Genomic DNA, 56,658 nt, shown 5'->3' with positions numbered 1-56,658 from the left:
GCGTTCCAGGGTCTGGCGCACCTGGCGCCAGCGCTGGGCCGCGAGCTGCACCTGGCGGACCAGCTCGCCCGCGCCGGCGTATTCGTCCAGCAGGCGGCGATGGGTGTCGAGGCCGAGCAATGACTGGTGCTCGTGCTGGCTGTGGATATCGATCAGCAGGCCGCCGAGGGTCTTGAGATCGGCCAGCGGGCAGGGCGAGCCATTGATATAGCCGCGCGAGCGCCCTTCGCGGGTGATGACGCGGCGCAGCAGGCAGGGGCCGTCCTGCTCCAGGTCGCGCTCGGCGAGCCACTGGCGCGCTTCGGGGATATCGGTGGTGTCGAAGCTGGCCAGGACATCGGCCTTGTCCGCGCCGGGTCTGACCGCATCGCTGTCGGCGCGATCGCCCAGGGTTAGGCCGAGGGCGTCCAGCATGATGGACTTGCCGGCGCCGGTTTCACCCGTGATCACGGTCATGCCGCGCTCGAGGTCGAGGTCGAGGTGTTCGACGATGGCGTAATTGCGGACGGACAGATGCACCAGCATGCGACGATCTCCGAAGGCGGTTTTCTGGTTGTTTATACAGTGCCTCTCGGGCACTGGCAATCCATACAGCTCTTGAAGCGCCGGCCGGCGGCCCCATATAGGCGCCATCGATCAAGGCGATGTCCATTAGAGGGCGCGCCCACCGGCAATATCACAGGAGGACTCCATGGCCGACGAACAGAACTCCCAGACCCCCGAGCACGAAGCCGCCCAGGGCGACGTCCAGCACGAGGATCTCGCCGCCCGCGTCGCCACGCTCGAAGAGCAGCTCGCCGCGGCCCAGGACCAGTCGCTGCGCAGCGTCGCCGAACTGCAGAACGTGCGTCGTCGCGCCGAGCAGGATGTGGAGAAGGCGCACAAGTTCGCCCTGGAAAAATTCGCTGGCGACCTGCTGCCGGTGCTCGACAGCCTGGAGCGTGGCCTGGAACTGTCCAACGCCACCGACGAGACCTTGAAGCCCATGCGCGAAGGCATGGAGCTGACCCTGAAGATGCTGCAGGACACCCTCAAGCGCTATCAGGTCGAGGCCGTCGATCCCCACGGCGCGCCCTTCAATCCGGAACACCACCAGGCCATGGCCATGGAGGAGAGCGCTACCGCCGAGCCGGGCAGCGTCCTCAAGGTGTTTCAAAAGGGCTATCTGCTCAATGGTCGCCTGCTGCGGCCGGCGATGGTGGTAGTCAGCAAGGCACCTGCAGCGCAGCAGCCGAGCATCGACGAAAAGGCTTGAAATTCTTTCGCTCGGCCCCATCTGGTAGGCAAGCGAACATCAAAGGCCCCCTGAGCGGGCCGCGCGGAATCTGAGATTTCTGGAGAAGACTACATGGGCAAGATCATCGGTATCGACCTGGGGACCACCAACTCCTGCGTCGCGATCCTCGAAAACGGCAACGTCAAGGTACTGGAAAACGCCGAAGGCACCCGTACCACGCCGTCCATCATCGCCTACACCAACGACGGCGAGACCCTGGTTGGCCAGCCGGCCAAGCGCCAGGCGGTGACCAATCCGCAGAACACCCTGTACGCGGTCAAGCGTCTGATCGGCCGGCGTTATGAAGAAAACGTCGTGCAGAAAGACATCCAGATGGTCCCCTACAAGATCGTCAAGGCGGACAACGGTGACGCCTGGGTCGAGGCCAAGGGCCAGAAGATGGCGCCGCCGCAGGTGTCTGCCGAAGTCCTGAAGAAGATGAAGAAGACCGCCGAGGACTACCTGGGCGAAGCCGTGACCGAAGCGGTCATCACCGTCCCGGCCTACTTCAACGACAGCCAGCGCCAGGCCACCAAGGATGCCGGTCGCATCGCCGGTCTGGACGTCAAGCGCATCATCAACGAGCCCACCGCGGCTGCCCTGGCCTATGGCCTGGACAAGGCCAAGGGCGACCATACCGTGATCGTCTATGACCTGGGCGGCGGTACCTTCGACGTCTCGGTCATCGAGATCGCCGAGGTCGACGGTGAGCATCAGTTCGAGGTGCTGGCCACCAATGGCGACACCTTCCTGGGCGGCGAAGACTTCGACATCCGCCTGATCGACTACCTCGTCGAGGAATTCAAGAAAGAAAGCGGCATGAACCTCAAGGGTGACCCGCTGGCCATGCAGCGCCTGAAGGAGGCTGCGGAAAAAGCCAAGATCGAGCTGTCCTCGGCTACCCAGACCGACGTCAACCTGCCCTACATCACCGCCGATGCCAGCGGTCCCAAGCACCTGAACGTCAAGGTCTCCCGCGCCAAGCTGGAGTCCCTGGTGGAAGAGCTGGTCGAGCGCACCATCGAGCCGTGCCGTACTGCCCTGAAGGACTCCGGCCTGGACGTCTCCGACATCCACGAGGTCATCCTGGTGGGCGGTCAGACCCGCATGCCCCTGGTGCAGAAGCGCGTGGCCGACTTCTTCGGCAAGGAAGCGCGCAAGGACGTCAACCCGGACGAAGCCGTCGCCATCGGTGCCGCCATCCAGGGCGCCGTGCTGGCCGGTGACGTCAAGGACGTGCTGCTGCTGGACGTCACCCCGCTGACCCTGGGCATCGAGACCATGGGTGGCGTGATGACCGCGCTGATCGAGAAGAACACCACCATCCCGACCAAGAAGTCGCAGGTGTTCTCCACCGCCGACGACAATCAGGGCGCCGTGACCATCCACGTGCTGCAGGGCGAGCGCAAGCAGGCCGCGCAGAACAAGTCGCTGGGCAAGTTCGACCTGGCCGAGATCCCGCCGGCGCCGCGTGGCGTACCGCAGATCGAGGTGACCTTCGACATCGACGCCAACGGTATCCTCAACGTGTCCGCCAAGGACAAGGCCACCGGCAAGCAGCAGTCCATCGTCATCAAGGCGTCCTCCGGTCTGTCCGAGGAAGAGATTCAGCAGATGGTGCGTGACGCCGAGGCCAATGCCGACGAGGATCGCAAGTTCGAAGAGCTGGCCGCGGCCCGCAACCAGGGCGATGCCCTGGTGCACGGTACCCGCAAGATGCTGACCGAGGCGGGCGACAAGGCCACCGCGGAAGAGAAGAGCACCATCGAGAAGGCCATTGGCGAACTGGAAACCGCCGTACGCGGTGACGACAAGGACGCCATCGAAGCCAAGATGAATGCCCTGTCCCAGGCCTCCGCGCCGCTGGCCCAGAAGCTCTATTCCGAGCAGGGCGCTGGCGCCGGTGCCGAAGGCGCATCGGCCAAGGCGGACGGTGATGCCAAGAAGCCCGGCGACGACGTGGTCGATGCCGAGTTCGAGGAAGTGAAGGACAACAAGTAAGCCCCGTGCTTACCGCACCTGGCGGGCTTCGGCCCGTCGGATCCGCCACGCGGGAGCCTGCTCCCGCGTTGGCGTGTCTGGAGGGTGAGAAAATTTAAGGTGCAGAAAGTCTATGGCCAAACGTGATTACTATGAGGTGCTCGGGGTCGAGCGCGGCGCCAGCGAAGCCGAGCTCAAGAAGGCCTACCGACGCCTGGCGATGAAATACCACCCGGATCGCAATCCGGGGGACGCGGCTGCCGAAGAGCAGTTCAAGGAGGCCGCCGAGGCCTACGAAGTGCTGTCCGATGCGGGCAAGCGCTCGGCCTACGACCAGTACGGCCATGCTGGCGTCGATCCGAGCATGGGCGGCGGCGGTTTCGGTGGCGCGGCGGGTGGCGCGAGCTTCTCCGACATCTTCGGCGACGTCTTCAGCGACTTCTTCGGTGGGCGCGGTGGCGCCGGTGGACGCGGCGGCCCGCAGCGCGGTGCCGACCTGCGCTACACCCTGGACCTGGATCTGGAAGAGGCGGTGCGTGGGACCACGGTCACCATTCGCGTGCCCACCCTGGTCGAGTGCAAGGTCTGCGATGGCAATGGCGCCAAGCCGGGTACCTCGGCGTCCACCTGCCCCACCTGCGGTGGCATCGGCCAGGTGCGCATGCAGCAGGGCTTCTTCTCGGTCCAGCAGACCTGCCCGCGCTGCCACGGCAGCGGCAAGATCATTCCCGAGCCCTGCAACGCCTGTCATGGTCAGGGGCGCGTGGAAGAGCAGAAGACCCTGTCGGTCAAGGTGCCCGCGGGCGTCGACACCGGCGACCGCATCCGCCTGACCGGCGAAGGCGAGGCTGGAACCTTGGGTGGCCCCAGCGGCGACCTCTATGTCGTGGTCAATGTGCGCGAGCACTCGATCTTCCAGCGCGACGGCAAGCACCTCTATTGCGAGGTGCCGATCAACTTCACCGACGCCGCCCTGGGTGGCGAACTGGAAGTGCCGACCCTGGATGGCCGCGTCAAGCTGAAGATTCCCGAGGGCACCCAGACCGGCAAGATGTTCCGCCTGCGCGGCAAGGGCGTGACGCCTGTGCGCGGTGGCGGCGCCGGCGACCTGATGTGCAAGGTGGTGGTGGAGACTCCGGTCAACCTGAGCCGGCGCCAGCGCGAGCTGCTCGAGGAGTTCCGTAACACCCTGCAGAGCGACAGCTCCCATTCGCCCCGGGCCAGTGGCTGGTTCGACGGCATGAAGCGCTTCTTCGACGACCTCTAAACCGGCAGGGGCGCCGTCGCGAGGCGGCGCCCGGCCAGCAGCCTGGAGCTGATGATGCGACGTATAGCTGTAATGGGCGCCGCGGGGCGCATGGGCAAGACCCTGATCGAAGCGGTCCAGCAGACCCAGGGCGCTGCCGGTCTCACCGCCGCGGTGGATCGCCCGGAAAGCAGTCTGGTAGGTGCCGACGCCGGCGAACTCGCCGGTATCGGCCGTAACGGAGTGATGCTGTCGGGCGATCTGGCGCGGGTGCTGGATGATTTCGATGTGCTCATCGACTTCACCCATCCCAACGTGACCCTGCAGAATCTGGCGCTCTGCCGCAAGGCCAGGAAGGCCATGGTGATCGGCACCACCGGCTTCACCGCCGAGCAGAAGCTGACCCTGCTGGAAGCGAGCAAGGAAATTCCCATCGTCTTCGCCGCCAACTTCAGCGTCGGCGTCAATCTCTGCCTCAAGCTGCTCGACACCGCCGCCCGCGTGCTGGGTGACGAGGTCGACATCGAGATCATCGAGGCGCACCACAGGCACAAGGTCGATGCGCCTTCGGGGACCGCCCTGCGCATGGGCGAGGTCGTTGCCCAGGCGCTGGGTCGTGACCTTGAAGAAGTGGCCGTCTATGGCCGCGAGGGCCAGACCGGTGCCCGCGACCGCCAGACCATCGGCTTCGCCACCGTACGCGCTGGCGACGTGGTGGGCGATCACACGGTGCTGTTCGCCAGCGAAGGCGAGCGGGTCGAGATCACCCACAAGGCCTCCAGCCGCATGACCTTCGCCAAGGGCGCGGTGCGCGCGGCCCTCTGGCTCAAGGACAAACAGCCGGCGCTATATGACATGCAGGACGTGCTGGAGTTGCGCTGATCCCCTTGCGGGGGTGCCAGCCGTGATCAATTCGTGTACAATGCAGCTTTAGTGTATCCACTAAAAGCTAGCGCAGAATGAAATCACAACATTAAAACGGGATGACTCTTCGAGATGTCATCCCGTTTTTTTGCACCCTGCGTTTGCCCGCCAAGGCTTGATTTTCGGAGGTCTTCTTGACTAAGCCAGCCATACTCGCACTTGCCGATGGCAGCATCTTTCGCGGTGAATCCATCGGTGCCGACGGCCACACGGTCGGCGAAGTGGTGTTCAACACCGCCATGACCGGCTACCAGGAAATCCTGACCGATCCTTCCTATGCGAAGCAGATCGTCACCCTGACCTATCCGCACATCGGCAACACCGGCACCACGCCGCAGGATGGCGAGGCCGCCCAGGTGTGGGCCGCCGGGCTGATCATCCGCGACCTGCCGCTGCTGGCCAGCAACTGGCGCAACAAGCAGTCGCTGCCGGACTATCTCAAGGAGAACGGCACCATCGCCATCGCCGGTATCGACACGCGTCGACTGACCCGCATCCTCCGCGAGAAGGGCGCTCAGGATGGCTGCATCCTTACCGGCGAAGACGCCACCGAGGAGCGCGCCCTGGAACTGGCCCGCGCCTTCCCCGGCCTCAAGGGCATGGACCTGGCCAAGGAAGTCAGCGTCAAGGAGCGCTACGAGTGGCGCTCCGGCGTCTGGTCGCTGGAAACCGACAGCCACGCCGAGATCCCGGCCGAGCAGCTGCCCTATCACGTGGTGGCCTTCGACTATGGCGTCAAGCTGAACATCCTGCGCATGCTGGTGGCCCGCGGCTGCCGCATTACCGTGCTGCCGGCCCAGACCCCGGCCAGCGAAGCCCTGGCGCTGCAACCCGATGGCATCTTCCTAGCCAATGGCCCGGGCGATCCCGAACCTTGCGACTACGCCATCAAGGCGATCCAGGACGTCCTCGAAACCGAGATTCCGGTGTTCGGCATCTGCCTGGGCCACCAGTTGCTGGCCCTGGCTTCCGGCGCCAAGACGGTGAAGATGCCCAACGGTCACCACGGCGCCAACCATCCGGTGCAGGATCTCGACAGCGGCGTGGTGATGATCACCAGCCAGAACCACGGTTTCGCCGTGGACGAGGCCAGCCTGCCGGCCAATGTGCGGGCCACCCACAAGTCGCTGTTCGATGGCACCCTGCAGGGCATCGAGCGTACCGACAAGGTCGCCTTCAGCTTCCAGGGTCACCCCGAGGCGAGCCCTGGCCCGCACGACGTGGCGCCGCTGTTCGACAAGTTCATCCAGGCCATGGCGGCACGCCGCTAAGACGGGAGGAGGGTAGCGCTCATGCTGGCGAATCTGGGTGTCATCGACTTCTGGACCTATGTGGTCGGGACCCTGTTCGTCATCCTGTTGCCCGGCCCCAATTCCTTCTTCGTGCTGGCCACCAGTGCCCAGCGCGGCATTCGCAGCGGTTACCAGGCGGCCTCGGCCGTGTTCCTCGGTGACGCCGTGCTGATGCTGCTCTCGGCGCTGGGCGTCGCCTCGCTGCTCAAGGCCGAACCGCTGTTCTTCCAGATCCTCAAGTATCTGGGCGCGGCGTACCTGTTCTACCTCGGCTGGGGCATGTTGCGCGGCGGACTCAAGTCCTGGCGCAGCCCGGCCCAGGGCCAGGCCGAGGCGACCCTGCGCGAAGACGTCCACCAGCCGTTCCGCAAGGCGCTGCTGCTGAGCCTGTCGAACCCGAAGGCGATCCTGTTCTTCGTTTCCTTCTTCATCCAGTTCGTGGACCCCGGTTATGCCCATCCGGCGCTGTCCTTCCTGGTGCTGGGCGCGGTACTGGAAGCGATCAGCTTCTGCTACCTGTCGTTCCTGATTTTCTGCGGCGTTCACCTGGCGGCTTGGTTCCGTCAGCGGCGTCGCCTCAGCGCGGGCGCCACCGGTGGCGTCGGCGCCCTGTTCGTGGGGTTCGGTGTGAAGCTGGCCACCGCAACCCTGACCTGATTACCTGCATTCGAGAAGCCCATGCCTAAGCGTACAGACATCAAGAGCATCCTGATCCTCGGGGCCGGCCCCATCGTCATCGGCCAGGCCTGCGAGTTCGACTATTCCGGCGCCCAGGCCTGCAAGGCCCTGCGCGAGGAAGGCTTCCGCGTCATCCTGGTGAACTCCAATCCGGCCACCATCATGACCGACCCGTCGATGGCCGACGCCACCTACATCGAGCCGATCAAGTGGGCCACCGTGGCCAAGATCATCGAGAAGGAGCGCCCCGACGCCCTGCTGCCGACCATGGGCGGCCAGACCGCGCTTAACTGCGCCCTGGATCTGGAGCGGCATGGCGTGCTGGCGAAATTCGGTGTCGAGATGATCGGCGCCAACGCCGACACCATCGACAAGGCCGAGGATCGTTCGCGCTTCGACAAGGCCATGAAGGACATTGGCCTCGCCTGCCCGGTCTCGGGTATCGCCCACAGCATGGAAGAAGCCTACGGCGTGCTGGAGAAGGTCGGCTTCCCCTGCATCATCCGGCCGAGCTTCACCATGGGCGGCACCGGTGGCGGCATCGCCTACAACCGCGAGGAATTCGAGGAAATCTGCACCCGTGGTCTGGATCTGTCGCCGACCAACGAACTGCTGATCGACGAATCCCTGATCGGCTGGAAGGAATACGAGATGGAGGTGGTCCGCGACAAGAAGGACAACTGCATCATCGTCTGCTCCATCGAGAACTTCGATCCCATGGGCGTGCACACCGGTGACTCCATCACCGTGGCTCCGGCCCAGACGCTGACCGACAAGGAATACCAGATCATGCGCAACGCCTCCCTGGCGGTGCTGCGCGAGATCGGGGTCGAGACCGGCGGCTCCAACGTCCAGTTCGGCATCTGCCCCAACACCGGGCGCATGGTAGTGATCGAGATGAACCCGCGGGTATCGCGTTCCTCGGCACTGGCCTCCAAGGCCACCGGCTTCCCCATCGCCAAGATCGCCGCCAAGCTGGCGGTCGGCTATACCCTGGACGAGCTGCAGAACGACATCACCGGCGGTCGTACCCCGGCGTCCTTCGAGCCGGCCATCGACTACGTGGTCACCAAGATCCCGCGCTTCGCCTTCGAGAAATTCCCCAAGGCCGATGCCCGTCTGACCACCCAGATGAAATCCGTGGGCGAGGTCATGTCCATCGGCCGTACCTTCCAGGAATCCCTGCAGAAAGCCCTGCGTGGCCTGGAAGTCGGCGTGGTCGGCTTCGATCCCAAGCTGGATCCGGCCGATCCCGAAGCCGACGGCACCCTCAAGCGCGAGCTGACCGTGCCGGGCGCCGATCGCATCTGGTACATCGGCGACGCCTTCCGCCAGGGCTACAGCCTGGACAAGGTCTTCGAGCTGACCCGCATCGATCCCTGGTTCCTGGTGCAGATCGAAGACCTGATCAAGGACGAGGAGCGCATCAAGACCCTGGGTCTGGCCGACCTCGACTACGAGCTGATGCGCAAGCTCAAGCGCAAGGGCTTCTCCGATGCGCGCCTGGCCAAGCTGCTCGGCGTCACCGAGAAGAACCTGCGGGCCCATCGCCACAAGCTCAAGGTGCTGCCGGTGTACAAGCGGGTGGACACCTGTGCCGCCGAGTTCGCCACCGATACCGCCTACCTCTACTCCACCTACGAGGAAGAGTGCGAGGCCAAGCCCAGCGGTCGCGACAAGATCATGATCCTCGGTGGCGGTCCCAACCGGATCGGCCAGGGCATCGAGTTCGACTACTGCTGCGTGCACGCGGCCCTGGCCATGCGTGAAGATGGCTACGAGACCATCATGGTCAACTGCAACCCGGAAACCGTCTCCACCGACTACGACACCTCCGACCGCCTGTTCTTCGAGCCGGTGACCCTGGAAGACGTACTGGAGATCGTCCGCGTCGAGCAGCCCAAGGGCGTCATCGTCCAGTACGGCGGCCAGACCCCGCTCAAGCTCTGCCGTGCCCTGGAAGAGGCCGGTGTGCCCATCATCGGCACCAGCCCCGACGCCATCGACCGCGCCGAAGACCGCGAACGCTTCCAGCAGATGGTGCAGCGCCTGAACCTGCGTCAGCCGGCCAACGCCACCGCGCGCAGCGAAGACGAGGCTCTGGCCCTGTCCAAGAACATCGGCTATCCGATGGTGGTCCGTCCCTCCTACGTGCTGGGCGGCCGGGCGATGGAGATCGTCTACCAGGAAGAAGAACTCAAGCGCTACATGCGCGAAGCGGTGAAGGTGTCCAACGACAGCCCCGTGCTGCTCGACCACTTCCTCAACTGCGCCATCGAGGTGGACGTGGATGCGGTATGCGACGGCCAGACCGTGGTGATCGGCGCCATCATGCAGCACATCGAACAGGCCGGCGTGCACTCCGGTGACTCCGCCTGCTCGCTGCCGCCCTATTCGCTGCCCAAGCACATCCAGGACGAGATCCGCGAGCAGGTCAAGAAGATGGCCCTGGAGCTCGGCGTGATCGGTCTGATGAACGTGCAGATGGCCGTGCAGGGCGAAGACATCTACGTCATCGAGGTCAACCCGCGCGCCTCCCGTACCGTGCCCTTCGTCTCCAAGTGCATCGGCGAGTCCCTGGCCAAGGTGGCCGCCCGGGTCATGGCCGGCAAGACCCTGGCCGAGGTGGGCTTCACCCAGGAGATCATCCCGCCGTTCTTCAGCGTCAAGGAAGCGGTCTTCCCCTTCAACAAGTTCCCCGGCGTCGACCCCATCCTCGGCCCGGAGATGAAGTCCACCGGCGAGGTGATGGGTGTCGGCGACAGCTTCGGCGAAGCCTTCGCCAAGGCCCAGCTGGGTGCCAACGAGATCCTGCCGAACTCCGGTTGCGCCTTCATCAGCGTGCGTGACGACGACAAGCCCGAAGCCGTGCAGGTCGCCCGCGATCTGGTCGGTCTGGGCTTCGAGGTCGTCGCCACCGCCGGTACCGCGCGGGTGATCGAGGCGGCCGGTCTGCCGGTGCGTCGCGTGAACAAGGTGACCGAAGGCCGTCCCCATGTGGTCGACATGATCAAGAACGACGAGGTCACTCTGATCATCAACACCACCGAAGGCCGGCAGTCCATCGCCGATTCCTACTCGATCCGCCGCAACGCGCTGCAGCACAAGCTGTGCTGCACCACCACCATTGCCGGCGGCCAGGCCATTTGCGAAGCTTTGAAATTCGGCGCCGAGAAGACCGTGCGCCGGCTGCAAGATCTGCATGCAGGAGTTAAGGCATGACCAAGTACCCCATGACCGTCCAGGGCGCCCGTGCCCTGGAAGACGAGCTCAAGCACCTCAAGACCGAGCTGCGCCCGCAGATCACCCAGGCCATCGCCGAAGCGCGTGAGCTGGGTGACCTCAAGGAGAACGCCGAGTACCACGCCGCCCGCGAACAGCAGGGCATGGTCGAGGCGCGGATCCGCGATATCGAAGGGCGCCTGCAGAACGCCCAGGTAATCGACGTGACCGCCCTGCCGCACACCGGCAAGGTGATCTTCGGTACCACAGTGGAGATCGCCAATACCGAGACCGACGAGACCGTGACCTACCAGATCGTCGGTGACGACGAGGCGGACATCAAGCAGGGCAAGCTGTCGGTGGGTTCGCCCATCGCCCGCGCCCTGATCGGCAAGGAAGAGGGGGACGTGGTGCTGGTGAAGACCCCGGGTGGCGATGTCGAATACGAAATTGTCGCCGTCCGTCACGTCTGATCGTCGCGCCGGAGGCTGGCTCGCCAGGCTGCTCGCAGCAGCCTGGCAGCTGGCCCAGGTGTTCTGGGTCGGCCCGCTGGTCGCCCTGCACCTGTGCATCCCCGTGGCGCTCGCCCAGGCGGGCTGGGCACCGCTGCTGATCCAGTCCGGGCGTGAAGAGTTGCTGCGCATGATGCTCAGCGCCGCAGGCGGTGGGGTCTTTACCCAGATCGTGGTGCTGGTGTGGTGGGCCGGCGTGGGCGCCCTGTGGCGCGATCTGCGCGGCCAGCTGCTGCTCGCCAGTGCCCTGGCTGTGCTGCTGCAGAACGAACTGGCGCGCTTCTGGACCGGGCCGACCGCCCTGGCCGGCTACCTGGTCCTGCTGCTCTGCGGTCTGATCCTGGTGCTGCAGCCCGTTCCCGGGCGTGCGCCGGGCAATCAGACGGTATAGCGCACCACGTTGGAGAGATTGCGATTCTGCTCGCGCGCCTTGCGGTAGATCAGCGCCATCTTGCCGATGACCTGTACCAGCTCCGCCTTGCTCGACGCGCACAGCTCGTCGATCAGGGCCCGGCGGTCTTCCCGCTCCGTGACGGCCAGCTTGATCTTGATCAGTTCATGATCGTTGAGCGCGCGGTCGAGTTCGCCCAGCACGCCTTCGCTCAGGCCGTTCTCGCTGATGGTGACCACCGGCTTGAGTTGATGACCGATCGCCTTGAACCGCTTTTTAAGCTCGTTGTTGAGCGCCATAATTCACCCCGGATAAAAGCCGGACAGTTTATCCCAGCTGCCACGTGCCGCCCAGCGATACGCGAAAACTTACCAGCGCGCCAGGCTTGCCCGCGCGCCCGGCAACGCCTGCGGTGTCGGCTCAAGGAACACCGCGACGACCCTTCGGTCAAGTCGGTGCGCCAGGAAGGTCTCGGCGCGAGCGTCGGCAGGCCTTGTTATTTTCCACTGGGCCCCCATATGAGCGAGCTGAGTGCGATGGATCGATCCAGGGGCCTGCGGGACGAAGATGGCGTGAGTCCTTCGAGCAGGGCTCTGGCGCCGCCTTCCGCGTCGCGGGACCAGATCGCGCCAGCAATATCTATTGGGTCGCGGTTTTAGGGGCAATTGAGAGAATTGATGGCCGCAACGTCTGCCTTGCCCTAGAGTCAAAGGTAGAAGACTCATATAGCGTTACAGACGATGTCTGCCGTGGGCCAGGCTTTGTGTAGTAACTTACCGGTCACTGCCGGTTTCGCTTCGAACGGTTTACCCACGAAACCGGCGCAGAGGGTAGTCAATTGAACGACATGGCAAAGAATCTGATCCTGTGGCTGATCATCGCCGCGGTGCTCGTCACCGTGATGAACAACTTCTCCAGCCCCAACGAACCTCAGACGCTCAACTACTCCGACTTCATCCAGCAGGTGAAGGACGGGCAGATCGAGAGCGTGACCGTGGATGGCTATGTCATCACCGGCAAGCATCGTGATGGCGATCCTTTCAAGACCATCCGTCCGGCGATCCAGGACAATGGCCTGATCGGCGACTTGGTCAACAATAGCGTCACCATCACCGGCAAGCAGCCCGAGCAGCAGAGCATCTGGACTCAGTTGCTGGTGGCCAGCTTCCCGATCCTGGTGATCATCGCCGTCTTCATGTTCTTCATGCGCCAGATGCAGGGAGGCGCCGGCGGTCGCGGCGGTCCCATGAGCTTTGGCAAGAGCAAGGCGCGACTGCTGTCGGAAGACCAGGTCAAGACCACCTTCGCCGATGTCGCCGGTTGCGACGAAGCCAAGGAAGAAGTCACCGAGCTGGTCGAATTCCTCCGTGATCCAGGCAAGTTCCAACGCCTGGGTGGTCGTATTCCCCGTGGCGTGCTGATGGTCGGCTCGCCGGGTACCGGCAAGACGCTGCTGGCCAAGGCCGTGGCCGGTGAGGCCAAGGTGCCGTTCTTCACCATTTCCGGTTCGGACTTCGTCGAAATGTTCGTCGGTGTCGGTGCCAGCCGCGTACGTGACATGTTCGACCAGGCCAAGAAGCACGCGCCCTGCATCATCTTCATCGACGAGATCGATGCGGTCGGTCGCCACCGTGGCAACGGCATGGGCGGTGGTCACGACGAGCGCGAGCAGACCCTGAACCAGCTGCTGGTCGAGATGGATGGCTTCGAGATGAACGATGGCATCATCGTCATCGCTGCTACCAACCGTCCTGATGTGCTCGACCCGGCCCTGCTGCGTCCCGGCCGCTTCGATCGCCAGGTGGTGGTCGGTCTCCCGGACATCCGCGGTCGCGAACAGATCCTCAAGGTGCACATGCGCAAGGTGCCGGTCGGCGAGCGCGTGGACGCCGGCGTCATCGCCCGCGGTACCCCGGGTTTCTCCGGTGCCGATCTGGCCAACCTGGTCAACGAGGCTTCGCTGTTCGCCGCCCGTGCCAACAAGCGCATCGTCGACATGCGCGAGTTCGAGCTGGCCAAGGACAAGATCATGATGGGCGCTGAGCGCAAGACCATGGTCATGTCCGAGAAGGAGAAGCGCAACACCGCCTACCACGAAGCGGGTCACGCCATCGTCGGTCGCCTGGTGCCGGAGCACGATCCGGTCTACAAGGTCTCCATCATTCCCCGTGGTCGCGCTCTGGGCGTGACCATGTTCCTCCCCGAGGAGGATCGCTACAGCCTGTCCAAGCGTGCGCTGGAAAGCCAGATCTGCTCGCTGTTCGGCGGCCGTATCGCCGAGGAAATGACCCTGGGCTTCGAGGGGGTGACCACCGGTGCCTCCAACGACATCATGCGCGCGACCTCTCTGGCGCGGAACATGGTCACCAAGTGGGGCCTGTCCGAGAAACTCGGCCCGCTGCTGTATGGCGAGGAAGAGAATGAAGGCTATCTGGGTCGTTCGGGTGGTGGCGGCGCCGGCAATATGTCGGGCGAGACCGCCAAGCAGATCGACCTGGAAATTCGCCGGATCATCGACGACTGCTATGGCACGGCCAAGCGTCTGCTGGACGAGAACCGCGACAAGCTCGAACTCATGGCCGATGCCCTGATGAAGTACGAGACCATCGATTCTGATCAGATCGACGACATCATGGCCGGCAAGGTCCCGCGTGAGCCGCGTGATTGGCATGACCGTGGCGGTCCTACCGGTGACGCTCCGGCGCCGCAGAGTGGTAGCGATCGTCCGGAAACCCCCATCGGTGGTCCGGCCGGAGAACACTGAAACACCCATGTTCAATCCGCTTCCTTCGACCCGATTGCCTTGCGGCAATCGGGTTCTTGTTTTTGACGCGCCCAAAGTCATGGGCATCCTCAACGTCACTCCCGACTCCTTTTCCGATGGTGGTCGCTATACGGCGGTCGAGAGCGCCCTGCGCCATGCCGAGGGGATGGTGGCGGCGGGTGCGGCCATCATCGATGTCGGGGGCGAGTCCACGCGCCCGGGGGCGCCCGCGGTATCCGAAGCGGAAGAACTCGATCGGGTCGTGCCGGTGATCGAGGCGATCGCCCGCGAGCTCGATGTCGTGATTTCCATGGATACCTCCACGCCCGCGGTCATGCGCGAAGGCGCCAGGGCGGGTGCCGGTCTGATCAATGACGTGCGCTCGCTGCGTCGGCCCGGCGCCCTCGAGACGGCGGCCGCGACCGATCTGGCGATCTGCCTGATGCACATGCGCGGCGAGCCCGGCACCATGCAGCAGGCGCCCGTCTATGCTGATGTCGCAGGCGAGGTAGGCGCCTTTCTCGCCGAGCAGGTGGCCCGCTGCGAAGCGGTCGGCATCTCCCGTCAGCGGCTGGTGCTGGATCCAGGCTATGGCTTCGCCAAGACCCTCGAGCACAACCTCGAACTGTTCAGGCGACAGGCCGAGTTGCTCGCGTTTGGGCTACCCTTGCTGGTGGGTGTCTCGCGCAAGAGCATGATCGGCGCGGTCACCGGGCGGCCCGTGGAAGGTCGTCTGGCGGGCGGTCTGGCCCTGGCGGCGCTGGCACTGGCCAAGGGCGCGCAGATCCTCAGGGTCCATGATGTGGCGGAAACGGTGGACGTGGTGAAGATGATCACCGCAGTCGAAGGCTTCAGGCAGGAACAGAACTGATGGCAAGAAAGTATTTTGGAACCGATGGCATTCGCGGCAAGGTCGGGACGTATCCCATCACCCCGGATTTCATGCTCAAGCTGGGCTGGGCGGCCGGTATCGCCTTTCGCAGCCGCGGTGGTTGCCGGGTGCTGGTCGGCAAGGACACCCGCAACTCGGGCTACATGTTCGAATCGGCACTGGAAGCCGGGCTGTCCGCCGCCGGCGCCGACGTCATGCTGCTCGGTCCCATGCCCACGCCGGGGATCGCCTACCTGACGCGGACCTTCCAGGCCAGCGCCGGCATCGTCATCAGTGCGTCGCACAATCCCTATTACGACAATGGCATCAAGTTCTTTTCCGGCGCCGGCACCAAGCTGCCCGATGAACTCGAGACCATGATCGAGGAACTGCTCGATACACCCATGACCGTGGTCGACTCGGCGCGTATCGGCAAGGTCTCGCGCATCAATGATGCCGCCGGGCGCTACATTGAGTTCTGCAAGAGCAGCGTGCCCACCGGGACCAGCTTCGCCGGCATGAAGATCGTGCTGGATTGCGCCAATGGCGCTACCTACAAGATCGCGCCCAGCGTCTTCCGCGAACTGGGGGCGGACGTCAGCGTGCTGGGCGTGCAGCCGGACGGGCTCAACATCAACAAGGATTGCGGCTCCACTCACCTGGAAGGGCTGCAGCAGGCAGTGCTCGACCAGCATGCCGACATTGGCATCGCCTTCGATGGCGACGGCGACCGGGTGCTGATGGTGGATCACACCGGGGCGGCGGTAGATGGCGACGAGCTCCTCTATCTGATCGCTCGCGACCTCAAGCGCCGCGGCCGCCTCGAGGGTGGGGTGGTAGGTACCCTGATGAGCAATCTCGGACTCGAGCTGGGCCTGGCCGAGCTGGATATTCCCTTCGTGCGCGCCAAGGTCGGGGATCGCTATGTGATGGCCGAACTGCTGGAGCGCAACTGGGTGCTGGGGGGCGAGAATTCCGGGCACGTGGTCTGCTGCCAGTACACCACCACCGGAGACGCCACCATCGCCGCGCTGCAGGTGCTGATCGCCCTGCGCAATGCCGGCCAGACCCTGGCCCAGGCGCGCATGGCGCTGCGCAAGTGCCCGCAGGTGCTGATCAACGTGAGATTCGGTGGCGGCCAGGATCCCCTGGAGCATCCACGGGTCAAGCAGGCCAGTGCCGAGGTGACCGAGAAGATGGCCGGCAAGGGACGGGTGCTGCTGCGCAAATCCGGGACCGAGCCGCTGTTGCGGGTCATGGTCGAGGGCGAGAACGAACGAGAGGTGCGGGCCCATGCGGAAGCCCTCGCTCAGTTGATAACCGAGGTATGTGCTTGATTTGCTTGCATGCCTGTTTTCGATTGAGTAACATCTGCGCCCACTTCGCTCCCTGAGGTAAAACGCATGCGTCGTTCCCTGGTTGCCGGTAACTGGAAAATGCATGGCTCGCTGCAAGGCGTGTCGGCGCTGGTCGCAGGCTTGAAAGGGTTGGATGGCGCAGCGGGTGTCGATATCGTGGTGATTCCGACATTGGTGCATCTGTCAGGGGTGGCTGAAGCGTTGGCGGAAACGTCGCTGATGGTGGGAGCTCAGACCTGTGCTCCCGTCGCGGGCGAGAAGGCTCTGACTGGCGAGGTGTCCTCGACCCAGTTGGCAGAATTCGGTTGCCGCTACGTACTGGTGGGGCACTCCGAGCGACGTGCGCTGCTGGGCGAGGATGATGTGGTGGTGGCGAAGAAATTCGCGGCCATTCAGGAGGGCGGGATGATTCCCGTGCTCTGCGTCGGCGAAACCCGTGAAGAGCGGGAGGCCGAGCGCACTCTGGACGTGGTGGGTGGCCAGCTGAAGGCGGTCATCGATGCGGTTGGAGTGGCAGCGTTCGCCAATGCCGTCGTGGCCTACGAGCCGGTCTGGGCGATAGGTACGGGGCTCACGGCGACGCCGGAGCAGGCGCAAGAGGTTCATGCGGCGATTCGCGCCCTGGTGCGCGAGGCCGATGCTGGGGTCGCTGAAGGCCTTCAGTTGTTGTATGGCGGCAGTGTCAAGGCCGCCAACGCTGCCGAATTGTTCGGCATGCCGGATATCGATGGGGGGCTGGTAGGTGGAGCCTCCCTGAATGCTGAAGAGTTCAGTGCGATTTGCCGCGCTGCAGGACGTGGATAATGTTGGAAACTGCAGTTGTCGTGATCCACTTGCTGATGGCGCTTGGCCTGATCGTGCTGGTATTGATGCAGCAGGGCAAGGGTGCCGAAGCCGGTGCATCCTTTGGTGCGGGCGCCTCGGGTACCGTATTCGGTAGCCAAGGTTCTGCTACCTTTCTGAGTCGCTTTACTGCTATACTAGCCGCGGTTTTTTTCGCGACTAGCCTGGGTCTGGCGTACTTCGCCAAGAACCATGCGCTGAGTCTGCGCGAAGTGGGTCTGCCCACTCAGCCGGTCCAGCAGGCTCCTCAGCCGAAGCAGGATGGTAACGATGTTCCCCTGAGTCAGCCTAGCGCTGCCCAGGGTGGTACTTCCGGGGACGTGCCCCAGGAGTCCAAGTAGGTTTCAAAGGTTTCATGCCGAAGTGGTGGAATTGGTAGACACGCTATCTTGAGGGGGTAGTGGCCACAGGCTGTATGGGTTCGAGTCCCATCTTCGGCACCAAATAGCAAAGACGTCCTGCAGGACGCGGCGAGAGAGTAGGTTGACTCCTAGAGTTCAGTTGAATATAATCTCGCTCCAGCTTTGACGCGGGGTGGAGCAGTCTGGTAGCTCGTCGGGCTCATAACCCGAAGGTCGTTGGTTCAAATCCAGCCCCCGCAACCAGTTTTTTAAAGCCCCTTTATAGGGGCTTTTTGTTGGCTGGACAGTTCGGGTCGCGCTTTCTTGCGCAGACCTCTTAGGGATGGGCGTAATGCCCATTTTTTATTCTCAAAAAACGCGAGGCAACCAGGTGTCGAGCAAGCTAGAACAGTTGCAGGCCTTGCTGGCCCCCGTCGTCGAGGCGCTTGGCTATGTCTGCTGGGGTGTCGAGTACATCTCCCAAGGGCGGCATTCGCTACTGCGTGTCTATATCGATCATCCCAACGGCATTCTCGTCGAAGATTGCGAGGCCGTCAGTCGCCAGGTAAGTGGCGTACTCGATGTGGAAGATCCCATCACCAATGAATACACCCTCGAGGTGTCTTCCCCCGGTATGGATAGACCGCTGTTCACGCTGGAGCAATTCGCTGCCCACGCCGGTGAACAGGTCAAGGTCAAACTTCGGTCGCCCTTCGAAGGGCGACGTAATTTCCAGGGTTTGCTGCGCGGTGTGGAAGACCAGGACGTCGTGGTGCAGGTGGACGAGCATGAGTATCTGCTGCCCATCGAGATGATCGACAAGGCCAACGTCGTTCCCCGTTTCGAGTGATTTGAGCGCGAGACCGCGGATCCCAAGGATTGCGAATACGAGGCGTAAGATGAGCAAAGAAGTTCTGCTGGTAGTGGAATCTGTTTCGAACGAGAAGGGTGTTCCACCCGGCGTCATCTTCGAGGCACTGGAGTTGGCTCTCGCCACGGCTACCAAGAAGCGCTACGAAGAAGATGTGGATCTGCGGGTGTCGATCAACCGACACAACGGCAGCTACGAAACCTTCCGTCGCTGGACCGTGGTGGAAGACGAAGACTATCAGCTGCCCGATTCGCATCTGACGGTGGAAGACGCCCAGGAAGAGCATCCTGGCGTCAAGGCCGGTGAAGTGATCGAAGAAAAGATCGAGTCCATCGAATTCGGTCGGATCGCCGCCCAGACCGCCAAGCAGGTGATCGTGCAGAAGGTGCGCGAGGCCGAGCGGGCTCAGGTGGTGGACGCCTATCGCGAGAAGGTCGGCGAGATCATCTCCGGTACCGTCAAGAAGGTCACCCGTGACAGCGTGATCGTCGACCTGGGCAACAATGCCGAGGCGCTGCTGCCGCGCGAGCACATCATTCCCCGCGAGACCTTCCGCATGGGCGTGCGTCTGCGTGCCCTGCTCAAGGAAATCCGCACGGAGAACCGCGGTCCGCAGCTGATGCTGTCGCGTACCGATCCGCAGATGCTGATCGAGCTGTTCCGCATCGAGGTGCCGGAAATTTCCGAGCAGCTGATCGATGTCATGGCCGCCGCCCGGGATCCGGGTTCGCGCGCCAAGATCGCCGTCCGTTCCAAGGACAAGCGCATCGATCCCCAGGGTGCCTGCATCGGCATGCGCGGTTCGCGCGTCCAGGCGGTATCCGGTGAGCTGGGTGGCGAGCGGGTCGACATCGTCCTCTGGGACGACAACCCGGCGCAGTTCGTCATCAACGCCATGGCCCCGGCCGAAGTCGCCTCGATCATCGTCGACGAAGACAGCCGTACCATGGACATCGCCGTCGCCGAGGACAACCTGGCCCAGGCCATTGGCCGTGGCGGTCAGAACGTGCGCCTGGCCAGTCAGCTGACCGGCTGGACGCTCAACGTGATGACCGAGGCGGACATCAACGCCAAGCAGCAGGCCGAGACCGGCGACATCATCCAGCGCTTCATCGACGAGCTGGATGTCGACGAGGAGCTGGCGCAGGTGCTGGTGGAAGAAGGCTTCACCTCCCTCGAGGAAGTGGCCTACGTGCCCATGGAAGAGATGCTCAACATCGATGGCTTCGACGAAGACATCGTCAACGAGCTGCGTACCCGGGCCAAGGATCGCCTGCTGACCCGGGCCATCGCGACCGAAGAACAGAAGAGCCCCAGCGAAGATCTGCTGACCCTCGACGGCATGGACCCCCAGCTCGCCAGCGCGCTGGCCCAGCGTGGCGTGGTGAATCGCGAAGAGCTCGCCGAGCAGTCGATCGACGACCTGCTCGACATCAACGGCATGACCGAAGAGCGTGCCGGCAAGCTGATCATGGCTGCCCGTGCCCATTGGTTCGAGTAAGCGGCGCAGTCTGAGGAGAGAAGTGCATGACGCAAGTCACGGTGAAAGAACTGGCCCAAACGGTCAATACGCCGGTGGAACGTCTGCTACAGCAGATGCGCGAGGCAGGTCTGACGCACAGCAGTGCTGAGCAGCTGGTGAGCGATGCGGAGAAGCAGGCCCTGCTGACGCATCTCAAGGGGACGGCGCAGCTCGACGAGCCGAGCAAGATCACCCTGCAGCGCAAGACCCAGACCACGCTGAAAGTGGCCGGCAGCAAGACAGTCAGCGTCGAAGTGCGCAAGAAGAAGACCTTCGTCAAGCGCAGTACCGCTGAACTCGAGGCCGAACAGCGCCGCGAGCAGGAAGCCCAGCGCGCGGCCGACGAGGCTGCGGCCCAGGCACGTGCCGAGGAAGAAGCTCAGCGCGCCGCCGAGGCGGCTGCCCAGCAGCAGGCCGAAGCCGCTGCCCAGGCCGCGCAGCAGCAGGCGGTCGCCGCCGAGGCTGCAACACCGGCCGCGCCGGAAGCCCCGGCCGTGGTGGCCGAGCAGCAGCCCGCTGCCGAACCTGCCGCCGAGGCCAAGAAGGCGGATCCGGCCGGCGAGCGCAAGCGCGAAGAGCCGCGTCGTCCCGTGCATCCTGCGCCGAGCAGCAAGCGCGACGAAGACGAGCGTCGCGAGCGCAAGAACGCCCAACATCGCCCGTCGATCAAGGACAAGGTCGCAGCTCCCCGTACCGTGCGCAGTGGCGACGACGAGGAAGAAGGCTTTGGCCGGCGCGGTGGTCGCGGTGGCAAGTCGCGACTCAAGAAGCGAAACCAACACGGGTTCCAGAGCCCGACAGGACCTGTAGTGCGCGAAGTCAATCTAGGCGAGACCATCACCGTCTCTGAGCTTGCTCAGCAGATGTCGGTGAAGGCCGCCGAAGTCATCAAGTTCATGTTCAAGATGGGGTCTCCCGCCACCATCAACCAGGTGCTCGACCGCGAGACGGCGCAGCTGGTGGCCGAAGAGCTGGGCCACAAGGTCAAGCTGGTCAACGAGAACGCGCTGGAAGATCAGCTGGCCGAGTCCCTCAAGTTCGAGGGCGGCAAGGCCCTGCACCGCGCGCCGGTGGTGACCGTCATGGGTCACGTCGACCACGGCAAGACCTCGCTGCTGGACTACATCCGTCGCGCCAAGGTCGCGTCGGGCGAAGCCGGTGGCATCACCCAGCACATCGGTGCCTACCACGTGGAAACCGAGCGTGGCATGGTGACCTTCCTGGATACCCCTGGCCACGCCGCGTTCACCGCGATGCGTGCCCGCGGTGCCAAGGCCACCGACATCGTCATCCTGGTCGTCGCGGCCGATGACGGCGTCATGCCGCAGACCGAGGAAGCCATCCAGCACGCCAAGGCGGCGGGTGTACCCATCGTCGTGGCGGTCAACAAGATCGACAAGCCCGATGCCGACCCGGATCGCGTCAAGCACGATCTGGCCGGTCGTCAGGTGATCCCGGAAGAGTGGGGTGGCGACACCCAGTTCGTACACGTCTCGGCCAAGGCCGGTACCGGCGTGGACGAATTGCTCGAAGCCATCCTGCTGCAGGCCGAGGTCCTGGAACTGACCGCTACCCCGGAAGCACCCGGCCGCGGCGTGGTCATCGAATCGCGCCTGGACAAGGGTCGTGGTCCGGTGGCTACCGTGCTGGTGCAGAACGGTACCCTGCGTCAGGGCGACATGGCACTGGTCGGCGTCAACTTCGGCCGCATCCGCGCCATGCTCGACGAGAACGGCAAGCCGATCAAGGAAGCCGGTCCGTCCATCCCGGTCGAGATCCTTGGCCTGGACGGCACCCCGGATGCCGGTGACGAGCTCACCGTGCTGACCGACGAGAAGAAGGCCCGCGAAGTGGCGCTGTTCCGTCAGGGCAAGTTCCGCGAGATCAAGCTGGCCCGCGCTCACGCCGGCAAGCTCGAGAACATCTTCGAGAACATGGGCCAGGACGAGAAGAAGACCCTCAACATCGTGCTCAAGTCCGATGTGCGGGGCTCCCTCGAGGCGCTGCAGGGCTCGCTGTCCGGTCTGGGCAACGACGAAGTCCAGGTGCGGGTGGTCGGCGGTGGCGTCGGTGGCATCACCGAGAGCGATGCCAACCTGGCGCTGGCTTCCAATGCCGTGCTGTTCGGCTTCAACGTTCGGGCCGATGCCGGGGCGCGGAAGATCGTCGAGCAGGAAGGCCTCGACATGCGCTACTACAACGTCATCTACGACATCATCGAAGACGTGAAGAAGGCGCTGACTGGCATGCTGGGCAGTGACGTCCGGGAGAACATCCTGGGTATCGCCGAGGTGCGTGACGTCTTCCGTTCGCCCAAGTTCGGCGCTGTCGCCGGCTGCATGGTCACCGAGGGCATGGTGCACCGCAATCGTCCGATCCGCGTCCTGCGCGAAGACGTGGTCATCTTCGAAGGCGAGCTGGAATCCCTGCGTCGCTTCAAGGATGACGTGGCCGAAGTCCGTGCCGGCATGGAATGCGGTATCGGCGTGAAGAGCTACAACGACGTACGCGTCGGCGACAAGATCGAGGTGTTCGAGAAGGTTCAGGTCGCCCGTTCGCTGTAACGACGACCCTGCACCAGGACGGCAGGTCGCGGACCTGGCAGAACCCTGCCAGGTCCGGACTTGCCGTTCGCGTTTCCAAGGTTCATGGCTGGCAGGCCTGGTGTCTGCGGCCTTTCGTACGAGAGTTTCGACATGGCCAAAGAATTCAGCCGTACCCAGCGCATCGGTGATCAGATGCAGCGTGAACTGGCACTGCTGATCCAGCGCGAGATCAAAGATCCGCGACTGGGCATGGTGACCATCACCGGCGTGGACGTCGCCCGCGACCTGTCCCATGCCAAGGTGCACATCACCGTCCTGGGCAAGGACGACGATGCCGACGCCATCAAGCAGAACATCGGCATCCTAAAGGACGCCGCCGGCTTCCTGCGCCAGCAGCTGGGCCGGGCGATGAAGCTGCGCACCGTTCCGCAACTGAGCTTCCAGTACGACGAGAGCATCCGTCGCGGTGCCCAGCTGTCGGCCCTGATCGAGCGAGCGGTCGCCGAAGACCGTCGCCACGAAGGGGAGGAATAGGGGTGGCCCAGGTCAAGCGTATTCGCCGCCAGGTGCACGGCGTGCTGGTGCTGGACAAGCCGCGCGGCTTCTCCTCCAACGCCGCCCTGCAAAAGGTCCGCTGGCTGCTCAATGCCGAGAAGGCCGGACACACCGGTAGCCTGGATCCCCTGGCCACCGGCGTGCTGCCACTGTGCTTCGGCGAGGCCACCAAGTTTTCCCAGTACCTGCTGGATGCCGACAAGGGCTACAGCACCGTGGCGCAACTGGGCGTCACCACCACTACCGGCGATGCCGAGGGTGAGGTGCTGGAGCGACGGGCGGTCACGGTCGATGAAGCGGCCATCCAGGCGGCACTGCCGGCCTTCCGCGGCCAGATAGAGCAGATCCCGCCCATGTATTCGGCGCTCAAGCGCGACGGTCAGCCGCTGTACAAGCTGGCGCGTGCCGGGGAAGTAGTGGAGCGCGAGGCGCGTTCTGTTACTATTGCCCGTCTGGAACTGCTGGCGTTGCAGGAAGATCGCGCGACGCTGGAAGTGGCCTGCAGCAAGGGCACCTATGTGCGTACCCTGGTCGAAGACCTCGGCGCCCGTCTTGGCTGTGGTGCCCATGTGGCCGAGTTGCGCCGCACCCAGGCCGGCCCCTTTGGCCTGGCGCAGGCCATCAGCCTGGAAGAGCTGGAGGCGGCGCACGCCGAAGGCGGTTCCGAGGCGCTGGATCGCTTCCTGCTGCCGGTCGACAGTGGCCTGGAGCACTGGCCGCTGGTGCAGTTGACGCAGCACAGCGCCTACTACTGGTTGCACGGTCAGCCCGTTCGGGCGGCCAATGCACCGAAATTCGGCTTGATGCGGGTGCAGGACGACCAGGGTCGTTTCATCGGCATCGGCGAGATTGATGACGAGGGGCAGGTTGCTCCCCGTAGACTGATTCGGTCCTAGACCGATACCGAGGGTGGCTGTCAGCAGGCACGGTCACACCTCTTTCCTTAAGCACGGGATCCATCCCGGCCTGTTCCTCAGAGGAGCCCTATCATGGCACTGAGCGTTGAAGACAAAGCCCAGATCGTAAACGAGTTCAAGCAGAGCGAAGGCGACACCGGTTCCCCGGAAGTGCAGGTTGCCCTGCTGTCCGCCAACATCGACAAGCTGCAAGGTCACTTCAAGGCCAACGGCAAAGATCACCACAGCCGTCGTGGTCTGATCCGCATGGTCAACCAGCGTCGTAAGCTGCTGGACTACCTGAAGTCCAAGGACACCTCTCGTTACAGCGCACTGATCGCTCGCCTGGGCCTGCGTCGTTAATACGATGCAGACCTGCTGCAAGCAGTCTGAAGCTGGAGGTCGGCTCGCGCCGGCCTCCGGCTTTTTTGCTTGAGAGGCCGACAGAATCGGCCTGCGTCACCCGGAGATCAGCGAGGGTCCGAATCCCTCTGGTCGCCCCCGTTTCCCCCAAGGCAATAAAGAGAAGGAAAGACTGTGAATCCAGTAATCAAGCAATTCAAGTTCGGTGAGCAGACCTTCACCCTGGAAACCGGCCGCATCGCGCGCCAGGCGACCGGTGCCGTGCTGGTCTCCACCGAAGACGTCAGCGTGCTGGTCACCGTGGTCGGTGCCAAGCAGCCCGCCGTCGGCAAGGACTTCTTCCCGCTGTCCGTGCACTACCAGGAGAAGACCTACGCCGCTGGCCGCATCCCCGGTGGCTACTTCAAGCGTGAAGGCCGTCCTTCCGAGAAGGAAACCCTGACCTCGCGCCTGATCGATCGCCCGATCCGCCCGCTGTTCCCCGAAGGCTTCCTCAACGAAGTCCAGGTGGTCTGCACCGTGGTCAGCACCAACAAGAAGTCCGATCCGGACATCGCCGCCATGATCGGCACCTCCGCCGCCCTGGCCATCTCCGGCATTCCCTTCGCCGGTCCCATCGCCGCTGCGCGCGTGGGCTACCACAGCGAACTGGGCTACCTGCTGAACCCCAGCTACGAGCAGCTGCAGAGCTCCAGCCTGGACATGGTCGTGGCCGGTACCCGTGACGCCGTGCTGATGGTGGAATCCGAAGCCGACGAGCTGACCGAAGACCAGATGCTGGGTGGCGTGCTGTTCGCCCACGAAGAATTCCAGGTGGCCATCGAGGCCATCAGCCAGTTCGCCGCCGAAGCCGGCAAGCCGACCTGGAACTGGCAGGCACCCGCCGAGAACACCGCCCTGGTCGAGGCCGTCAAGGCCGAGGTCGGCGAGGCCGTGTCCCGTGCCTACACCATCACCATCAAGCAGGACCGCTATGCGGCCCTGGGCGCCCTGCGTGACCAGGCCATCGCCAAGCTGGCCGGCGAGAACGGTCAGTACAGCGAAGCCGAGGTCAAGGAGACCTTCGGTCTGCTGGAATACCGCACCGTGCGCCAGAACATCGTCGACGGCAAGCCGCGTATCGACGGCCGCGACACCCGCACCGTTCGCCCGCTGCAGATCGAAGTCGGCACCCTGAAGAAGACCCACGGTTCGGCGCTGTTCACCCGTGGCGAAACCCAGGCCCTGGTCACCGCGACCCTGGGTACCGCCCGCGATGCCCAGCTGCTGGACACCCTGGAAGGCGAGCGTCGTGACAGCTTCATGCTGCACTACAACTTCCCGCCCTTCTCGGTCGGCGAGTGCGGCCGCATGGGCAGCCCGGGCCGTCGCGAGATCGGTCACGGCCGCCTGGCCCGTCGTGGCATCCAGGCCATGCTGCCGACCCAGGAAGCCTTCCCCTACAGCATCCGCGTGGTCTCCGAGATCACCGAGTCCAACGGCTCCAGCTCCATGGCCTCGGTCTGCGGTGCCTCTCTGGCCCTGATGGACGCCGGTGTGCCGGTCAAGGCCCCGGTTGCCGGTATCGCCATGGGTCTGGTCAAGGAAGGCGAGAAGTTCGCCGTCCTGACCGACATCCTGGGTGACGAAGATCACCTGGGCGACATGGACTTCAAGGTGGCCGGTACCGCCAAGGGCGTTACCGCCCTGCAGATGGACATCAAGATCAACGGCATCACCGAAGAGATCATGGAGATCGCACTGGAGCAGGCGCTGGAAGCGCGTCTGAACATCCTGGGTCAGATGAACCAGGTGATCTCCGAGTCGCGTGCCGAGCTGTCGGAAAACGCCCCGACCATGCTGGCGATGAAGATCGACCAAGACAAGATCCGCGACGTGATCGGCAAGGGTGGCGCCACCATCCGTGGTATCTGCGAAGAGACCAAGGCTTCGATCGACATCGAAGACGACGGCACCATCAAGATCTACGGCGAGACCCGCGAAGCGGCTGAAGCGGCCAAGCAGCGCGTCCTGGGCATCACTGCCGAGGCCGAGATCGGCAAGATCTACGTCGGCAAGGTGGAGCGCATCGTCGACTTCGGCGCCTTCGTCAACATCCTGCCGGGCAAGGACGGTCTGGTGCACATCTCGCAGATCAGCGATCAGCGCATCGAGAAGGTCACCGACGTCCTCAAGGAAGGTCAGGAAGTGAAGGTGCTGGTGCTGGACGTGGACAACCGCGGTCGCATCAAGCTGTCGATCAAGGACGTGGCGGCGGCGGAAGCCTCCGGCGTCTGAGACGACCCCGCATGAGAAAAACCCGGCTTCGGCCGGGTTTTTTCGTTTCGGGTACGGGTGCCGGGGACCTTTATATCGCGGCCATGCCGGTGCGCCGTAGCGACCGCTTCTCCAGGGGGGCAACTGTCCTATCGCTATAGGAATACACCCGTAGCGTGGAAAACGGCGCAGCCTTTTCCACTGAAGAGTTCATCGCGGGTCCTACCCTCACCCCGGCCCTTTCCCAGAGGGAGAGGGGGTTATCCGAGCTGGCATTAGCCCCGGCAAGATCGCGACAAACCGGCGTGCCTCCCGCTGTAGGAGCGACCCATGGCCGCGATTGGCCCAGGCATTACGCCTTCTCGCGAATCCATTCGATGAAGCTGCGCACCTTGGGCACCTCGGCCATCTGTTCCGGATAGGCCAGCCAGTAGGCGTGGGGGCTGGCCAGGCGGTGGGGCCAGGCGAGCACCAGACGGCCGGAGGCCAGTTCTTCGGCCACCAGGAATTCCGGCAGCAGCGCCACACCGCAGCCTTCCTGGGCGGCGCGGGCACAGAGGGTAAAGGTGTCGAAGCGCGGCCCGTGATGGCTGTGCACCTCCTCGCGCCCGAGGCTGGCATACCAGTCGTGCCAGGACTCCGGGCGGGTGGTGTTCTGCAGCAGCACGAAGTCCACCAGTTGCTCGGGGCCGGCGATGCCCTCGGTGGGCAGCAGATCCGGTGCGCAGACCGCGACCATATGCTCGTGCAGCAGCAGTTCGCACTCGGCACCCGGCCAGCTGCCGTGGCCATAGAACAGCGCCACGTCATGGCGGGGATCGCGGAAGTCCACCGGTTCCAGGGCGCTGGAGACGTCCAGGTGGATGTTGGGAAAGCGCAGGCGCCAGCCCTTTAGCCGTGGCACCAGCCAGCGTTCGCCGAAGGTCGGCGGGGTGGCCACGCGCAGCACCTCGGTCTCGCCGCCATAGGATCTCAGGTAGCGCGCCGACATCTCCAGCTGGTTGAGGATCTTGTCCACCTCGGCCAGGTAGAGCGCGCCCGCCGGCGTGAGTTGCAGGCGACGGCGGACCCGGCGAAAGAGGCTGTGCTGCAGCAGGTCCTCGAGCTGGGCGACCTGCTTGCTGACGGCGCTCTGGGTCAGGGCCAGTTCGTCGGCCGCGCGGGTAAAGCTCAGGTGACGCGCGACCGCCTCGAAGCACTGCATGGCGGTGATGGACGGCAGGTGGCGACGTTGCATGAGCGGACTCGCGGCATGAAAAAAGGGAATGATATGCCGAGCAAAGGTCGGTTGTCCGGCGCCGCTGGGCTGACCATACTCAGGGACGATTCCCACTCTGCGGAGACCTCAGCATGAGCAAGGCCCTGTTGGAACGCCTCGGCGTTCCTGCCCAGCACTACACCCAAGGCGAGCACCGGGTGCATTCCCCCATCGATGGCAGCCAACTGGGCAGCGTCGCCCTGGAAAGCGCCGCCGAGGTGGAGCAGAAGATCTCCCGTGCCGAGCGCGCCTTCCAGGCCTGGCGTGCGGTGCCGGCGCCGCGGCGTGGCGAGCTGGTGCGCCTGCTGGGTGAAGAGCTGCGCGCGCACAAGGCCGATCTGGGCGAGCTGGTGTCCTGGGAAGCCGGCAAGATCACCCAGGAAGGCCTGGGCGAAGTCCAGGAGATGATCGACATCTGCGACTTCGCCGTTGGCCTGTCGCGTCAGCTCTATGGTCTGACCATTGCCTCCGAGCGCCCTGGTCATCACATGCGTGAATCCTGGCAGCCGCTGGGGGTGGTGGGCATCATCAGTGCCTTCAACTTCCCGGTGGCGGTCTGGTCGTGGAATGCCGCCCTGGCCCTGGTCTGTGGCAATCCGGTGATCTGGAAGCCCTCGGAAAAGACCCCGCTGACCGCCCTGGCCTGCCAGGCGCTGTTCGAGAAGGCCCTGGCGCGCTTTGGCGATGCCCCGGCCGATCTGAGCCAGGTCATCGTGGGCGATCGCGCCGCCGGTGAAGCCCTGGTGGACGATCCGCGGGTGGCACTGGTGAGCGCCACGGGTAGCACCCGCATGGGTCGCGAGGTAGGACCCCGGGTTGCGGCGCGCTTCGGCCGCAGCATCCTCGAGCTGGGCGGCAACAATGCCATGATCCTCGCGCCGAGCGCCGATCTGGACATGGCGGTGCGTGCCATCCTGTTCAGCGCCGTCGGCACCGCCGGCCAGCGCTGCACCACCCTGCGCCGGCTGATCGCCCATCGTTCGGTCAAGGACGAGATCGTCGCCCGACTCAAGACCGCCTATGCCAAAGTCCGCATCGGTCATCCGCTGGAGGGCAACCTGATCGGTCCGCTGATCGACGCGGCCAGTTTCCAGGCCATGCAGGGCGCGCTGGAGCAGGCGCGTGGCGAGGGTGGGGTGGTCTACGGCGGCGAGCGCCAGCTGGCCGACAGGTATCCCGAGGCCTACTATGTGGCGCCGGCCATCGTCGAGATGCCCGAGCAGAGCGAGGCGGTGCGTCACGAGACCTTCGCGCCCATCCTCTATGTGCTGACCTATGACGATTTCGACGAGGCGGTGGCGCTGAACAACGCCGTGCCCCAGGGCCTGTCGTCCTGCATCTTCACCACCGACGTGCGCGAGGCCGAGGCCTTCATGTCGGCGACCGGCAGCGACTGCGGCATCGCCAACGTCAACATCGGACCGAGCGGTGCCGAGATCGGTGGCGCCTTCGGTGGCGAGAAGGAAACCGGCGGTGGCCGCGAATCTGGCTCCGATGCCTGGAAGGCCTACATGCGCCGCCAGACCAACACCGTCAACTACTCCCGCCAGTTGCCGCTGGCCCAGGGCATCGTCTTCGACTGAGTGGATCCGCCAGGAGCGCAGAGAATGCAGTTGCGTGAAGAGTGCCTATGGGAGCGGCTGTATCCGGCGGTGCCGGACGCACCGCTGCAGGGCGAGCGTGACACCGAGGTCTGCGTCATCGGCGGTGGTTACACCGGCCTGTCCACCGGCCTGCACCTGGCGCAGGCCGGGCGGCGGGTGGTGGTGCTGGAGGCCCATGGCGTCGGCCATGGCGGCTCCGGGCGCAATGTCGGGCTGGTCAATGCCGGCATGTGGATCCCGCCGGACGAGGCGGTGGCCACCCTGGGACCGGAGGTCGGCGAGCGTCTGCTGGGGGTGATGGGCGATGCGCCGAGTCAGGTGTTCGCCCTCATCGAGCGCTATGGCATCGACTGCCAGCCGCGCCGCGCCGGCACCCTGCACATGGCGCACAGCGCCAAGGGCCTGGCCGATCTTGGTCAGCGTGCCGAGCAATGGCAGCGCCGCGGCGCCCGGGTCGAGCTGCTGGAAGGCGAAGCCTGCTACAGCGCCTGTGGTACCCGCGACATCAGTGGTGCGCTGCTCGATCATCGCGCCGGTACCCTGGTGCCCATGGGGTATGCCCTGGGCCTGGCCAGGGCGCTGCGCCAGGAAGGCGGCGAGTTGTTCGAGCAGAGTTCGGTGCAGCGCCTGCAGCGGATCGGCGAACGCTGGCAGGTGGAAACCCCCCAGGGGCGGGTCACCGCCGACCAGGTGGTGATCGCCTCCAACGCCTACACCGAAGGCGAATGGACCACCCTGCGCAAGCAATTCTTCCCGGGCTACTACTACCAGGTGGCCTCGCGGCCCCTCGGCCCGGAGGCGGATTTCATCCTGCCCCAGGGCCGTGGCTCCTGGGACACCCGGACGGTGCTCAGCAGCATCCGCCGCGATGCCGATGGCCGTCTGCTGCTGGGCAGTCTCGGCAACATGGCGGGGCGGCCGGCCGGCTTCATCCGCGCCTGGGCCGATCGCATCCAGCGGCACTATTTCCCCGCGCTCGGACGGGTCGAGTGGGAATGCAGCTGGACGGGCCGCATCGGCTTCACGCCCGATCATCTGATGCGACTGTTCGAACCGGCGCCGGGCCTGCTGGCGGTGACCGGCTACAACGGACGGGGGGTCACCACGGGCACGGTGGTGGGGCAGGCCTTTGCCCGCTATCTGTGCAGTGGCGATCGCCACGACCTGCCGCTGCCCCTGGCAGGGCTGGATGCCAATCCGGTCGGCCAGTGGCGCAGCCTGATGTACGAAGCCGGCTTCACCCTCTATCACGCCGGGCAATGCCTGCGCGTGGTGCTCTAGCGACCCCGCCATACCCGCTGTCACCGGCCCTCGGGCCGGGCGATAACACGCCGAAGCGGCCGATTTGCGCATCCCGACCCGTGCAAGTCGGCCGCTTTTTTCTGGCTGTCCACCACTGCAAGCAGGTCGAGAGAACGGCCAATCCGCCCGGAGCCTGCGACCGCAGGATCATGGTTACTTTAGTGGCACAGTGTGGGGCCGGTGTTACGTTTTGGTGCGAAACAGGTGCAACCGGGTTGCTATCTGGTAACAAACCGCTGGGTTTCAACCCTCCCGCTGCTACCGCTTCGCCGAATTATCCAGACTAATGAGCCGCTTACGACAAAAGTCTAAAGGGCGGTCCGCTCCACTGGCTGCGGCCCTCGCCGCAGGCTGTCGGCGGTTTTGGCTCATCGCGGTGGCGGCAAATGGCCTTTGCGCCCGGTACACAACTGGCTGATGGCACAGGCTTTGCTCCGGCGAAAAGGCCAACCACCCTCTGGAGCAAACCTCCCATGTCGAAGATTTACAGAAAAGGCATTCTGGCTCTCGCTATCGGTTCTGCGTTCACTCTCTCCTCCCTGGCGCATGCCGACGTCGTGATCGGTGTCGCCGGTCCCTTCACCGGGGCCAGCGCCGCCTATGGCGAGCAGTTCTGGAAGGGGGCTACCCAGGCCGCGGCGGACATCAACGCCGCCGGTGGCATCAATGGCGAGAAGATCAAGCTGGTGCAGGGCGACGACGCCTGCGAGCCCAAGCAGGCCGTGGCCGTGGCCAACCGCCTGGTGGACTCCGAGAAGGTCAAGGCCGTGATCGGCCACTTCTGCTCCTCCAACACCATGCCCGCCTCGGAGATCTACGACGAAGCCGGCATCATCTCCATCACCCCGGCGTCCACCAACCCCAAGATCACCGAGCGTGGCCTGACCGGCGTGTTCCGCATGTGCGGCCGTGACGACCAGCAGGGCATCGTCGCCGGCGACTACATCGTCGACACCCTCAAGGCCAAGAAGGTCGCCATCATCCACGACAAGGACACCTACGGTCAGGGCCTGGCCGACGCCACCAAGGCGCAGCTCAACAAGCGCGGCGTGAAAGAGGTGCTCTACGAGGGCCTGACCCGCGGCGAGAAGGACTTCAACTCCCTGGTCACCAAGATCCGCGCCTCCGGCGCCGACGTGGTCTACTTCGGCGGCCTGCACCCCGAGGCCGGTCCGCTGGTTCGTCAGATGCGCGAGCAGGGCGTGACCGCCAAGTTCGTCTCCGGCGACGGCATCGTCTCCGCCGACCTGGTCACCACCGCCGGTGGCGCCCAGTACACCAAGGGCGTGCTGATGACCTTCGGCGCCGATCCGCTGCAGAACCCCGCCGGCAAGACCGTGGTGGAAACCCTGCGCAAGTCCGGCTACGAGCCCGAGGGCTACACCCTCTACTCCTACGCCTCGCTGCAGGCCGTGGCCGCCGCCTTCAACGGCATCAAGGGCACCGACGGCGCCAAGGCCGCCGAGTGGCTGAAGTCCCACAGCGTCAACACCGTCCTGGGTGAGAAGAGCTGGGACAGCAAGGGCGACCTCAAGGTCTCCGACTACGTGATGTACGAATGGGACGACAAGGGCAAGTACCACCAGCTGCCCTGATCCTCGCGTGAATCCGCCCGCCGCCGCCTCGTCTCCGCCCCAGGACGAGGTGGCGGCCGGCGGCCCTCGTCATCCATCCAGCGCGAGACTGCAAACGTGGACGGTATCTTCCTGCAACAACTGGTCAACGGCCTGACCCTGGGCTCGGTCTACGGACTCATCGCCATCGGCTACACCATGGTCTATGGCATCATCGGCATGATCAACTTCGCCCACGGTGACGTGTACATGGTGTCGGCCTATCTCGCCGCCATCGGCATCGCCCTGCTGAGCGTGTTCGGCCTGCATTCCTTCCCGGTGCTGATCCTCGGCACCCTGATCTTCACCGTGGTGGTCACCTCCGTGTACGGCTGGGCCATCGAGCGGATCGCCTACAAGCCGCTGCGCAACTCCACGCGCCTGGCGCCGCTGATCTCGGCCATCGGCATGTCGTTGATCCTGCAGAACTACGTGCAACTCGCCCAGGGCGCGCGCCAGCAGGGGGTACCGACGCTGCTCGACGGAGCCCTGCGCCTGCACATCGGCGACGGCTTCGTGATCATCACCTACACCAAGATCTTCATCATCCTGGCCTCCATCATCGGCATGGGCCTGCTCACCTACGTGATCCAGAAGACCACCCTCGGCCGCATGTGCCGGGCCACCCAGCAGGATCGCAAGATGGCGCAGATCCTCGGCATCAACACCGACCGGGTGATCTCCTACGTCTTCATCATCGGTGCGGCCATGGCGGCGCTGGCCGGGGTGCTGATCACCCTCAACTACGGCACCTTCGACTTCTATGCCGGCTTCATCATCGGCATCAAGGCCTTTACCGCGGCGGTGCTCGGCGGCATCGGCTCGCTGCCCGGCGCCATGCTCGGCGGCATCATCCTCGGCATCTCCGAAGCCCAGTTCGCCAGCCTGGTGAACTCGGACTACAAGGACGTCTTCAGCTTCTCGCTGCTGGTGGCGATCCTGATCTTTAGGCCCCAGGGGCTGCTCGGCAAACCCCAGGTCACGAAGGTGTAATCCATGAGTCAGACGTCTTCCTCCTTCGACCTCAAGGTCGTGCTGCGCGACACCCTCATGGTGGGTCTGGTCTCGCTTATCCTGTTCGGCCCCATCGTCGGCATCGTGCTCGACGGCTACGGCTACAACCTCGAGCCCGGTCGCGTCGGCATCATGGTCGCGGTGGTCATGGCCGGCCGCTTCCTGCTCAGCCTGTTCGGCCAGACCGCCAAGGGCCGTGACTGGATCGAGTCCTTCAAGCGCAACGACGGCGGTGTCCATGTGCTGCCGCCGGGGCACAAGTCCAACCTGAGATTCATCCTGCCCATCGTCATTCTGGTGGCCATCGCCTTTCCCTTCCTGGCCACCAAGTACTGGCTGACGGTCATCATCCTCTGCCTGATCTACGTGCTGCTGGGCCTGGGCCTGAACATCGTGGTGGGCCTGGCCGGTCTGCTCGACCTTGGCTACGTCGGCTTCTATGCCATCGGTGCCTACGGTCTGGCGCTGGGTTACCAGTACCTCGGGCTGGGCTTCTGGACTATGCTGCCGCTCGCGGCGGTCATGGCGGCGGTGGCGGGAGCGATCCTCGGATTCCCGGTGCTACGCATGCACGGGGACTACCTGGCCATCGTCACCCTCGGCTTCGGCGAGATCATCCGCCTGGTGCTCAACAACTGGCTGGAAGTAACCAAGGGCCCCAACGGCATCGCCGCACCTTCGCCGACCTTCTTCGGCATCGAATTCGGCCGCCGGGCGAAGGAGGGCGGGGTGCCCATCCACGAACTGCTGGGCATCAGCTACAACCCCAACGCGACGATGATCTTCATCTATACCGTGCTGTTCCTGGTGGTGCTGCTGGTGCTCTACATCAAGCACCGCCTGACCCGCATGCCGGTCGGCCGCGCCTGGGAAGCCCTGCGCGAAGACGAGATCGCCTGCCGCGCCATGGGTCTGAACCATGTGCTGGTCAAGCTTTCCGCCTTCATGATCGGTGCCTCCACCGCAGGCCTGGCCGGGGTGTTCTTCGCCACCTACCAGGGCTTCATCAACCCGGCCTCGTTCAACTTCTTCGAGTCGGTGCTGGTGCTGGCCATCGTGGTACTGGGCGGCCTGGGCTCCACCGTCGGGGTGGTGGTCTCGGCCTTCGTCATGACCCTGCTGTTCGAGCTGCTGCGCGAATTCGGCGACATCCGCATGCTGGTGTTCGGCGTGCTGATGGTGGTGATGATGATGTGGCGGCCGCGTGGCCTGATCCGTATCGCCCGCAGTGGCTTCGCGATTCGCAAGGGAGTGGCGCCGTGAGCGACAACATTCTGACCGTCAGCGGTCTGGGCATGAGATTCGGGGGTATCAAGGCCCTCTCGGACGTGTCCTTCGATATTCAGCGACACTCCATCACCGCGCTGATCGGCCCCAACGGCGCCGGCAAGACCACGGTGTTCAACTGCCTGACCGGCTTCTACAAGGCCACCGATGGCGAGATCCGCCTGGATACCGCCGATGGCCGTTCGACCCGCGTCGGCAAGATCATGGGCGAGCGCTTCCAGGCCACCGACTTCGTCAATCCGGTGCAGTTCGGCAGCCGGCTCTGGTACAAGATGTTCGGCGGCACTCACCTGGTGAACCGCGCAGGGCTCGCCCGTACCTTCCAGAACATCCGCCTGTTCAAGGAGATGTCGGTAGTGGAGAACCTGCTGGTGGCGCAGCACATGCAGTGCAACCGCAACCTGATCACCGGCATCCTCAATACCCCCGGCTATCGCCGGGCCGAGGAAAAGGCGCTGGATACGGCCTTCTACTGGCTGGAAGTGGTGGACCTGGTGGACCACGCCAACCGTCTGGCCGGCGAACTCTCCTACGGCCAGCAGCGCCGCCTGGAAATCGCCCGCGCCATGTGCACCCGTCCGGAGATCGTCTGCCTGGACGAACCCGCCGCCGGTCTCAACCCGGCCGAGACCGAGGCGCTGGCCGGGATGATCCGCCTGCTGCGCGACCAGCACCGCATCACCGTGGTGCTGATCGAGCACGACATGGGCATGGTGATGAACATCTCCGACCACATCGTGGTGCTGGACCATGGCCAGGTCATCGCCCGCGGCCTGCCGGCCGATATCCGCAACGATCCCAAGGTCATCGCCGCCTACCTCGGCGCCGAAGAAGAGGAGGTGGCATGACCACGCCGATCCTGGAATTCCGTAACGTCGACGTCTTCTACGGGCCGATCCAGGCGCTGAAGAGCGTCTCCCTGTCCATCAACGAAGGCGAGACGGTGAGCCTGATCGGCTCCAACGGCGCCGGCAAGTCCACCCTGCTGATGTCCATCTTCAGCCAGCCCCAGGCGCGCAACGGGCAGATCCTCTACCGGGGCGAGGACATCACCCGCAAGAACGCCCACTACGTGGCCTCCAACGGCATCGCCCAGTCACCGGAGGGGCGCCATGTGTTCCCCGACATGACGGTCGAGGAGAATCTGCTGATGGGCACCATTCCCATCGGCACCCGCTGGGTGGACGAGGACATGCAGCGCATGTTCGAGCTCTTCCCGCGGCTCAAGGAGCGTCGCAACCAGCGCGCCATGACCATGTCCGGCGGCGAACAGCAGATGCTAGCCATCGCCCGGGCGCTGATGGCGCGACCCAAGCTGCTGCTGCTCGACGAACCCAGCCTGGGTCTGGCGCCCATCGTGGTGAAGCAGATCTTCCAGATCCTGCGCGAGCTGGCCCAGAGCGGCATGACCATCTTCCTGGTGGAGCAGAACGCCAACCATGCCCTGCGTCTGTCCGACCGCGCCTATGTGATGGTCACCGGCGAGATCCGCATGAGCGGCAGTGGCCAGGAATTGCTGGCCAATCCCCAGGTGCGCGAAGCCTACCTGGGCGGCCACTAGCGGTGGCAGCGGTCCGCGGTCGCTTTCTGGTCGCGGGCCATGCCCGGGGACGCCTGGCCTGGGCGCCCCTGGGTTTGAGTTTCTGGGGTGGCGTCGATCCGGCCAGCGGCCGGGTGATCGATCGCCACCATCCCCTGCACGGCCTGGAACTGGCCGGACGCATCCTGGCCATTCCCAGTGGACGCGGTTCCTGCACCGGCAGCGCCGTGCTCTTGGAGCTGTTGCTGGCGGGACGCGGACCGGCAGCGCTGGTACTGGCCGAGCCGGACGAGATCCTCAGCCTGGGTGCCATCGTTGCGGAAGAACTCTTCGGTCGCTCCCTGCCGGTGGTCAGCCTGGGCGCCGAGGCCTTCGGCGCGCTCGCCGAGCAGGATGAGATCGCGGTACACGATGGCTGGGTCGGCGCGCCGGGAGAGTTCTTTCCCGACTCCACTAGCGAGGCCCCTGCCGACCTGCAGCTGAGCGCGACCGACCAGGCCAAGCTGGCGGGCGCCGAGGGTCAGGCCGTCCAGGCGGCGATGAAGATCCTGGTGCGCATGGCACACCTGCAGGGTGCCCGCGAGCTGCTCGACATCGCCCAGGCCCATATCGACGGCTGCATCTACACCGGTCCGGCCAGCCTGGCCTTCGCCCAGCGCCTGGTGGAGTGGGGCGGTCGGGTACAGGTACCTACGACTCTCAATGCGGTATCGGTGGATCAACGCCGCTGGCGCGCGCAGGGCGTGGCGCCGGCGCTGGGTGAGCCGGCCTCCGCCCTGGCCGAGGCCTATGTGGCCCTTGGCTGCCGTCCCACCTTTACCTGTGCCCCCTATCTGCTGGACAGCGCCCCGAGCCTAGGCGAGCAGGTGGTCTGGGCCGAATCCAATGCCGTGGTCTTCGCCAACAGCGTACTGGGCGCGCGCACCCAGAAGTACGCCGACTTCCTCGATATCTGTACCGCCCTGACCGGTCGGGCTCCTCTGGCCGGCTGCCACCTGGACAGCGGTCGCCGCGCAGCCAAGGTCTTGCGGGTCACCGTACCCGAGGGCCATGACGACGCCTTCTATCCACTGCTCGGCTACTGGATCGGCCTGCGTTCACCCACGCGGATTCCGGCGGTGCTGGGGCTGGAAAACAGCCAGCCCAGTCGCGACGATCTCAAGGCCTTTGGCGCCGCCTTCGCCACCACCTCGGCGGCGCCGCTGTTCCATCTGGTCGGGGTGACGCCCGAGGCGCCGACCCTGGCCGCGGTGGCCGCACCCGAGCTGGAGATCGAAGACATCAGCCTGGCCGATCTGCGCCAGGCCTGGGCCGAACTGGACAGCGCCGTCGCGCGCGAGGTGCAGCTGGTGGCCCTGGGCAATCCGCATTTCTCCGCCGAGGAGTGCCAGCGTCTGGCCGAACTCTGTCGCGGGCGGCAGCGGCATCCCGAGGTGGCGCTGGTGATCACCCTGGGCCGCGAGGTGCGCGCGGCGGCCGAACGCTCTGGCAGCCTGGCCGAGCTGGAAGCCTTCGGTGCCCAGCTGGTCGGGGACACCTGCTGGTGCATGCTTGGCGAACCCCTGGTGCCGCCCCAGGCCCGCACCCTGCTGACCAATTCCGGCAAGTTCGCCCACTACGGCCCGGGCCTCACCGGGCGCGAGCTGCGCTTCGCCGGCCTCGCTGCCTGTGTCGAGGCAGCCTGCACCGGACTGGCGCCGGCCGAACCGCCTGCCTGGCTCGTGGCAGCGGACTTATCCACCTGAAGCCCGGTCCGAGTTCTGTACAGGAATTCCGTGGATCGTCCTGTGGATAAGCTTGGCATAGCCGGGCGTGAGGCCCAGGGCGCCTGGCCTGGCGAGAACTGTTCAAAAATTCGCCAGTGCGCGGAAAACCCTGCAATACCAAGGCGTTATAACTGATCCGCTGGATTTGTGGCGATCTGGGTATTCGCCTGACCAATGCCCCTGAGCTATCGTGGGCCTCGGCCAACCTCCCTCGCAGAAGGAATCTTTCATGTCTTCGATCTTCATCACCGGCGCCACCTCCGGCTTCGGCGCCGCCACCGCTCGCCGCTTTGCCAAGGACGGCTGGTCGATCGTCATCACCGGTCGCCGCGAGGATCGCCTGCACGCCCTGGCCGAGGAATTGTCCGGTCAGGCCAAGGTGCTGCCGCTGGTGCTGGACGTCCAGGATCGCGCCGCCGTGGAAGCCGCGGTCGCCGGCCTGCCGGAAGAATTCAACCAGTTGCGCGCCCTGGTCAATAACGCCGGTCTGGCGCTGGGCAACACGCCCGCCCAGAGCTGCGACCTGGACGACTGGGACACCATGGTCGATACCAACATCAAGGGCATGCTCTATTGCACCCGCCTGCTGTTGCCGCGGCTGATCGCCCATGGCGCCGGGGCCGGTATCGTCAACCTGGGCTCGGTGGCGGGCGACTATCCCTATCCGGGCAGTCATGTCTATGGCGCCACCAAGGCCTTCCTCAAGCAATTCAGCCTGAGCCTGAGATCCGACCTGCTGGGCACCGGGGTACGGGTGACCAACATCGAGCCGGGGCTGTCCGAAAGCGAATTCTCGGTGGTGCGCTTTGGGGGCGACAAGGCCAAGGCCGATGCCGTCTATGCCGGCACCGAACCCCTGACCCCGGACGACATCGCCGAATCCATCCATTGGACGCTGAATCAGCCCAAGCACGTCAACATCAACCGCATCCAGCTGATGGCGACCTGTCAGGCGTTCAGCAATTTCAACATCCACCGCAAGAGCTGAGACGTCGGCCTAGAGCACCTTGACCGCCCGGCCGATGAACTGGATCGGCCCGGTGGGTCGGCCGGTAGGCGAGCCGCCCTGGTCTTCCAGGGTGAGCTCGAACAGCTGATTGGCTTCCAGCGGCGGCAGCTGGTCCAGAGGCACCTGCAGGGTGCGCCCGGGCTGGACCAGACCCAGGGATACCGGACCCTGCCAGGCGTCGGCCTTGGTCCAGAATTGCAGCGTCTTGCCGCTCGGCACGGCGTCGCGCCCCAGGGGAATCAGCTGCAGGTCGTGGGCGCTGGCGGTCTGGATCACCCAGCCGGGCGTCCGATCGCTGGGCGCGGCCAGCACCACCAGGTAGCTTGGCGTGGGGACCGGACGCATCAGCAACAGCACGCCAAGCACCAGGCTGGCAGCCAGCCCTGCCGCACTTAGGCCCTGCCAGAGTGCCAGGCGGTGCCACAGCGACTCACGCCGGGTGGTGGCCTTGGCGTCGGCCTCACCCAGACTGCGCTCGATGCGCGGCCAGAGATTCGTGCCGGGTTCGACGGGCTGCACACGCTCGGCCAGCGGCTGCAGCCGCGCCTCCCAGCGCGCCACCGCGGCGGCCAGCCGGGCATCCGTCGCCAGCGCACCTTGCACGCGACGGCGCTCCCTGGCATCCAGGGTACCGAGCACGTATTCGCCGGCCAGGCGTTCGCGCTCTTCGTCCGGGGGCAGGGGGGTATCGCCGTTCATGTCATGCACTCCCTGAGCGCCTTGAGGCCGCGCGTGATCCAGCTCTTCACCGTGCCCAGCGGTGCCTGCAGGCGCTGGGCGATCTCGCCATGGGAGCAGCCGTCCAGGTAGGCGGCCAGGATGGCCTCCCGCCGCGGCGCTTCCAGGTTCTGCAGGCAGCCCTCCAGCCGACGGCCGTCGGCCTCTCGCGCCGGATCGGCCGACTCGGCCAGGGGTTCCCACCCGTCCGCCAGGGGCACCAGGCGCTGGCGATCGCGCAAGGCGTTGAGCGCCAGGTTGCGCGCGATGCTGCACATCCAGCCGCGGGCCGTACCGCGCTCCGGGGCGAATCCGGCGGCGCCGCGCCAGATGCGCAGAAAGGCGTCGTGGAGGATGTCCTCGGCCAGTCCGCGATCGCGCACCAGGCGCAGGACGATGCCCAGCAAGAGCGGCGCCTCGTTCTGGTAGAGCCGCTGCAGGGCGGCGCGCTCGCCCCGGGCACAGGCGGCGAGCAGGGCGGCTGGATCAGGGGAGCGGTCGGTCACGAGGGCGCGCCAGGCTGGGGACGCCAGGGTGGCGACCGGATCAGCCGAGCCTAGCCGATCCGCTCCTGGCTGTCCCCTGGACCTTAGCCCTTCTTCCAGAACAGATAATCCGCCTGGTAATTCACGGTCTGCCGTTCGCCCTTGTTGGCCGAGGTGCAGGCCTTGGCCGGCGCCACGCCACCCTTGAGCGCGGTGCGCTGGATGTAGGTGGTGCCCTGGAAGGCGCCCTTGCCTTCGGCGGGCGCGGCCTCCACCAGCTGATAGGGCAGGTTGCCGCTGCCGGCGGGGGCGATCGCCAGTTGCTTGCCGACCACCTTGGAGCCGTCGCTGGCTTCCCAGGTAGCGGGCGGACCGTAGTAGCGACCCACCTGCTTGCCCTGGCGATCATGCAGGTCGGCCTTGGGACCGACAAAGAACCACTCGGTCTGGCCAGGCATGTCCTTCTTGTCGCGGCACTCGTAGACGATGGTGCCCTTGCCCGCGGTTTCCAGCATCAGGCTGTTGCCGGCGGGGACGCGGACGGCCTCGGGCAACTCCCCTTGCGCCAGCAGCGGGGTGCTCAGCAGGGCGGTGAGGGCCAGGATGCTGCAACGGCTATAGGTGTTGTTCATGCGCTTGCTCCGGATTGAGAGGGGCACAGTCGACTGGACTGTAGGGGCTATACCCGGCAGCCGGCGCCCTGGATGCAGCTGTCATGAAAAATTTTCAATGCAGCGGCATAGTCGCCACCGCCTCGCGGCCGAACCGCTCTGTCCTGCGGCTTCTGTCAGCCTGCCGTCAGCCTGGTTTCAGCGATCCCTAAGGTTGTTCGGCGATAGTGGCGCCGGGTCGCGAGCCCGTCCTTCCCAGCCTGCCGGAGTCCTGCCGCGTGTCGTCCATCCCGAGTCCGGCGCGCCTGCGCCTCGAAAGTCTGGCGCTGTGTCTGCTGGCGGTGCCGCTGTTCACCCTGGGGCTGTGGGAGCAGCCCTTCATCGGCTTCGACGGCCGCTTCGCACTCTTCGCCCAGGAGATGTTTCGCCATGGGGCCAGTGCCTTCCCGACCAGCTACGGACAGCCTTACCCCGACTATCCCGCCACCTCCACCCTGCTGATCGACGTCTTCGCCCAGCTGTTCGGCGAGGTCAATCGCCTGGCCACGGTGATTCCCACCGCCCTGGCCTCGGCGGCCATCGTCGGGCTGCTCTATCGCCTGCTGGCCGAGCGGTCCCGCGCCTGGGGCCTGCTGGCGGTGCTGGTGCTGCTGCTCACCAATGGCTTCCTGGCCAAGGCGCGCTCCATCTGCCTCGATCAATTCGTCACCCTGGCGGCGCTAGGCTGCTTCTATCTGCTGTGGAGCGCCGACCAGCGCGGCCTGTCCCGGCGGCGCAGCCTGGTGTTCCTGTGCATGGCCGCCGGCTTCGCCGTGCGCGGGCCGCTGGGCCTGATCGAGCCCTGTGGCGTGGTCTGCGTCTACTGGCTGGTGCAGGGCGACTGGCGGCGCAGCTTCGGCTACGGCCTGGTCGGCGCCGTGGTGCTGGCGCTGTGCTGCGCCCTGCTGTTCGGCCTGGCCTGGCGTACCGGCGGCCCGCTCTTCGTCGAGGACGTGCTGCGCATGCAGGTCTCCGGACGGCTGGACGACACCGACGGTGCCGGCTATCCCTGGTGGTACTTCCTGCAGCTGGGCCTCTACCGCTACGCCCCGGCCTTTCCCCTGGCGCTGCTGGCCCTGCCGACGCTGAGACACCACTGGCGGCAGCGCCAGGCGCAGGCGGACAGTCGCCTGCTGCTCCAGCTGGCCGGCTTCGCCGCGCTGATCGTGGTGGCCCTGTCGATTCCCACCTTCAAGAAACCCTATTACATCCTGCCGGCCATTCCGGCCTGCGCGGCTCTCGGCGCCTGGGTGCTGCTGCAGGGGCAGGGCGCCCTGGCCTGGGTACGGCGGCTGTTCCTGCCGTTGCTGGTGATCTTTCCGCTGGTGCTCGGGGTGCTGGTCAAGCTGCAGCAACCCCGGCTGCAGGCCGCCGGCTGGTGGCCCGAGCTGGACCTGCGCTTCCTGCTGGGTGCCTTCGCCATCCTGGCGCTGTTCGCCCTGGTGGCCGCCTGGCGCGAGCGCGGGGCCTTCCGCCTGGGCATGCCCCTGGCCGCGGCGGCCCTGGCGCAATGGCTGCTGGTGGTGCTGGCGCTGGATCCGATGCAGGCGCTGCGCTACGACACCCGCGCCTTCGTCACCCGCCTGGAAAGCCTGCGCCAGGGTGAACCGGGGCAACTGGTGTTCTTTGGCCTGGGCCAGGACACCAAGGCCTTCCGCTACCTGATGAATCTCGACTACGACGTGCCCCTGCCGACCTTCATCGATATCGGCCAGGCAGGGCAGCTCGCCCAGGTCACCCGACCCGCCTATGTGCTGCTCGATGCCGACAGCCAGGCGGCCCTGGCCGGCACGCCGCTGGCCAGCCGCCAGCCGGTGCTGGAAGGGCGCTTCAACGACAATCGCTGGCAGGCCTACTACCTGCCCTGAGGCCGCTGTGATGACCGATTCGCCCGATTTCAAACGTCGCCGGCTGTGCCTGGCGCTGGCCGGTCTGCCGCTGCTGGCCGCCTGCAAGCCGACCCAGCGCTACGGCCTGCCGGAACACCGCGCCCACTGGTTCGAGCGGCATGCCTTCGCACCGCTGGCGCCGCTGCCGTCGCGCAGCAGCTTCGTGCTCGGCGTCCTCCCCGATACCCAGTACTACAGTGAGAACAACCACGAGATGCAACCCAACGGCCGGCGGGTGGAGCGCTATGGCCACCTGGGCTATCCGCCAGCGCTGGCCTTTCATGCCCAGACCCATTGGCTGGCGCACAACGCCGCGGCGCTGAACCTGCCCTTCGTGGTGCACCTGGGCGATCTGGTGGAAAACGCCGAGCAGCGCGGCGAGTGGGCCCTGGCCAGTCACGCCATGGCACGCCTTGAACAGGCCGGGGTGCCCTATAGCGTCATGACCGGCGACCATGATGTCGTCGAGCTCTACACCGAGGACCGCCTGCGTGACGGTCGCGAACTCTTCACCCAGTATTTCGGCCGTGAGCGGGCGGCGCGCCAGGCCACCTTCATCGAACGCGACGTCACCGGTCTCAACGAGGCCCATAGTTTCTCGGCGCTGGGGCAGGGCTTTCTGCTGCTGACCCTGGATTGGTGCCCCTCGGACCAGAGTCTGGACTGGGCCCAGGGCATGCTGGATCGCTATCCGCATCTGCCGACCATCCTGGCCTCGCACAACATCGTCGACCTGGTGAACGGCCAGCCGGTGCTTTCCACCCGGCGCAACGACACCGGGATACGGTTGTGGAATCGGCTGATCCGCCGCAACGACCAGATCTTCCTCACCCTCAACGGCCACAATCACGGCAGTGGGCACCTGCGGATGACCAATGACCTGGGCCATCCGGTGGATCTCCTGCTGATCAACTACCAGACCGAATACGCCGGCGGCAACGGCCTGCTGCGCCTATTGGAACTGGACCTGGCGCGGGGCCGACTGGAGGCCTTCACCTATTCGCCCTGGGTCGCCTATCGCCAGCAGAGTGGCGACCTGCCGGTGCGGCTGGGCAACGATCCGCGCGACACCTATACGGCCGAGGTGCTGGCACCCCTGGCGTCGCCGCAGTTCGACAACAGATTCGTGCTCGAGGTGGATTTCGCCACACGCTTCGCCGGCTTTGGCGGCTATACCGCGCAACTGCCGGCGGTGGCGGAAGAGGGTGTGCTGGCGCGACTGCGCCAGCAGCTGGGGATCGCCTGACGGATCAGGCGGCGAGCAGCCAGCCCCCGGCCACGGCCGTGGCGACGCCGGCGAGTCGCACCAGCGGCGTGGCCGCCTGGGGCAGGTAGCGCACCACGGCATAGCCCAGAGCATGCAGGGTGGCGGTGGCGGCGACGAAACCGGCGGCATAGGCCCAGGGATTGCCCATTTCCGGCAATTCCAGACCATGGGCCACGCCGTGGAACAGGGCGAAGGCGGCGGTCAGGCCGACGGCGGCGGCCACCGGCGGACGAGCGGCCAGGGCCACCAGCAGACCCAGGGCCAGCACCGAGGCAGCGATGCCGGTCTCCAGCAAGGGCAGCTCCAGCCCGGCGAAGCCCAGCAGGCCGCCGATCAGCATGGTGCCGACAAAGGTGCAGGGCAGCGCCAGGCGCGCCTTGCCCTGCTGCTGCGCGGCCCAGAGCCCCACGGCAAGCATGGCCAGCAGGTGGTCGAGACCGGTCAGGGGGTGCAGCACCCCGGCGGCCAGGCCGTTCTCGGCATGACCCGGATGGGCGAAGGCCAGGGCCGGGGCGAGCAGCAGGGCGGCGGTGGCGAGGATCTTGGCGTGTTTCATGGAGGCTCCTTGGGATGGTTTCCTGGACTCAGGCGGCGGTCAGCAGACCCTGCTTCTCGATGAAGGCGATGATCTCTTCCAGTCCCAGACCGGTCTTCTGGTTGCTGAAGACGAAGGGCTTGTCGCCGCGCATCTTGCGAGTGTCGCGATCCATCACCTCCAGGGAGGCACCGACCTGCTCGGCCAGGTCGATCTTGTTGATCACCAGCAGATCCGACTTGCAGATGCCGGGGCCACCCTTGCGCGGCAGCTTGTCACCGGCCGAGACGTCGATGACGTAAAGGGTCAGATCGGACAGCTCCGGGCTGAAGGTGGCGGACAGGTTGTCGCCGCCGGATTCCACCAGGATCAGGTCCAGGCCGGGAAAGCGGCGGTTGAGCTGGTCCACCGCTTCCAGGTTGATGGAGGCGTCTTCGCGGATGGCGGTGTGCGGACAGCCCCCGGTCTCCACACCAAGGATACGCTCGGGCGCCAGGGCCTCGTTGCGCACCAGGAAATCGGCGTCTTCGCGGGTGTAGATGTCGTTGGTCACCACCGCCAGGTTGTAGCGCTCGCGCAGGGCGCGGCAGAGGGCCAGGGTGAGGGCGGTCTTGCCGGAACCGACCGGTCCGCCGATACCGACGCGCAGGGGTTGAGTAGTCATCAGGGGATCTCCTAGGAACGGAACAGGCGGCTGTACTGCCGCTCATGGGCCATGCTGCTGAGGGCCAGGCCGAAGGGGGCGCCGCCCCAGTGCGCTTCGGGCAGGGCAGCGGCCTGCTCGGCCACGGCGGTCAGGGTCGGCAGCAGAAGGGAGGTGAGGCGCTGGGCCGCTTGCTGGCCCAGCGGCAGGGTTTTCATCAGCACCGCCAGCTGATTTTCCAGCCAGGTCCACAGCCAGGCTTCCAGCGCCGCTCGCGGTGCGATCGCCCAGGCGCGAGCGGCCAGCGCCCAACCGAGGGCGAAGGTCGGAGCCAGTTCGCCGAGCAGGCGGCGGCTACTGTCGTCCAACTCCGGCAGACCGAGCAGCAGTTGCGCCAGGGAATAGCCGGTCTGGCGACTTTCCAGCTGGAATTCCGCGGTTTCGCGACTGGCGCGATGGTGCTCGGCTAGTTCGCTCAGGCGCGTCCAGTCGCCCGCCGCGGCGGCTTGGCAATGGGCCAGCAGCAGCGGCGCTTCGAAGCGCGCCAGATTGAGTTCGAGATTGTCGCGCAGCCAGACCTCGGCCTCCGCCGCGCTGCGGATCAGGCCGCTGTCGATGGCCAGTTCCAGTCCCTGGGAATAGCTGTAGCCGCCAATCGGCAACTGGGGACTGGCCAGGCGCAGCAGCGCGAAGGGCGAATTCACGTGCGCACGCCGAAGTGGTGCAGTTTGGGGGCGTAGTTGAAGCCTTCCTCGCCATGGTGCGAGTGATGGTGACCGCCGCCGTAGGCACCGTGCTCGGGCTGGAAGCCGGCCTCGATCTCGCTGACCCGGGCGCCGAGCTGCTCCAGCATGGCCTTGAGCACATAGTCGTCCAGCAGCCGTAGCCAACCGTCGCCGATCTGCAGGGCGACGTGGCGATTGCCCAGGTGATAGGCGGCGCGGGTCAGTTCGAAGGCGCTGGCGCAGGTCACGTGCAGCAGCTTTTCCGGGCGGGCGACGACCCGCACGATGCGGCCATCGCGGGCTTCGAGGCAGTCGCCATCGGCCAGCGGCGGTTGGCCGCGTTCGAGAAACAGGCCGACGTCTTCGCCAGCGCTGGTGGTGGCTCTCAGGCGACTCTTGCTGCGGGCGTCGTAGGTGAGGTGGAGTTCGGCGTCCCAGGTATCCCGGGGCGCGCAGCGGCTTTGGACGACCAGCATGGCAGGACTCTTGGCAGTTTTGCCCAGCTCTACAGCAAGGTGCCTGCCAAGGCGCGCAAGTCGCCTGGTTCTGGGGCGCCATGAGTTGACCTGGTGTTCAGGTCGCTCTTATTTGGTGCGCCATTGCATCGGCTAGCAGAGCAACGCCCTCTTTTGGTGCGTTTGCGCGCTCGCCGCGCCGCCAATGCTTGCTGCCGATCAGAATCAGCTTGAGTTGCTGCACCATCTTCGCCGCCGGCCACAGCGGCGGCGGTGTGGTCAGGGGTGGCGGATCGATCAACTCCGGCAGGGTGGCGAACACCGTCTTCACCACCAGGTCGGCCAGCACATCGATCTGCGACGGATTCAGGTGCGGCAGCCGACCCAGGGCGAGCAGGTCACGGGCCAGGTCCTGGGTGATGCGCTGGCGCAACTCGGCGATGGCCTGGCGCACGGCCAGGGAGCCGCCGTATTGCTCGCGGGCGAGAAAGAGGAATTGATCACGGTTGTCGCTCACGGCGCCGAGAAAGATCTCCACCGAGGCCTCGATCATGCCGCGCTGCTGCAATTCGTGATGACGCACCTGGCGCAGGGCGTCGCGAAAGGTGTCGCCCACCTCGGCCACCAGCGCCAGGCCAAAGCTCTCCATGTCGGCGAAGTGGCGATAGAAACCCGCCGGCACGATCCCGGCCTGGCGACTCACCTCGCGCAGGCTCAGGCTGCCGAAGCCGCGGCCGCTGTTCATCAGCAGGCGTGCCGATTCCAGCAGCGCCTGGCGCGTTTGCAGCTTCTGCTGGGCACGGATCGACATGGAGAGATCTCGGAAGACAAGGCGGCACTGTAGCAAAGGATGCCCCTGCTGACTCCAAGGGTTTTCCGTGACCGCCGGGTGGTAGTCTCTGGCCCGTGCCTTGCCTTGAGAGCGTCATGAATCTCGACAACCGTATCAAGTTTCGCCACCTGCTGTGCTTTCTGGAGATCGCCCAGCAGCGCAGCTTCGCCAAGGCCGCCGATGCCATCGCCGTGTCCCAGCCGGCCATCTCCAAGACCATCCGCGAACTCGAGGAAATCCTCGAGGTGCGCCTGTTCGAGCGCGGCAAGGGCGAGGTGACCCTGACCGAGGCGGGCCTGCTGTTCCTGCGCCACGCCGGTCCCTGCGTCCAGGCCCTGCGCGAGGGCATGCAACTGGTGCGTGGTGGCGAGGCCGGCGGCCTGGTGCGGGTCGGGGTCCTGTCGACGGTCGAAAGCCAGGTGCTGCCCGAGGTCCTGATGCGCCTGCATGACCGTCATCGCCAGCTGATCGTCAACGTCGCCACCGGTCCCAGCGCCTATCTGCTCGGACAATTGCGCGTCGGCGACCTGGATCTGGTGGTCGGCCGCATGACCGACAGCCCGGACATCCATGGCCTCGACTTCGAACACCTCTATACCGAGGCCCTGACCCTGGTGGTGCGCCCGGGACATCCGTTGAGCCAGGCGCTGCCGGCGGACCTGGCGACCCTGGCGCGCTATCCCCTGGTGCTGCCCTTGCCCGGGACCACCATTCGCCGTCACGCCGAGAGTCTCTTCGTCCAGTGCGGCATTCCTCTCAGTCCCCAGCGGCTGGAAACCCTATCGCCGACCCTCAGCCGCCAGTACGTCCGCCAGAGCGAGGCCCTGTGGATTGCCCCGCTGGATGCGGTACGCCGCGACCTGGCCAGCGGCGAACTGGTGGAGGTGGAGCTTGGCGTGCGCGAAGCCGGGGGTTCGGTCGGCATCTGCCGCAATGGCAGCGTGCCCCTGTCGTTGGCAACCCAGAGATTCTGCGACGTCCTGCGCGAGGTGGCCGGCGAGTTGACACTTAACCATTAGGTTATGGGGAAGGGCGCAGCTTTCAATTCAGCCAGGCGGCGCCCTGGGCCACACTGGGATCAGCTAGCTCTTGGCCCCGATCCTTCCGTGGAGCATTCCAATGCATAACAAGCCCCACGACGTTCGCTACGTCGCCCGTGATCGCACCTGGCATCCCCAGGCCTATACGCCCGCCTACAAATCCTCGATTCCCCGCTCGCCGCGCCAGGCGCTGGTCAGCCTGCAGCACCAGACGGCTTCCGAGCGCAGTGGCTCGGACTTCTCGCGGCTGCCGCTGGGACCGCACGACAACGACCTGCTGCTCAACTTCGGCACCGGCCAGTTGCCCCAGGGCGAACGCATCATCCTGTTCGGCATCCTGCGTGATCAATTCGGCAAGCCGGTGCCCAATTCCCTGGTGGAGATCTGGCAGGCCAACGCCGGCGGTCGCTATCGGCACAAGAATGACGTCTACCTGGCACCGCTCGATCCCAACTTCGGCGGCGTCGGCCGCACCCGTACCGACAGCCAGGGCAACTATGTCTTCCGTACCGTCCGCCCGGGTCCCTATCCCTGGCGCAACGGCAGCAACGACTGGCGCCCGGCGCACATCCACGTCTCGGTCATGGGGCCGGCCATCGCCACCCGGCTGATCACCCAGCTCTATTTCGAGGGCGATCCGCTGATCCCGCTGTGCCCCATCGTCAAGTCCATCGCCGATCCCGATGCCGTCCAGACCTTGATCGCCCGCCTGGACATGAGCATGGCCAATCCCATGGACTGCCTGGCCTATCGCTTCGACATCGTCACCCGCGGCGCGCGGCAGACGTTCTTCGAACACCACTGAGGACGCCGACATGACCCCCAACAGCCACGCCCTGCTGCCGGAAACCCCCTCCCAGACCGCCGGTCCCTATGTGCACATCGGCCTGGCCCTGGCCGCCGCCGGCAACCCCACCCGCGAGGTCGAGATCTGGAACCAGCTGGCCAAGCCCGGCGCGCCGGGCGAGCACATCCTGCTCACCGGCCAGGTGTTCGACGGCAACGGCAACCTGGTGCGCGATTCCTTCCTGGAGTTCTGGCAGGCCGATCACCAGGGCCACTACGATCCGGTCTACGACGTGGAAAAGGCCTTCAACGGCTTCGGTCGCACCGCCACCACCTTCGATGCCGGCGACTGGACGCTGCACACCGTCAAGCCCGGCCAGGTCGCCGATCAGCGCGGCCAGCCCATGGCGCCGCACATCAACGTCAGCCTGTTCGCCCGCGGCATCAACATCCACCTGCAGACCCGCCTCTACTTCGACGATGAAGCCGAAGCCAACGCCCGCTGCCCGGTCTACAACCTGCCGGAGCCGGAGCGCCGGCCCACCCTGCTGGCGCGTCGCTGCGAGATCGATGGCCGCCTGGCCTATCGCTTCGACATCCATCTGCAGGGCCCGCAGGAAACGGTCTTCTTCGACATCTAGTCGTCCGAACAGCAAAAAGCCCTGCCAAGGCAGGGCTTTTTCGTGGGCGCCAACTGCAGGTCAGATACGGTAGGTGGTCTTGGTCATCACCTTGGACACCAGGCTCATGCCGTATTTGACCGGCGCGGGGAAGCGCCAGCCACCGGCCGCCAGGGCATGTTCGGCGTGCTGTTCTTCATCGCTGCGCATCTGTTCCAGCACCGCGCGGGACTTGGCGTCGGCCGCCGGCAGCTTGTCCAGGTGCTCGTCCAGATGGCGGCAGACCTGATCCTCGGTAGCGGCGACGAAGCCCAGGCTCAGGCGATCGCTGATCAGGCCGGCACCGGCGCCGATCCCGAAGGACAGGCCATAGAAGAGGGGATTGAGCAGGCTTGGACGCTCACCCAGGGCGCGGATGCGCTGCTCGCACCAGGCCAGGTGATCGATCTCTTCGTCGGCCGCCTTTTCCATTTCTTCGCGCACTTCCGGCAGTTTGGCGGTCAGCGCCTGACCCTGGTACAGCGCCTGGGCGCAGACCTCGCCGGTGTGGTTGATGCGCATGAGGCCGGCCGCGTGACGGCGTTCCTCGTCGCTCAGTTCGGCGTCCTTGAGCGGAATGGCCGGCGAGCTGCGGGTGGGAGCGCCACTGAAGGGCGTCAGGGTACGCAAGGCGGTATCCGCCTGGATAAGCAGTCGATCGAGGGGGGAGTAGAGGCGCTTGGATCTCAAGGTGATCTCCTTGGCGGGCGAAGGGAGGACAGAACGTGGCTCAGCCCGGAGGCCAGGTCATCTGCCGCTTGCCCAGCACATGCATATGGATGTGATAGACCGTCTGGCCACCCAGGGCGTTGCAATTCATCGCCACGCGGAAGCCTTCCTCGCAACCCTGTTCCTTCGCCAGGCGCTGGGCGGTGAAGAGGATATGGCCGGCGAGCTGCTTGTCATCGGCCTCGCTGAGGTCGTGCAGGGTCGCGATGTGCTTCTTGGGAATGACCAGGAAGTGCACGGGCGCCTGCGGGGCGATGTCATGGAAGGCCATGACCTGATCGTCCTCGTAGAGCACCTTGGCCGGAATGTCCCCGGCGACGATCTTGCAGAACAGACAATCCACGTCGATCTCCTGCTGGCTGAATAGACCCCGAGTGTACCAGCGGCTGCCGCCCGGGGTCAGGTGCCGCCGGCGGGATCACCCTTACGCGGGTTGAAAGAGTTTGCCGATCCGCACCGCGGCCGAACGCACCAGGGCGCGGGGGAAGAAGCGGGGCAGCAGACTGCCCAGGCGATTGCGCCAGCCCGGGACTATCACCGCCTGGCGTCTTTCCAGTCCGTGCACCGCGGCCAGGGCCACCTCTTCGGCGGACATCAGCAGCTTGCCCTGCTCCATGCGCCCGGTGTGCAGCCCGGCGTTCTTGAAGAAGGCGGTACGGGTCGGGCCGGGGCAGAGCACCGATACCGACACCCCCCGCTTCTTGAGTTCCTCGCGCAGGCCCTCGGAGAAGTGCAGCACATAGGCCTTGGTCGCCGCATAGCTGCTCATGTAGGGAATGGGCTGGAAGGCCGCGGTCGAGGCGACGTTGAGGATCTGGCCGCCCCCCTGGATCGCCATGTGCTGGCCCAGGGCATGGCACAGGCGGGTGAGCGCCAGGATGTTCAGCTCCAGCTGCTCCTGCACCCGCGGCCAGTCGGCGGCGAGAAAATCCCCGCCGCTGCCGATCCCGGCGCAATTGACCAGCAGGCCGATGGCTCTCTCGCTCTGCTCCAGTTCGTGCAGCAGACCGGTCAGGTGCAGCGGCTCCGCCAGATCGCAGACCCGGTACAGCACCTCCACGTCGAAGCGCTGGGCCAGTTCGGCGGCGATGCTCTCCAGCTTGTCCTTGCGCCGCGCCAGCAGGATCAGCGGCTGACCCCGCCGCGCCAGGGCCTCGGCCAGGGCCAGGCCGATCCCGCACGAGGCACCGGTTACCAGGGCATAACGCTGCATACTGCTTTCTCCAGGAAAACGCCGGTCGCCGGCGGATCTACCGCGCACCTAGTAGGGTTTGACCACCACCAGAATGACGATGGCGATAAGCACCAGAACCGGTACCTCGTTGAACCAGCGATAGAACACATGGCTGCGCTTGTTTTCGCCGCGCTCGAATCTCTTGCGCATGGCCCCGCAGACATGGTGATAGCCGATCAGCACCACCACCAGCGCCAGCTTGGTGTGCATCCAGCCCTGGGTCAGCCAGCTCGGGTTGATCACCAGCAGGCCGATGCCGAACACCAGCGTCAGGATCATCGCCGGCAGCATGATGCCGCGGTACAGCTTGCGCTCCATCAGGCAGAAGCGCTCATGGCTCACGGCGTCGCTGCTCTGGGCGTGATAGACGAACAGGCGCGGCAGATAGAACAGGCCGGCGAACCAGCAGACCAGGGCAATCAGGTGGAAGGCTTTCAACCAAAGATAGAGCATCGGGGCGTTCTCCTTATCAATCGGCGTCATCAGGCGGCGCGATATTAGAGTGGCGCTGCCGGCAAGTCATTCACTCCGGTCATCTCGGCCAGGCTCCCGTGGTCGTGCAATAGTTGACCCTTTTGCTCGGGCAAGCGGATAATTTCCTGACTGAATTGTGTTCGGCGCAAGCCGGGAGACTACGGCAATGACCATTGAAACCTTCACCCCGACCCCCCTGCAGTTCACCCTGGGCGCGGCCAGCAAGGTGAAGAACCTGATCGAGGAAGAGGGCAATCCCCGCCTGAAGCTGCGCGTCTTCGTCACGGGTGGCGGCTGCTCGGGCTTCCAGTACGGCTTCACCTTCGATGAAGATTCCGCCGACGACGACACCGTCATCGAGCGCGATGGCGTGCACCTGGTGGTGGATCCCATGAGCTTCCAGTACCTGGCCGGCGCCGAGGTGGATTACCAGGAAGGCCTGGAAGGTTCGCGCTTCGTCATCAAGAACCCCAACGCCGCCACCACCTGCGGCTGCGGTCAGTCCTTCTCCATCTGACCTTGCACAGCCTCTGGCCTAGTGCGGATAGAGCGCACCCAGGACGCGGAGGCCGCGGGCGCCGGTGACTTCCGGGCAGTTGCCGGGCAGGCGCTCGCAGAAGCGCTGGGCCAGCCAGGCAAAGGCCATGGCTTCCATCCAGTCCGGCGAGACGTCATAGGCTGCGGTGCTCTGCACCTTGGCCGGCGCCAGTAGCCGCGCCAGACGCGCCATCAGATCCCGGTTGTGCGCCCCCCCGCCACAGACCAGCACCTCGTCCACCACCTGGGCTGCCAGGATGCTGTCGGCGATGCTGCGGGCGCTCAATTCGGCCAGGGTGGCCTGAACATCGGCCGGAGCCAGCGCCTCATGCTGGGCGAGATGCGCTTGCAGCCAGGGCAGGTTGAAATGCTCGCGCCCGGTGCTCTTCGGTCCGCTTTTCACGAAGAAGGGATCGCTCAGCAGCCCCTGCAGCAGCGCCGGCACGACCTGTCCCTGCGCGGCCCAGGCGCCATCGGCGTCGAAGAGCCGCCCCTGGCTGTGGTGGATCCAGGCATCCAGCAGCACATTGCCCGGTCCGCAATCGAAGCCTCGTACCGGCAGACCCGGCGCCAGCAGGGTCACATTGCTGAAGCCGCCGATATTGAGCACCGCGCGCGGGCGGTCCAGGCCGAAGAGATCGGCATGGAAGGCCGGGACCAGGGGCGCGCCCTGGCCACCGGCGGCCAGGTCGCGGCGGCGAAAGTCGGCGATGACATCGATGCCGGTCAGTTCGGCCAGCAGGGCGGCATCGCCGATCTGCAGGGTGTAGCCCTGCGCCGGCAGATGGCGGATGGTCTGGCCATGGCTACCCACGGCGCGGATATCCGCGGCCGTCAGTCCCTGCTGCGCCAGCAGTTCGGCGATACCCTGGGCAGCCAGCCCGACCCAGGCCTGTTCGGCCCGGGCGATGCGCTCGATCTCGTTGTCGCCGGGCGCGCACAGCGCCAGCAGCTCGCGGCGGAGCGCGTCCGGCATGGGCACGCCCAGGGCAGCGACGAAACGGGTCCGCTCATCCTGCTCGATCAGGGCGATATCCAGTCCATCCAGACTGGTGCCTGACATCACCCCCAGGTAGCGCTCCATCTCAGCGCTTGTTCATCGCGAGCAGCGACGCCCGCTCCTGGTCCATGCGGGCCATGAGCGGCTGGCTCTGGGCCAGGAAGCGCGAGATCTCGTTCTTGGCGATGGGATCGGCCATCGGCAGTTTCACCCCGAGCGGATCGACGTGGTTGCCATTGATGCGGAATTCATAGTGCAGGTGCGGACCGGTCGCCAGGCCCGTCATGCCCACATAGCCGATCACCTGGCCCTGTTTCACCGAGGCGCCGGCCTGCATGCCCTTGGCGATCCGGCTCATGTGGCCATAGACGGTGGTGTAGGTCTTGCCGTGCTGGATCATCACCACGTTGCCGTAGCCATTCTCGCGACCGGACTTGGCGATCTTGCCGTCGCCGGTGGCATGGATCGGCGTACCGGTGGGCGCGGCATAGTCGACGCCCTTGTGCGCGCGCATCTTGTTCAGCACCGGGTGGAAACGGCCCATGGTGAAGCGCGAGCTGATCCGCGAGAACTCCACCGGGGTACGGATGAAGGCCTTGCGCATGCTGCCGCCTTCCGCCGTGTAGTAGTTGGTGGTGCCGTTCTTGGCGGTGTAGCGCACGGCCGTGTAGGCCTTGCCCTTGTTGACGAAGCGGGCGGCCAGGATGTTGCCGTAGCCGACGTGCTTGCCGTTGACCACCTTGTCCTCGTAGACCACTTCGAATTCGTCGCCTTCCTGGATGTCCAGCGCGAAGTCGATGTCGTAGCCGAAGATGGTGGCCAGCGCCATGGTCATGTCATGGGACAGTCCGGCCTTCTGCGCCGAGGCGAACAGCGAACTGCTGATCCGACCCTGGGCATAGGCCTTGCGGATGTCCGGGGTAACGGTCTTGTGCTCGACCTCATAGCCCTGGTCGGACTTGACCAGCGACAGAGTCTGCAGCGCGGTGAGCTTGGTGCGCACCGCCAGCAGGTCACCTGAGTGATCACGCTGGAACTCGATCTTCTGGCCCACCCGCAGGCGGGTCAGCTTCTTGGCTTCCTTGCTGCTGGCCAGCACCTCGTGCACCACGGCAGCGGCAAGGCCAGCCCGCTCGAACAGGGTCGAGAGGGTGTCGCCCTTGCGCACGGTTTCGGTCTTCCACTGCGGCTCGACGCTCTCGGTGGCGGCAACTTCCTCTTCGGCAGGCGCTTCCTCGGCGGTCTGAGCTTCCGTCTGCTCAGGGGCGACCTGGGCAAAGGGGGAGGGGGACTGGGTGTCCGCGGCTTGAGTATCTGCGAGCACTTGCTCCTTCAGGTCATCCTGACCCTGCACGACGCGCCGGGCGTCCTGTTCAACATCCAGATTGATGGAAGTGCGTTTCGCCTCGACCTGCTGAGAGGGAAACACGAGCAAGGCCAGACTCAAGAGTGCGGCCACCCCGCTGGCGGCCACGAGGTGGCTTTTGGGGTAGAACGGACTTTTGGGGATTGGCTTCGTCATTTAGCTAAAGTGATGATCTGACGTTAAAAGAAGTGAATAACTGCCTAAAATATAATCAAAATCTGGCTGTCACAACCCTTTGGGGTGGTGATCCGACGTGCCGGCTGGCGGCTACTAGGGGCATCTTGATAAGGTTCACGCTTTCGAAATTCAGAGGCGAAGCCCCCATGAAAACGGTCCAGGAGCAGCTGGCGGTCATCAAGCGTGGAGCAGATGAGCTGCTTGTCGAGTCAGAGCTTGTAACAAAACTGGAGCGTGGCACCCCGCTGCGCATCAAGGCAGGCTTCGATCCGACCGCTCCGGATCTGCACCTTGGCCACACCGTGCTGATCAACAAGCTGCGCCAGTTCCAGGAACTGGGCCACCAGGTCATCTTCCTGATCGGCGACTTCACCGGCATGATCGGCGACCCCAGTGGCAAGAGCGCCACCCGCCCGCCGCTGACCCGCGAGCAGGTGCTGGAGAATGCCGAGACCTACAAGGCCCAGGTGTTCAAGATCCTCGATCCGGCCCGTACCGAAGTGGCCTTCAATGCCACCTGGATGGATCAGCTGTCGCCGGCCGACTTCATTCGCCTCTCTTCCCAGTACACCGTGGCGCGCATGCTCGAGCGCGACGACTTCAGCAAGCGCTACGCCGGCAACCAGCCCATCGCCATCCACGAGTTCCTCTATCCCCTGGTCCAGGGCTATGACTCCGTCGCCCTGCGCGCCGATGTCGAGCTGGGCGGTACCGACCAGAAATTCAACCTGCTCATGGGCCGCGAACTCCAGCGCGCCTATGGCCAGGAAGCCCAGTGCATCCTCACCATGCCGCTGCTCGAAGGTCTGGACGGCGTGAAGAAGATGTCCAAGTCCCTGGGCAACTACGTCGGCATCCAGGAAGCGCCCGGCGTCATGTACAACAAGCTGGTGTCCATTCCCGACACCCTCATGTGGCGCTACTTCGAGCTGCTCAGCTTCCGCAGCCTGGAAGAGATCGCCCAGTTCCGCAGCGATGTTGCGCAGGGCGCCAATCCCCGCGACATCAAGATCAAGCTGGCCGAAGAGATCGTGGCCCGCTTCCACGGGGAAGAAGCCGCCCAGACCGCCCACCGATCCGCGGGCAACCGCATGAAGGATGGCGAGCTGCCGGAAGACCTGCCGGAAGTCGAGCTGGAAACCGATGCGGCGCTGCCGGTCGCTGCCGTCCTCAACAAGGCTGGACTGGTGAAGAACGCGGCAGCCGCTCGCGACCTGCTGGCGGCGGGTAGCGTCAAGGTGGATGGCGAGGTGGTCGATCGCGGCTTCCTGTTCGAGATCGGGCGTACCTATGTATGTCAGGCCGGCAAGAAGGCTTTCGCCCGCATCAGCGTCCGTCAGCAATAAATTTGAAATAAC

Annotated in this window: 55 protein-coding genes and 2 tRNA genes (1 of these 57 only partly in view); 40 read left to right on the top strand and 17 right to left on the bottom strand. The window is 65.3% G+C overall.

Annotation, left to right across the window (positions count from 1 at the left end; translation table 11 throughout):
- Window positions 1-525: the start of a DNA repair protein RecN gene (gene recN / locus DBY63_RS22345; protein ID WP_007162666.1), read on the bottom strand. 1,143 nt of this gene lie to the left of the window's left edge; only the first 525 of its 1,668 coding nucleotides appear in the window; the start codon lies at window positions 523-525; its stop codon lies off the left edge, out of view.
- 166 nt (window positions 526-691) lie between these two features.
- Between recN and grpE the strand changes: the two genes are divergently transcribed.
- The 9 genes from grpE (at window position 692) to DBY63_RS22300 (ending at window position 11,521) form a co-directional block, all read left to right on the top strand.
- Entirely contained in the window at window positions 692-1,255 is a 564-nt protein-coding gene (grpE, locus tag DBY63_RS22340; protein WP_007162665.1) for a nucleotide exchange factor GrpE, read from the top strand.
- Window positions 1,256-1,348: 93 nt separating this feature from the next.
- A complete protein-coding gene (gene dnaK / locus DBY63_RS22335) occupies window positions 1,349-3,277 on the top strand; it encodes a molecular chaperone DnaK (RefSeq protein WP_007162664.1) in 1,929 nt (642 codons plus the stop codon).
- 112 nt (window positions 3,278-3,389) lie between these two features.
- A complete protein-coding gene (gene dnaJ / locus DBY63_RS22330; RefSeq protein WP_007162663.1) occupies window positions 3,390-4,523 on the top strand; it encodes a molecular chaperone DnaJ in 1,134 nt (377 codons plus the stop codon).
- A 54-nt stretch (window positions 4,524-4,577) separates the two neighbouring features.
- The gene (gene dapB / locus DBY63_RS22325; protein WP_007162662.1) at window positions 4,578-5,384 is read left to right on the top strand and encodes a 4-hydroxy-tetrahydrodipicolinate reductase; all 807 of its coding nucleotides are present in this window, start codon (window positions 4,578-4,580) and stop codon (window positions 5,382-5,384) included.
- A 176-nt stretch (window positions 5,385-5,560) separates the two neighbouring features.
- On the top strand, window positions 5,561-6,697 hold the full coding sequence (carA, locus tag DBY63_RS22320; protein ID WP_027599122.1) for a glutamine-hydrolyzing carbamoyl-phosphate synthase small subunit: 1,137 nt from the start codon (window positions 5,561-5,563) through the stop codon (window positions 6,695-6,697).
- Between the two features lie 24 nt (window positions 6,698-6,721).
- Entirely contained in the window at window positions 6,722-7,375 is a 654-nt protein-coding gene (gene leuE / locus DBY63_RS22315; protein ID WP_169855098.1) for a leucine efflux protein LeuE, read from the top strand.
- A gap of 21 nt (window positions 7,376-7,396) precedes the next feature.
- On the top strand, window positions 7,397-10,618 hold the full coding sequence (carB, locus tag DBY63_RS22310; protein ID WP_108582852.1) for a carbamoyl-phosphate synthase large subunit: 3,222 nt from the start codon (window positions 7,397-7,399) through the stop codon (window positions 10,616-10,618).
- Window positions 10,615-11,091 (top strand): transcription elongation factor GreA, encoded by a 477-nt coding sequence (gene greA / locus DBY63_RS22305; protein WP_007162658.1) that lies wholly within the window; start codon window positions 10,615-10,617, stop codon window positions 11,089-11,091. The genes carB and greA overlap by 4 nt, the downstream gene beginning before the upstream one ends.
- Complete coding sequence (locus DBY63_RS22300) at window positions 11,069-11,521, top strand: hypothetical protein (protein WP_108582851.1); 453 nt, start codon at window positions 11,069-11,071, stop codon at window positions 11,519-11,521. Before greA ends, DBY63_RS22300 begins: the two co-directional genes overlap by 23 nt.
- On the opposite strand, the gene yhbY is transcribed toward DBY63_RS22300, so the two are convergent.
- The gene (yhbY, locus tag DBY63_RS22295) at window positions 11,509-11,820 is read right to left on the bottom strand and encodes a ribosome assembly RNA-binding protein YhbY (protein ID WP_017640628.1); all 312 of its coding nucleotides are present in this window, start codon (window positions 11,818-11,820) and stop codon (window positions 11,509-11,511) included. The two genes, DBY63_RS22300 and yhbY, sit on opposite strands and share 13 nt — an antisense overlap.
- A 548-nt stretch (window positions 11,821-12,368) precedes the next feature.
- On the opposite strand from yhbY, the gene ftsH reads away from it, so the two are divergent.
- From ftsH to pnp, 14 genes are all read left to right on the top strand, one after another.
- A complete protein-coding gene (gene ftsH / locus DBY63_RS22290; RefSeq protein ID WP_027599119.1) occupies window positions 12,369-14,285 on the top strand; it encodes an ATP-dependent zinc metalloprotease FtsH in 1,917 nt (638 codons plus the stop codon).
- A gap of 7 nt (window positions 14,286-14,292) precedes the next feature.
- Window positions 14,293-15,156, top strand: coding sequence for a dihydropteroate synthase (folP, locus tag DBY63_RS22285; protein ID WP_108582850.1), 864 nt, complete (start codon window positions 14,293-14,295; stop codon window positions 15,154-15,156).
- Entirely contained in the window at window positions 15,156-16,493 is a 1,338-nt protein-coding gene (gene glmM / locus DBY63_RS22280; protein ID WP_007162653.1) for a phosphoglucosamine mutase, read from the top strand. The genes folP and glmM overlap by 1 nt, the downstream gene beginning before the upstream one ends.
- A gap of 66 nt (window positions 16,494-16,559) precedes the next feature.
- Window positions 16,560-17,318, top strand: a complete 759-nt coding sequence (gene tpiA, locus DBY63_RS22275) for a triose-phosphate isomerase (RefSeq protein ID WP_108582849.1) — start codon at window positions 16,560-16,562, stop codon at window positions 17,316-17,318.
- Complete coding sequence (gene secG, locus DBY63_RS22270) at window positions 17,318-17,698, top strand: preprotein translocase subunit SecG (protein WP_027601368.1); 381 nt, start codon at window positions 17,318-17,320, stop codon at window positions 17,696-17,698. The genes tpiA and secG overlap by 1 nt, the downstream gene beginning before the upstream one ends.
- Window positions 17,699-17,714: 16 nt before the next feature.
- Window positions 17,715-17,800 (top strand) — tRNA-Leu (locus tag DBY63_RS22265).
- An 85-nt stretch (window positions 17,801-17,885) separates the two neighbouring features.
- Window positions 17,886-17,962, top strand: a tRNA-Met gene (locus DBY63_RS22260).
- A 127-nt stretch (window positions 17,963-18,089) separates the two neighbouring features.
- Window positions 18,090-18,548, top strand: a complete 459-nt coding sequence (gene rimP / locus DBY63_RS22255) for a ribosome maturation factor RimP (protein ID WP_007162650.1) — start codon at window positions 18,090-18,092, stop codon at window positions 18,546-18,548.
- A gap of 49 nt (window positions 18,549-18,597) precedes the next feature.
- A complete protein-coding gene (nusA, locus tag DBY63_RS22250; protein WP_007162649.1) occupies window positions 18,598-20,070 on the top strand; it encodes a transcription termination factor NusA in 1,473 nt (490 codons plus the stop codon).
- 26 nt (window positions 20,071-20,096) lie between these two features.
- The gene (infB, locus tag DBY63_RS22245; RefSeq protein ID WP_108582848.1) at window positions 20,097-22,655 is read left to right on the top strand and encodes a translation initiation factor IF-2; all 2,559 of its coding nucleotides are present in this window, start codon (window positions 20,097-20,099) and stop codon (window positions 22,653-22,655) included.
- 132 nt (window positions 22,656-22,787) lie between these two features.
- Window positions 22,788-23,171, top strand: a complete 384-nt coding sequence (rbfA, locus tag DBY63_RS22240; RefSeq protein WP_007162647.1) for a 30S ribosome-binding factor RbfA — start codon at window positions 22,788-22,790, stop codon at window positions 23,169-23,171.
- 2 nt (window positions 23,172-23,173) lie between these two features.
- The gene (gene truB, locus DBY63_RS22235) at window positions 23,174-24,088 is read left to right on the top strand and encodes a tRNA pseudouridine(55) synthase TruB (RefSeq protein ID WP_044342779.1); all 915 of its coding nucleotides are present in this window, start codon (window positions 23,174-23,176) and stop codon (window positions 24,086-24,088) included.
- A 93-nt stretch (window positions 24,089-24,181) separates the two neighbouring features.
- The gene (rpsO, locus tag DBY63_RS22230; protein ID WP_007162645.1) at window positions 24,182-24,451 is read left to right on the top strand and encodes a 30S ribosomal protein S15; all 270 of its coding nucleotides are present in this window, start codon (window positions 24,182-24,184) and stop codon (window positions 24,449-24,451) included.
- Between the two features lie 174 nt (window positions 24,452-24,625).
- Complete coding sequence (pnp, locus tag DBY63_RS22225) at window positions 24,626-26,728, top strand: polyribonucleotide nucleotidyltransferase (RefSeq protein WP_007162644.1); 2,103 nt, start codon at window positions 24,626-24,628, stop codon at window positions 26,726-26,728.
- Window positions 26,729-27,059: 331 nt separating this feature from the next.
- Here pnp and DBY63_RS22220 read toward each other — a convergent pair whose 3' ends face one another.
- A complete protein-coding gene (locus tag DBY63_RS22220) occupies window positions 27,060-27,944 on the bottom strand; it encodes a LysR substrate-binding domain-containing protein (protein ID WP_027599113.1) in 885 nt (294 codons plus the stop codon).
- 113 nt (window positions 27,945-28,057) lie between these two features.
- On the opposite strand from DBY63_RS22220, the gene DBY63_RS22215 reads away from it, so the two are divergent.
- From DBY63_RS22215 to DBY63_RS22175, 9 genes are all read left to right on the top strand, one after another.
- The gene (locus DBY63_RS22215; RefSeq protein WP_027599112.1) at window positions 28,058-29,548 is read left to right on the top strand and encodes an aldehyde dehydrogenase family protein; all 1,491 of its coding nucleotides are present in this window, start codon (window positions 28,058-28,060) and stop codon (window positions 29,546-29,548) included.
- Window positions 29,549-29,572: 24 nt separating this feature from the next.
- Window positions 29,573-30,850: an FAD-binding oxidoreductase gene (locus tag DBY63_RS22210; protein WP_074585177.1), complete on the top strand. Its 1,278-nt coding sequence runs from the start codon at window positions 29,573-29,575 to the stop codon at window positions 30,848-30,850.
- Between the two features lie 494 nt (window positions 30,851-31,344).
- A complete protein-coding gene (locus DBY63_RS22205) occupies window positions 31,345-32,466 on the top strand; it encodes a branched-chain amino acid ABC transporter substrate-binding protein (RefSeq protein WP_027599110.1) in 1,122 nt (373 codons plus the stop codon).
- A 96-nt stretch (window positions 32,467-32,562) separates the two neighbouring features.
- Window positions 32,563-33,477 (top strand): branched-chain amino acid ABC transporter permease, encoded by a 915-nt coding sequence (locus DBY63_RS22200; protein ID WP_027599109.1) that lies wholly within the window; start codon window positions 32,563-32,565, stop codon window positions 33,475-33,477.
- Between the two features lie 3 nt (window positions 33,478-33,480).
- Entirely contained in the window at window positions 33,481-34,761 is a 1,281-nt protein-coding gene (gene livM, locus DBY63_RS22195) for a high-affinity branched-chain amino acid ABC transporter permease LivM (protein ID WP_027599108.1), read from the top strand.
- Entirely contained in the window at window positions 34,758-35,633 is an 876-nt protein-coding gene (locus DBY63_RS22190) for an ATP-binding cassette domain-containing protein (protein ID WP_027599107.1), read from the top strand. The genes livM and DBY63_RS22190 overlap by 4 nt, the downstream gene beginning before the upstream one ends.
- Window positions 35,630-36,346 (top strand): ABC transporter ATP-binding protein, encoded by a 717-nt coding sequence (locus tag DBY63_RS22185; protein ID WP_007162636.1) that lies wholly within the window; start codon window positions 35,630-35,632, stop codon window positions 36,344-36,346. The genes DBY63_RS22190 and DBY63_RS22185 overlap by 4 nt, the downstream gene beginning before the upstream one ends.
- Window positions 36,347-36,348: 2 nt before the next feature.
- Entirely contained in the window at window positions 36,349-38,070 is a 1,722-nt protein-coding gene (locus DBY63_RS22180; RefSeq protein ID WP_108582847.1) for an aconitase family protein, read from the top strand.
- Between the two features lie 250 nt (window positions 38,071-38,320).
- Window positions 38,321-39,079, top strand: coding sequence for an SDR family oxidoreductase (locus tag DBY63_RS22175; RefSeq protein WP_027599105.1), 759 nt, complete (start codon window positions 38,321-38,323; stop codon window positions 39,077-39,079).
- Window positions 39,080-39,088: 9 nt separating this feature from the next.
- Here the strand turns inward: DBY63_RS22175 and DBY63_RS22170 are convergent, their stop codons facing one another.
- The 3 genes from DBY63_RS22170 to DBY63_RS22160 all read right to left on the bottom strand — a co-directional run bounded on the left by DBY63_RS22170 (window position 39,089) and on the right by DBY63_RS22160 (window position 40,934).
- A complete protein-coding gene (locus DBY63_RS22170; protein WP_042138380.1) occupies window positions 39,089-39,799 on the bottom strand; it encodes an anti-sigma factor in 711 nt (236 codons plus the stop codon).
- Window positions 39,796-40,323: a sigma-70 family RNA polymerase sigma factor gene (locus tag DBY63_RS22165; protein WP_077173177.1), complete on the bottom strand. Its 528-nt coding sequence runs from the start codon at window positions 40,321-40,323 to the stop codon at window positions 39,796-39,798. The genes DBY63_RS22170 and DBY63_RS22165 overlap by 4 nt, the downstream gene beginning before the upstream one ends.
- Before the next feature lie 83 nt (window positions 40,324-40,406).
- Window positions 40,407-40,934: a DUF3455 domain-containing protein gene (locus tag DBY63_RS22160; RefSeq protein ID WP_108582846.1), complete on the bottom strand. Its 528-nt coding sequence runs from the start codon at window positions 40,932-40,934 to the stop codon at window positions 40,407-40,409.
- Window positions 40,935-41,191: 257 nt separating this feature from the next.
- Between DBY63_RS22160 and DBY63_RS22155 the strand changes: the two genes are divergently transcribed.
- Together DBY63_RS22155 and DBY63_RS22150 are read left to right on the top strand one after the other, a co-directional pair.
- Complete coding sequence (locus tag DBY63_RS22155) at window positions 41,192-42,820, top strand: glycosyltransferase family 39 protein (protein WP_235389942.1); 1,629 nt, start codon at window positions 41,192-41,194, stop codon at window positions 42,818-42,820.
- Between the two features lie 10 nt (window positions 42,821-42,830).
- Window positions 42,831-44,087: a metallophosphoesterase gene (locus DBY63_RS22150; RefSeq protein WP_027599100.1), complete on the top strand. Its 1,257-nt coding sequence runs from the start codon at window positions 42,831-42,833 to the stop codon at window positions 44,085-44,087.
- Window positions 44,088-44,091: 4 nt separating this feature from the next.
- Here the strand turns inward: DBY63_RS22150 and DBY63_RS22145 are convergent, their stop codons facing one another.
- From DBY63_RS22145 to DBY63_RS22125, 5 genes are all read right to left on the bottom strand, one after another.
- Window positions 44,092-44,664 carry a HupE/UreJ family protein gene (locus DBY63_RS22145; RefSeq protein ID WP_007162628.1) on the bottom strand — a complete coding sequence of 191 codons (573 nt, stop codon included), beginning with the start codon at window positions 44,662-44,664 and terminating at the stop codon, window positions 44,092-44,094.
- A gap of 28 nt (window positions 44,665-44,692) precedes the next feature.
- The gene (ureG, locus tag DBY63_RS22140; RefSeq protein WP_007162627.1) at window positions 44,693-45,307 is read right to left on the bottom strand and encodes an urease accessory protein UreG; all 615 of its coding nucleotides are present in this window, start codon (window positions 45,305-45,307) and stop codon (window positions 44,693-44,695) included.
- 11 nt (window positions 45,308-45,318) lie between these two features.
- On the bottom strand, window positions 45,319-45,990 hold the full coding sequence (locus DBY63_RS22135) for an urease accessory UreF family protein (protein ID WP_108582845.1): 672 nt from the start codon (window positions 45,988-45,990) through the stop codon (window positions 45,319-45,321).
- Window positions 45,987-46,487 (bottom strand): urease accessory protein UreE, encoded by a 501-nt coding sequence (gene ureE, locus DBY63_RS22130; RefSeq protein WP_027599097.1) that lies wholly within the window; start codon window positions 46,485-46,487, stop codon window positions 45,987-45,989. The genes DBY63_RS22135 and ureE overlap by 4 nt, the downstream gene beginning before the upstream one ends.
- 97 nt (window positions 46,488-46,584) lie before the next feature.
- Window positions 46,585-47,277, bottom strand: a complete 693-nt coding sequence (locus DBY63_RS22125) for a TetR family transcriptional regulator (RefSeq protein WP_108582844.1) — start codon at window positions 47,275-47,277, stop codon at window positions 46,585-46,587.
- 116 nt (window positions 47,278-47,393) lie between these two features.
- Here DBY63_RS22125 and pcaQ point away from each other — a divergent pair, with 116 nt between their 5' ends.
- The 3 genes from pcaQ to pcaG all read left to right on the top strand — a co-directional run bounded on the left by pcaQ (window position 47,394) and on the right by pcaG (window position 49,765).
- Window positions 47,394-48,317, top strand: a complete 924-nt coding sequence (gene pcaQ, locus DBY63_RS22120; RefSeq protein ID WP_027599095.1) for a pca operon transcription factor PcaQ — start codon at window positions 47,394-47,396, stop codon at window positions 48,315-48,317.
- 100 nt (window positions 48,318-48,417) lie between these two features.
- Entirely contained in the window at window positions 48,418-49,143 is a 726-nt protein-coding gene (pcaH, locus tag DBY63_RS22115; protein WP_108582843.1) for a protocatechuate 3,4-dioxygenase subunit beta, read from the top strand.
- 10 nt (window positions 49,144-49,153) lie between these two features.
- Window positions 49,154-49,765: a protocatechuate 3,4-dioxygenase subunit alpha gene (pcaG, locus tag DBY63_RS22110; RefSeq protein ID WP_108582842.1), complete on the top strand. Its 612-nt coding sequence runs from the start codon at window positions 49,154-49,156 to the stop codon at window positions 49,763-49,765.
- Window positions 49,766-49,825: 60 nt separating this feature from the next.
- Here the strand turns inward: pcaG and coq7 are convergent, their stop codons facing one another.
- From coq7 to hemJ, 4 genes are all read right to left on the bottom strand, one after another.
- Window positions 49,826-50,473, bottom strand: a complete 648-nt coding sequence (gene coq7, locus DBY63_RS22105) for a 2-polyprenyl-3-methyl-6-methoxy-1,4-benzoquinone monooxygenase (RefSeq protein WP_007162620.1) — start codon at window positions 50,471-50,473, stop codon at window positions 49,826-49,828.
- Window positions 50,474-50,513: 40 nt separating this feature from the next.
- Window positions 50,514-50,855 (bottom strand): histidine triad nucleotide-binding protein, encoded by a 342-nt coding sequence (locus tag DBY63_RS22100; RefSeq protein ID WP_108582841.1) that lies wholly within the window; start codon window positions 50,853-50,855, stop codon window positions 50,514-50,516.
- 81 nt (window positions 50,856-50,936) lie between these two features.
- On the bottom strand, window positions 50,937-51,725 hold the full coding sequence (locus DBY63_RS22095; protein ID WP_007162618.1) for an SDR family oxidoreductase: 789 nt from the start codon (window positions 51,723-51,725) through the stop codon (window positions 50,937-50,939).
- A 48-nt stretch (window positions 51,726-51,773) separates the two neighbouring features.
- Window positions 51,774-52,199 carry a protoporphyrinogen oxidase HemJ gene (gene hemJ / locus DBY63_RS22090; protein WP_007162617.1) on the bottom strand — a complete coding sequence of 142 codons (426 nt, stop codon included), beginning with the start codon at window positions 52,197-52,199 and terminating at the stop codon, window positions 51,774-51,776.
- Window positions 52,200-52,386: 187 nt separating this feature from the next.
- Between hemJ and erpA the strand changes: the two genes are divergently transcribed.
- Window positions 52,387-52,737 (top strand): iron-sulfur cluster insertion protein ErpA, encoded by a 351-nt coding sequence (gene erpA, locus DBY63_RS22085; protein WP_007162616.1) that lies wholly within the window; start codon window positions 52,387-52,389, stop codon window positions 52,735-52,737.
- A gap of 18 nt (window positions 52,738-52,755) precedes the next feature.
- Here the strand turns inward: erpA and DBY63_RS22080 are convergent, their stop codons facing one another.
- Window positions 52,756-53,841, bottom strand: a complete 1,086-nt coding sequence (locus DBY63_RS22080) for an anhydro-N-acetylmuramic acid kinase (protein WP_077173182.1) — start codon at window positions 53,839-53,841, stop codon at window positions 52,756-52,758.
- A 1-nt stretch (window position 53,842) separates the two neighbouring features.
- The gene (locus tag DBY63_RS22075; RefSeq protein ID WP_341461877.1) at window positions 53,843-55,186 is read right to left on the bottom strand and encodes a peptidoglycan DD-metalloendopeptidase family protein; all 1,344 of its coding nucleotides are present in this window, start codon (window positions 55,184-55,186) and stop codon (window positions 53,843-53,845) included.
- Between DBY63_RS22075 and DBY63_RS25325 the strand changes: the two genes are divergently transcribed.
- Window positions 55,082-55,300 carry a hypothetical protein gene (locus DBY63_RS25325; protein WP_223855403.1) on the top strand — a complete coding sequence of 73 codons (219 nt, stop codon included), beginning with the start codon at window positions 55,082-55,084 and terminating at the stop codon, window positions 55,298-55,300. The genes DBY63_RS22075 and DBY63_RS25325 overlap by 105 nt on opposite strands.
- 146 nt (window positions 55,301-55,446) lie before the next feature.
- Window positions 55,447-56,646, top strand: a complete 1,200-nt coding sequence (gene tyrS / locus DBY63_RS22070; RefSeq protein WP_077173184.1) for a tyrosine--tRNA ligase — start codon at window positions 55,447-55,449, stop codon at window positions 56,644-56,646.
- Window positions 56,647-56,658: the final 12 nt, after the last annotated feature.

This window comes from Pseudomonas sp. RIT411, assembly GCF_003057735.2.
In the GTDB taxonomy this organism is placed as follows: domain Bacteria; phylum Pseudomonadota; class Gammaproteobacteria; order Pseudomonadales; family Pseudomonadaceae; genus Chryseomonas; species Chryseomonas oryzihabitans.
Note: the sequence above shows the minus strand (reverse complement) of the source record. Positions and strands in the feature narration are given on the sequence as shown.

Coding starts and splice junctions, on each gene's coding strand:
- DBY63_RS22095 (WP_007162618.1), bottom strand. CDS start 51,725: ATGCAGCGTTATGCCCTGGTAACCGGTGCCTCGTGCGGGATCGGCCTG.
- DBY63_RS22205 (WP_027599110.1), top strand. CDS start 31,345: ATGTCGAAGATTTACAGAAAAGGCATTCTGGCTCTCGCTATCGGTTCT.
- dnaK (WP_007162664.1), top strand. CDS start 1,349: ATGGGCAAGATCATCGGTATCGACCTGGGGACCACCAACTCCTGCGTC.
- DBY63_RS22125 (WP_108582844.1), bottom strand. CDS start 47,277: ATGTCGATCCGTGCCCAGCAGAAGCTGCAAACGCGCCAGGCGCTGCTG.
- DBY63_RS22160 (WP_108582846.1), bottom strand. CDS start 40,934: ATGAACAACACCTATAGCCGTTGCAGCATCCTGGCCCTCACCGCCCTG.
- DBY63_RS22215 (WP_027599112.1), top strand. CDS start 28,058: ATGAGCAAGGCCCTGTTGGAACGCCTCGGCGTTCCTGCCCAGCACTAC.
- infB (WP_108582848.1), top strand. CDS start 20,097: ATGACGCAAGTCACGGTGAAAGAACTGGCCCAAACGGTCAATACGCCG.
- rpsO (WP_007162645.1), top strand. CDS start 24,182: ATGGCACTGAGCGTTGAAGACAAAGCCCAGATCGTAAACGAGTTCAAG.
- yhbY (WP_017640628.1), bottom strand. CDS start 11,820: ATGGCGCTCAACAACGAGCTTAAAAAGCGGTTCAAGGCGATCGGTCAT.
- carB (WP_108582852.1), top strand. CDS start 7,397: ATGCCTAAGCGTACAGACATCAAGAGCATCCTGATCCTCGGGGCCGGC.
- greA (WP_007162658.1), top strand. CDS start 10,615: ATGACCAAGTACCCCATGACCGTCCAGGGCGCCCGTGCCCTGGAAGAC.
- nusA (WP_007162649.1), top strand. CDS start 18,598: ATGAGCAAAGAAGTTCTGCTGGTAGTGGAATCTGTTTCGAACGAGAAG.
- DBY63_RS22170 (WP_042138380.1), bottom strand. CDS start 39,799: ATGAACGGCGATACCCCCCTGCCCCCGGACGAAGAGCGCGAACGCCTG.
- grpE (WP_007162665.1), top strand. CDS start 692: ATGGCCGACGAACAGAACTCCCAGACCCCCGAGCACGAAGCCGCCCAG.
- secG (WP_027601368.1), top strand. CDS start 17,318: ATGTTGGAAACTGCAGTTGTCGTGATCCACTTGCTGATGGCGCTTGGC.
- tpiA (WP_108582849.1), top strand. CDS start 16,560: ATGCGTCGTTCCCTGGTTGCCGGTAACTGGAAAATGCATGGCTCGCTG.
- rbfA (WP_007162647.1), top strand. CDS start 22,788: ATGGCCAAAGAATTCAGCCGTACCCAGCGCATCGGTGATCAGATGCAG.
- folP (WP_108582850.1), top strand. CDS start 14,293: ATGTTCAATCCGCTTCCTTCGACCCGATTGCCTTGCGGCAATCGGGTT.
- dapB (WP_007162662.1), top strand. CDS start 4,578: ATGCGACGTATAGCTGTAATGGGCGCCGCGGGGCGCATGGGCAAGACC.
- glmM (WP_007162653.1), top strand. CDS start 15,156: ATGGCAAGAAAGTATTTTGGAACCGATGGCATTCGCGGCAAGGTCGGG.
- DBY63_RS22210 (WP_074585177.1), top strand. CDS start 29,573: ATGCAGTTGCGTGAAGAGTGCCTATGGGAGCGGCTGTATCCGGCGGTG.
- ureE (WP_027599097.1), bottom strand. CDS start 46,487: ATGCTGGTCGTCCAAAGCCGCTGCGCGCCCCGGGATACCTGGGACGCC.
- livM (WP_027599108.1), top strand. CDS start 33,481: ATGAGTCAGACGTCTTCCTCCTTCGACCTCAAGGTCGTGCTGCGCGAC.
- pcaG (WP_108582842.1), top strand. CDS start 49,154: ATGACCCCCAACAGCCACGCCCTGCTGCCGGAAACCCCCTCCCAGACC.
- pcaH (WP_108582843.1), top strand. CDS start 48,418: ATGCATAACAAGCCCCACGACGTTCGCTACGTCGCCCGTGATCGCACC.
- DBY63_RS22150 (WP_027599100.1), top strand. CDS start 42,831: ATGACCGATTCGCCCGATTTCAAACGTCGCCGGCTGTGCCTGGCGCTG.
- DBY63_RS22145 (WP_007162628.1), bottom strand. CDS start 44,664: ATGAAACACGCCAAGATCCTCGCCACCGCCGCCCTGCTGCTCGCCCCG.
- DBY63_RS22175 (WP_027599105.1), top strand. CDS start 38,321: ATGTCTTCGATCTTCATCACCGGCGCCACCTCCGGCTTCGGCGCCGCC.
- ureG (WP_007162627.1), bottom strand. CDS start 45,307: ATGACTACTCAACCCCTGCGCGTCGGTATCGGCGGACCGGTCGGTTCC.
- pcaQ (WP_027599095.1), top strand. CDS start 47,394: ATGAATCTCGACAACCGTATCAAGTTTCGCCACCTGCTGTGCTTTCTG.
- erpA (WP_007162616.1), top strand. CDS start 52,387: ATGACCATTGAAACCTTCACCCCGACCCCCCTGCAGTTCACCCTGGGC.
- DBY63_RS22185 (WP_007162636.1), top strand. CDS start 35,630: ATGACCACGCCGATCCTGGAATTCCGTAACGTCGACGTCTTCTACGGG.
- ftsH (WP_027599119.1), top strand. CDS start 12,369: ATGGCAAAGAATCTGATCCTGTGGCTGATCATCGCCGCGGTGCTCGTC.
- hemJ (WP_007162617.1), bottom strand. CDS start 52,199: ATGCTCTATCTTTGGTTGAAAGCCTTCCACCTGATTGCCCTGGTCTGC.
- DBY63_RS22220 (WP_027599113.1), bottom strand. CDS start 27,944: ATGCAACGTCGCCACCTGCCGTCCATCACCGCCATGCAGTGCTTCGAG.
- tyrS (WP_077173184.1), top strand. CDS start 55,447: ATGAAAACGGTCCAGGAGCAGCTGGCGGTCATCAAGCGTGGAGCAGAT.
- DBY63_RS22080 (WP_077173182.1), bottom strand. CDS start 53,841: ATGGAGCGCTACCTGGGGGTGATGTCAGGCACCAGTCTGGATGGACTG.
- dnaJ (WP_007162663.1), top strand. CDS start 3,390: ATGGCCAAACGTGATTACTATGAGGTGCTCGGGGTCGAGCGCGGCGCC.